Raw genomic sequence first — 54,363 nt, forward strand, 5'->3', positions numbered from 1 at the left:
GGCTCCCGCTCGAGCAGCTGAGACCGGTGGTGCGGGACGCCCTGGGGTACGCCGGCACGGGAGCGGAGATCACGCTCCAGGCGGTGAACCGGCGCGGCCGCAAGGTCGAGGTCACCGTCACCGTCACCCCGCTCGTGGATTCCGAGCGTCAGACCTCCGGCGCCGTGCTGGTCATGGACTGATCCGCCGCAGCCTCGCCCGGGCCGCCGAACGCCTTCCGCGCCCGTCCTGCCCGTCGTGGTCCAGCTGGTCGTAGACCACCGCGGTGACGACGCCGTAGACGAGGTGCGGCAGGAGGTCGGAGAGCCACGACTCCGCGGACCACTCGCGCGGGTCGCTGACCCCCAGCGCCCACATCGGCAGCACGCCGCCCAGGTTCGCCGCGAGCGCCGCCACGACCATCGCCCGCACGCGCCGGCGCGGGCCCAGGAGCGGCCGGACCGCCCCGAGCACCGCTCCCGCCCCGACCCCGGTCGCGATCCCCATCAACGCCCCCAGCGCAGTCCGCCGGTTGGCGGCCTCGTCGCTGTCCGGGCCCTTCGCCGACAGCGCGTTCGGACGATCCCGCTCGACGAGCCGGCGGACGCTCTCCTCGGGCGTCGTGCTCGCGGGCCGGGCCCGCACCAGCATGTCCAGGTAGGTCGCCGCGTTCAGGGCCGTCGTGCCGGCGGCGCCGGCCGCCGCCCCGCGGAGAAGCTGACGTCGCATGTCCTGCCGGTACCCACCGCGGCGCCGGCCAACCTCATCACCCGGCCGCACCCGCGCCGTCAGAGGGCGTGCCGCAGGACCACGCCGACGCCGTCCCCGACCGGTGAGGCCTCCCCCGGAGCGTCTCGTCGAGGACGACGAGCTCGGCGCCGGAGCACGCGGCCGCCCGGACCAGGCCCGACCCGGCGTCCACCTCGACGGGCTCGAGGCCGAGGCCGGTCAGCTCGTCCCGGGTGACGGCGACCTCGGTGGGCCCAGCCGCCCAGAGCCGCGCGTCGCCGAGACCCTCCGGATCGACGACGACAGTGTCGCAGGCCTCCTCGCGGAAGGCCGCGGCCGCGGTGCGCAGGCCCGCGGCGGCCAGGCCGTCCGGCTTCGCCTCGAGCTCGCGGTACCGTTCAAGCGCGGCCTGCCGGTCCCGGTGGCGCAGATCCTCCACGGCGCGGTCGACGACGTCGCGCAGCTCGTCGACGCTGCTGCCGGCCGAGTGCTCCACCTCCACCGCGATCCCCGCCGAGCGCTCCGACAGGGCGTCGACGAGCCGGGACCGGGAGCGGGTCTCCCCGGCGATCACCAGCAGGCGCGCGCCGGTCCGGTGGACGTGCTCGTCGACCCGCTCCGCGACCTGGGCGGTGTTGCGCCGCCAGGTCTCCTCGACGCGCTCCTGCATGTTCATGTGCGACCACCCGCCGCCACGGACCTTGTGGACCGGGTGGTCCCGCCCCTCGACCTCCTCCACGCCGTCGGTGTCCGGTGCGAGGATCTCCCCGCCCGTCTCGTCGATCTGCACCACGACGGTCGTCACCGGTTCCGGGACGTTGGCCACGATCCGGATCAGGTCCGCGATCGGCCCCCAGACCGCCTCCTGCGGGTCCGGCCGCAAGGGGGTGGAGGTGTCGAGGACGACTCCGCCGCCGGCGGCCACGAGGACCCGTCCGGAGGGTCCGGCCGGCGGATCCGACTCGGTGACGGCGCGGTCGAGGGCCGCCACGGTGGCGTCGTCCGCGCCCTGCCCGGTGAGGGACTCGCACATGCCACGCCACTGCAGGCGGTCGATGTGCTCCGCGTCGTGGGTCTCGTGGGTGGCGTCGAGCAGGACCGTGCCGCAGGGCCCGCTCTGCTCGGCGACGGTGCGCAGCCAGTCGAGTCGCATCGGATCTCCCTCTCCGGGCCGCCGGACGGCCCGGCCGTCGTGCCCCGGGCGGCACCCGGAACGGCTCCACCGGCCGCGGTACCCGCGCGGGTCCCGGCGAAACGGCGCCAGGTGTGATCCGCGGGCACCCGGGTACCAGTCCGTCGACGGCGGACACCGGGTCCGCGAGGGAGGAGGCGACGTGCCGGCACCGACCCTGCTGGTGCTGCGCGCCCTCGCCCTGGGCGACCTGCTCGTCGCGGTCCCTGCGCTCCGCGCGCTGCGCCGGGCCCACCCCGGGCACCGCATCCTGCTCGCGACCGCGGGCCCGCTCGCCCCGCTCGCCCTCGCCTCCGGGGCCGTCGACGAGGTGCTGCCGGTGACGTCCCCCGCCGATCTCCCGACGCCGCCCTCCGGGCCACCGGACGTCGCCGTCAACCTGCACGGGGCCGGCCCGCAGAGCCACCGGGCCCTCGACGCGACCCGGCCGGCACACCGGATCGGGTTCCGCTGCACCGGAGTCGAGGGCTGGAGCGGGCCGACCCGCGCCGAGGTGTCCGCGCGGCACCCGCACGAGCGGGCGCTGTGGTGCGCCCTGCTCGAGCACCACGGGATCCCCGCGGACCCGGACGACCTGCGGCTGCCCCCGCCCGGCCGCGGCGCGCCGGTGATCGTCGTGCATCCCGGGGCGGCGTTCGGCGCCAAACGCTGGCCCGCCGGGCGGTTCGCCGCGATCGCCCGCGCGCTGGAGCGGCGGGCCCCGGTGATCCTCACCGGCACGGCGCCGGAGCGGGAGCTCGCGCTGGAGGTCGCCGCGGCGGCGGGGCTCCCGGCGGAGCGGGTGCTGGCCGGGCGGACGTCGCTCACCGAGCTCTGCACGGTGGTGGCGGGCGCCGTCCTCGTCGTCTGCGGGGACACCGGGGTGGCGCACGTGGCGTCGGCGTACGGGACGCCGTCGGTGGTGCTGTTCGGGCCAGTGGGGCCGGAGCGCTGGGGTCCGCCGCCGGGGCCGCACCGCAGCCTCACCCACGCCGAGCTGCGGCGCGGCGACCGGTTCGCCGACGAGCCGGACCCCGCGCTGACCGCGGTCCGGATCGACGAGGTGCTGGCCGCCGCGGCGCTCGTCCTCGACCGGGACGGGCCGGGTCAGCGGGCCGCGGCCCCGACCGGCACGGACGCGCGCACCTGACGCCAGCCCGCGCCGTCCCAGTCGACCGTGCCGGCCCCGCCGCCGCCGACGAAGCCGGCCGCGGACTCCACCGCGCCGCGCACGGCGTCGTCGAGCCGGGCCCCGTCCGCCAGCAGGGCCGCGAGCCGCCCGGCGAACGCGTCCCCGGCGCCGCAGGGGTCTCCCCCGCGTACGCGCGGCGCCGCGACGGTGACGCAGCGGGTGCGCGGGCGGGCGAGCACGGCGCCCCGCTCCCCCGTGGTCACCACGACGGCGGCGCACTCCCACAGCCCCAGCAGTCTTCGCCCGGCCGTCCCGGCCTCGAGCCGTGGTCCCCCGGCGCCGGACCGCCCGGCGGCCCGGTCCGCCTCGGCCAGGTTCGGGGTCGCGACGCGGACGCCCGGGACCGGCTCGGGGCCGCGCGGATGCGGGTCCCAGACGACCGGGATGCCGCGCCGGACCGCGTCCGCGAGGACCGCCCGGACGCCCGGGTTCGCCGCGACCCCGCGGCCGTAGTCGGACACCAGGACCGCCCCGGCGCGCTCGACCGCCCCGGCCAGCGCCGGGACCACCCGGTCGGCGAACCGCGCGGCGGGCTCACCGAGGCCCTTGTCCGTCCGCAGCAGCGGCCGCTCCGCGCACCGCCACCGGCACTTGACGACGGTGCCGCCCGTGGCGGGCCCGTCGACCAGCGTCAGCGCCCGGTCGAGCAGCACGCGCAGCCGCGCACCGGAGTCGTCGTCGGCCAGCGCCGTGACGAACGTGACGGGCACCCCCCGGGCGGCGAGCAGCACGGCGGCGAGCCCGGCGCCACCGGGCCGCGCGATCTCCCGCGTGACGTCCAGGACGGGCACGTCGGCGTCGGGCGAGGTGCGTTCCACCCGCCCCTCGACGTCGACGTCGAGCAGGGCGTCCCCGACCACCACCACCGGCGCGCTCACGCCGGCCGGCCCAGGACGGAGTCCGCCACCACCGAGCGGTCCGGCACGGTCGTCGGCGACTTCAGGTGCACCGCGCCCGAGGGCAGGATCCCCGCACCGCCGAACCGTTCCATCACCCGCTGCTCCGCCACGACGTCCTCGCCCGCGTGCCCGACGGGCAGGTCCCGCCAGAGCTCGAACCCGCCGATCTCGACGAGAGCTCTGCGGTCGTAGAGCACGCACCCTGCGATCCAGGCGATCTTGTACGCGACCCACAGCTCCCCAGGCATCGCCGCGCCGACCAGGCCGCAGCGCAGCTCCAGGATCGCGTCGTGCAGCCGGGCGACGGTGCCCGGCTCGAGCCAGACGTCGTCGTCGCAGAACAGGACGAAGTCCGCCGACGACGCCGCGAGCATCGACGCGCGGTGCTCGGCCGACCCGCGCCGTGGCAGGTGGCGGACGGTCCGGACGCCACGGCCCGCGGCCTCCAGCACCCGGATCATCGCGCGCGCCGCGTGCGTGTCGAACGAGGCCGCGCCGTCGGACTGGTCGCTCACCAGCACGTCGAACGGATGGTCCTGGGAGGCGAGACCCGCGAGCACGGTTGCCAGCTCGACCGGCCGGTCGCGGGTCGGGACGAGCACCTCGAGCCGGGTCATTCGGCTGCTCCCCTGCTCGCCAGGGCCTGCGCCCGCGCCACGATCGCGCTCGTCGAGTGGTCCGCGAGGTAGTCCAGGATCCGGACCTCCCCGCCGAGCGCCTCGACCACGGGAGTCTCGGGCAGCATCTCCGGCGTGTAGTCCCCGCCCTTGGCGTACACGTCGGGTCGGACCAGCTCCAGCAGCTCGACCGGGCTGTCCGCCTCGAACGCGGTGACGAGGTCGACGGCGGACAGGGCCCCGATCACGCCCGCCCGGTCCTCCAGCGGGTTGACCGGGCGCGTCGGTCCCTTGAGCCGGGACACGCTGGCGTCGCTGTTGAGCGCCACGACGAGCAGGTCCCCGAGCCGGCGGGCCTGACGCAGGTACGCGACGTGCCCCCGGTGCAGGACGTCGAAGCAGCCGTTGGTGAACACCACCCGGTGCCCCGCGGCGCGGTGCTCGGCGAGCACCGACAGCAGGTCGTGGTGGCCGAGCACCGCGCCCGGGTCCGCCGCCGCCAGCCGGGCCGTCAGCGCCCCCGTCGTGCAGACGACGGTGCCGCCCCGCGAGACGGCGACGTCCGCCGCGGCCTGGGCGAGGGCGGCGGCCACGGCCGGCTCCGCCCCGGACGCCCGGGACGCGGTCCACGCGGCGGTGAACACGTCACCGGCGCCGCAGGCCCGGGACGCGGGTGCCGCGCCGGCCGCGGCCTGGTGCACCGGCACCGCGTCCGCCCGCGGCAGCTGGACGACCCCGTCCACGTCGAGGGTGAGCAGCACCTCGGCCCCGCCGGACGCCTCGACGAGCGCGCGGTGCCGGGCCGCCGCCCAGGCGACCCGGTCCCCGGACGGCTCGGGTTCGGCGAGCAGCCGGGCCGCCTCCTCGGCGCTCGGCGTGACGGCGTCCGGGTGCAGCGCGGCCCACGGCCGCAGCTCGTGCGCGTCCACGACCAGCAGGGACATCCGGGACCGCGCCCGGTCCAGCCGCCGGCGCACCCGTTCGCAGAGCGCGCCGAGCCCGTAGTCCGCGACGAGCACCGCGTCCCGGTCCTCGGCGAGCGCGTCGGTCACCTGGTCCGCGAGGGCCCGCGAGGCCGCGGTGCCCATCGGCGGCGACGTGACGTCGAACCGCGCGACCAGGTGCTCCGGCGGGTCGCCCGCCATGACCCGGCGTTTCGCGGTCGTGGGCCGGGCGGGGTCGAGCACGCAGCGGTCCGTGCGCACCCCCGCCTCGGCGAGCGCGCGGCGCAGCGTGCGGCCGTCGTGGTCGTCGCCCAGCACGGCGACGAGCTCGACCTCGGCCCCGAGGGCGGCCAGCGCGGCCGCGGTGTTCGCGGCGCCGCCCGGCGCGGTGCGGGCGTCGTTGAGCTCGATGACGGGGACGGGCCCGTCGCGGCCGGTGCGGCGCGCCGGCCCGGACACCCAGCCGTCGAGCAGGGCGTCGCCCACCACCAGGACCCGTGGCCGGCGCTCGGCGACCACGCCGGCCGACGTCACCGGCGCCGGGAACCCCCGCTCCACCGGCGGGTGCGTGCTCACGGCCACGACGGCTCCACGGACGGGGTGACGACGAGCTCGCGGACTTCGCAGCCCTCCGGCCGGGTCAGGGCGAAGAGCACGGTCGCGGCGACCCTGCGCGGGTCGTTCAGCACGGCGTCCGGGCCGGGGCGGTACTGCTCGGTGCGGCCGTCGAAGAACGCCGTGTCCATGCCGCCGGGAACGAGCATCGTCACCCCGACCTGCCCGGCCAGCTCCGCCATCAGGGCCCGGCTCATCCCGACGACACCGAACTTCGAGGCGCAGTAGGCGCTGGCGTCGGACAGCGCGCGGAAGCCGAGCGTCGAGGCGACCGTCACGATCCGGCCGCGGCTCTCCCGCAGGGCGGGCAGCGCGCCGCGGATCACCGCGGCCGTCCCGAGCAGGTTGACCTGGACGACGCGCTCCCAGTCCGCCCCGGGGATGTCCTCCATCCGCCCGCAGGCGTCCGTCCCCGCCGCGGTGACGACGGCGTCGAGACCGCCGACGCGGGCGGCGAGGTCCGCGACGGCGTCCTCGGCCGCGCGGCCGTCGGTCAGGTCGACGACGGCGGTCGGGGCGTCCCCGAGGGCCTCGCCCGCCCCGTCCCGGGGGTCGACGCGGTCGAGGAGCAGCGGGGTCCCGCCGGCGGTGGCCACCGCACCCGCGACGGCCCGGCCGAGGCCCGACGCCGCGCCGGTGACGAGCACGCGCCCGACCGGGCGGGAGTCCAGGGGTTGCTCGGTGGGGTCGGGCGAGGTCCGGGGATCGGTCACGGTCGAGGTCATGGGATGTCCTCTCGGTAGGGATCGACGCGCTGGTCAGGAGGCGACGAGGGGGGCGCCGGAACCGGCCTTCCCCACGAGCAGCGCCGCCTCGACCGCGCGGCAGAGCATGTGGACCGCGGCGAGATGGGACTCCTGCACGGTGGCGGTGTCCCCGGGCAGGCAGACGGCCTCCGAGCAGAGCCGGGCCAGCGGGTTCGGGCCGGGCCCGGTCAGCGCCCAGCTCTCGACGCCGCACTGCCGCGCCGCGAGCGCGGCGGTGAGCAGGTTGCGGCTGCGGCCGCTGGTGGACAGCAGGATCAGCACGTCCCCCGGCCGGCCGTGGGCCCGCACCTGGCGGGCGTAGACCTCCTCGTAGCCGTAGTCGTTGCCGATGGCGGTCATCGCCGAGGTGTCCGCGTGCAGCGCGATCGCGGACAGCGGGACCCGCTCGCCCTCGAAGCGGCCGACGAGCTCGGCGGTGAGGTGCTGCGCCTCCGCGGCGCTGCCGCCGTTGCCGGCCGCGAGGAGCCGGCCGCCGTCGGTGAGCCGGGCGGCCAGCGCGGCGCCCCAGCGGGCGAACGTGCCGGAGGCACCGCGCAGAGCCGGCAGCGCGGCCTGCAACCGGTCGACGTGCTGGTCGAGCAGCTGTTCGGTCGGGTCGTCGTCGAACGTCTTCATCACCGGCTCCCTGCTGTCGCGATCGGCCGGCGGCCCGTGGACGCCGCGGTCGGGGCGGCGCGCCCGCCCAGCACGTCCCGGTAGACGGCCGCGGTGGTGGCGGCGACCCGCGGCCAGGAGTAGCGCGAGACGGCGCGGTCACGGCCGGCCATGCCGTAGCCCGCGCACATCGCCGTCTCGGCGACCAGGCGCCGCAGCACCCGGCCCAGTTCCTCCGGTCGGCGGGGCGGCACGTGCAAGCCGGTGACCCGGTGCACGACCGAGTCGATCATGCCGCCCACCTCGGACGCGACGACGGCCCGACCGCACGCCATCGCCTCCAGCGGCACCATGCCGAACGGCTCGTACCAGGGTGCGCACACGACGGCGTCCGCGGAGCGGAGCAGCGCGGGCACGTCCGCCCGCGCCACCGCACCGAGGAACCGCACCCGGGAGGCGACGCCGGCCCGCTCGGCGACCTCGTGCAGCCGCCGCAGGTCCGGGTCCGCGGCCGGATCCTGCCCGGCGGGCGGGCCGCCCGCGACGAGCAGCTCGGCCTCGGGCACCCGGGCGAGCGCCTCGATCACCTCGTCGACCCCCTTGCGGCGCACCAGCCGGCCGATCGTGACCAGCCGGGGCCGCTGCGTCCGGGGCAGGGCAGGGCCCTGCGGGGTGAACAGGTCGAGGTCGACGCCACAGGGCACCACGGAGATCCGCTGCCGCGGGGTGCCCATCCGGGTCAGCTCCAGCAGCTCGTCCTCGCAGGTCGCGATGACCCGGTCCGCGCGGCGGGCGACGACCTGCTCGGCGGTGATGCGGCCCTGCGGGCTGGTGTCGTCCCCGCCCTGGTGCCGCTGCTTGACGAGGCCGAGGGCGTGGAACGTCTGGACGAGCGGGACGTCCGGGGCCCGGACGGCGGCCGTCGCGGCCAGGCCGGACATCCAGAAGTGCGCGTGCACGATGTCCGGCGGCTCGGCCGCCCAGAGCCGCGCCAGCTCGTCGGCCAGCGCGGGGACGTGCGCGACGAGCTCGTCCTTCGGGATGGCCGTCGGCGGGCCCGCGGTGACGTGCCGGACAGTGACACCCGGGCACAGCGGGACGGTCTCGGGCAGGTCGGCGGAGTCCCGGCGGGTCAGCACGGTCACCTCGTGACCGTCCGCGGCGAGGGCCCGGCTGAGCTCGCGCACGTGGACGTTCTGGCCGCCCGAGTCGGGCCCTCCGGGAGCGGCGAGCGGGCTCGCGTGTTCGGACACCATGGCGATGCGCACGATCGATCAACTCCCTGCGGTCGTGATGGTCCCTGCGAGAGGGATGATCGGGGCCGGCCGCGGGGTCACGGCCGGTCCCGGGTCGGTGGCGGGCGGGCCGGCGCGCGCCGGCCCGCCGCGCGCGGAGCGGGCCGCCCGGGCCAGGACGTCCTCCCAGTCGCCGAGGAACCGGCCGAGCCCGAAGCGGGCCAGGGCGGCGGCGCGCGCCGCCCCTCCGGCGGCGGCCGCGGCGGCGGGATCCGTGGTGAACCTGCGCAGGCCCGCCCGCAGCCGGGCCAGGTCGGTGGAGCGCACTCCGGCCTCCGGCGGCACGGCCTCGAGCGCCTCGGTCGTGCCGAGCACGACGACGGGCATCCCGAGCATCATCGCCTCGATCAGCGAGAGGCCGAGCGAGGTCCAGCGCGCGGTGTGCAGGTAGACGCGGTGCCGGGCGAGCTCGTCGTGCATCCGGCGCTGGGGCAGGTCCCCGCCGCTGCGCACCCGGGCGGCGGTCCCCGGGTCCACCCCGAGGCCGGTCCGCAGGTACTCGCCGAGGCCGTCCGTACCGATCCCGTAGACGTCGATCGGGGCCGCGGCGGCGAGGCCCGGCAGCAGGTCGGTGCCGGTGACGCGGCCCCGCCGGACCGGCTCGTTGATCACTACGGCCGCGGCCGCGAGCTCCCCGACGGGGCGCTGCCCGGGGTCGATCACCCCGTGTTCGACGACGGTCGTCGCGGTCGAGCCGGCGTCCCACATGAGCGCGTTGAAGTGGGTGACGTGCACGAGCAGGACGTCGTCCCGGTCGGCCGTCGGATGCCGGCTGGTCGCGGCGTGCTCGCGGGGGGTGTTGTGCTCCAGGTAGATCGCGGGCACGTCGCGGCCCGGGACCCGGCCGAGCCAGCGCTCGGCGAGCTCGAACTCCTCGGGCCGCTGCAGGACGACGACGTCCACGTCGGCCGGGCGCAGCTCCTCCGGCGAGACCTCGACCGCGTTCGCCGGCCAGTCCCACGCGGCGGGCCGTCCGCCGCCCCACGGGCCGCGCTCGGGCAGCGTGGGCAGCAGGTAGCGGTGCGGGCCCTGGACGAACGCGGTCGTCCACGAGCCGTGCACGTGCCAGATCAGGATGTTCATGCGGGCACCTCCTGTGCGCGGAGCACATCGGTGATCAGCAGCTCGACGGCCTCGACGGCCGCGGCGGGATCGACGCCCGCCAGACAGGGATGGCCGGGGACCGGGCACTCCCGGGCCCGGGAGTCCCGGCAGGGGGCGTGCTGCTCGCCCAGCAGCACGTGCGACACGGCGTAGGGGCGCCAGCGCACCGCCGGGACGACCGGGGCGAACAGGGAGACGACCGGGGTGCCGACCGCCGCGGCGAGGTGCGCCGCGGCCGTGTTCCCGACGACGACCGCCGACGCGCGGGAGAGGACGCCGCCCAGCTCGGCGAGCGAGGTCCGGCCGCCGAGATCGGTGCCGTGGCGGCCCGCGACCTTCGCCGTCAACGCCCGCTCGTCCGGGCCGCCGGTCACGACGACCCGGTGCCCGGCCGCGGCGAGCAGCTCGACGGCGCGGGCGCAGTGCCCGGCGGGCCAGCGCCGCGCGCCCACCGCGGCGCCCGGGTGCACGACGACGTACGGCGCCGCGGGGAGCAGGTGCGAGACGTCGGGTGACGGCAGGACGGCCGGCCGCCCGTCGTCCCCGGCGGGCGCGGGGAACCCCGCCGCGGCCGCGATCGCCCGCATCCGCTCGGGCTCGGGCTGGTCCTCGTCGAGGGTCTCGCCGGGCCGCAGCCGGACGTCGAGCAACGCGCCGGCGTGGTCGACCGAGGCGCCGCTGATCCGCGGCACCCCCGCCAGGCGCAGCAGCAACGCCAGGGGCAGCGGCGACTGGTGGAAGGACGTCAGGATCACGGCCTCGTCGAAGCCCCGGGCGGCGAGGTCGGCGACCAGGCCGGCGGTCTCCGCGGCGTCCACCGGCGGCGGGTCGGCGATCACCCAGGGGCACGCCCAGCGGAGGACCTCGCCCACCCCGGGCAGCAGCCGGCCCGCGGGGGCACCCGCCGGGCCGCACAGGAGCGTGACGTCCGCCCGGGCGGCGACGGCCCGGACCGCGGGCCCGGCGAGCAGCACGTCACCGGCGCCGTCGAGGCGCACGACCAGGGCGCGCGTCATGCCGCGCGTCCCGGGCCGGTCCCCCGCAGTTCCGCGCCGAGGAGGAAACGCACCGCCCCGACCAGGTCCCGTCGCACGACGGGCGCCGCCCGGATCTCCTCGGCCCGGGTCACGGCCGTCGGGACCAGCACGGACGCCGCGCCGGCGGCCGCCGCCGCCTCGACGTCCGAGCCGATGTCCCCGACGAACGCGAGCCGCTCGGGGGCGATCCCCAGCTCGGCGGCGGCGTCCAGCAGCATCCCGGGGGCGGGCTTGCGGCAGGCGCAGCCCTCCTCGGGGGCGTGCGGGCAGACCCGCCACACCCGGAACGGGCCGAGCAGCCGGTCGACCTCGCGGTTGACCGCCGCGGCCGCCTCGGACGTGATGAGGCCGCGGCCGATACCGGACTGGTTGGTGACGACACCGGTGGGTACGCCCGCGTCGCGCAGGAGGGCGAGGGCGGCCCGGGCAGCGGGCACGGGGCGGACCAGCCGGGGGTCCGCGCAGTACGGGACGTCGACGACGAGGGTGCCGTCCCGATCGAACAGCACGGCCTCCGGGACGTGCCGAGCGGTGGTTCGCATGCCGGAAAAGTGGCCACCGAGGATCGAGCTAAACGCTCTTGCCCTAACTGCTACTCTCCGCCACCACTACTACTCTCCGTATTCGGGCTGGTCAGTCCTCCCGCGCGCGACGGGTCGCCCGGTCGTTGGCCTTACGGATCTCCTCCACCAGCTCGTCCTTCGTCCGCCTCGTGGGCGCCTTCACGTCGAGCCGTTTCGCCACCTCCACCAGGTGTTTCTTGGACGCGTTGGCGTCCACACCGGCCGCCGTCGACCCGCCCGGGTCCCCGGAGTCCGGGGTGGAGCGGGCGGCCCGCTCGTCCGACGGGCCGTACTCCTCCTTGGGCTCCCAGTGGTCGCCGACCTTCTCGTGCGTGTGCTTCAGCGCCGCGTAGGCCGTCTGCTGGGCGCGCCGGCCGCTGCCGTAGCTCTCCTCCGCGGACTCCAGGGTCTTCTTGTAGGTCCGGACCGCCTTGTCGTCGGAGCGGGCGACCGTCGAGGGGACGTCGTCGCGCATCTTCTCGGCCTCGTCCTTCTTGCCTGCCATCGTCGGCCTCCTTCTCGAGGGTCGGGCCTCGCCGGGTACCCGTTCACCCGGCGAGGGACGCCCGCAGCACGGAGTCCGGGGAGAGGTCCGCCATGCACGCGGGGCCGTCCGCGGCCAGCGGGCACCGGGCCTCCCACCAGCAGACCTGCTCGGTGATGGCCGTGGGACGCCGGTGCGGGCAGCCCGGCAACCCCTGCAGGTCGACGGCCGCGGGGCCCAGCCCGTAGCGGGCGGCGGCGGTCGGCCCGAACAGCCCGACCGTCCGCGCCCCGACGGCCGCGGCCACCCGGACCGGGCCGGTGTCCGGCCCGACGACCGTCCCGCCCCGGTCCCCCACCGCGGCGAACAGTGCGGCGAGGCCTCGCAGGCCGGTCGGCGGCAGGGGACGCGCGAGCTCCTCGGCCCAGGGCCCCGGCGCCGGGTCCCCGGTGACGACGAGCGGGGGCGTGCCGCGGTCCGCCAGCCCCCGGGCGAGCGTCGCCCAGTGCGGCCAGTGCTTGACCGCCATCCCCGCGCCCGGCACCAGCACCACGGGGCGGCCCGGGCCCGCGTGGTCGGCCAGCATCGCCGCCCCCCGGGCGCGCTCGGCCGGGGTGAGGTGGATCGACGGCGGCACTTCGACGGCGTCGACGAGGCCCTCGGCGGCGAGGATCCGCAGGTAGCGGTGGCTGACCTGCTCGTCGGGCGGCGGGTTCCGCCAGAGGTTCGTGACGCTGCGGACGCCGCGGGACCCGATCTCCTCGGGGATGCCGCTGTGCCGGGTGGTGCTCACGACGAGCGCCGGGCGGCGGCGGTCGAGCTCGGCGGCCACGGCGGCCCGCTCGTCGCCCTTCTCCGCCCGGACCACCTCGGTGACGGCCGGATCGGACTCGACGAGCACGTCGCCGGGAGCGTGGGTGAGCACCCGCAGCGCGGCGCCGGGGTTCCGCCGGGCCAGAGCGTGGATCACCGGCAGCACCATCACCAGGTCCCCCAGCCCCCCGAGCAGGTCGACGACCAGGATGTCCGGATACCGCGTGCCGTCACGCATGCGCGGGCTCCCCGCGGACACCCAGCACCCGGGCGTAGAGCTCGCGGTGCCGCTCGGCGATCCGGGGCCAGGTCCGCTCGGCGCCGAGGGCGGCGCCCGCGGCGGCGACCCGCCGCCGCAGGGCCGGGTCGTCGAGCAGCCGGACGAGGGCGTCCCGCAGGACCTCGGGGTCCCGGACCCGCGGGGCCACGACGACGGTCCGGCCGTCGACCAGCTCCGGATCGGGGGGATCGGCCGGCGTGACGATCGTCGGCAGGCCGTGCGCGAACGCCGAGAGCAACGCGCCGCTCTTCGTCGTCGCGCCGGCGGCGAAGGGGAACGCGGTGAGGTCGGAGGCGTGCAGGGCCGCGGACACCTCCTCGGCCGGGAGCTGCCCGGTGATCGAGACGTGGTCCGCGACCCCGCACGTCCGCGTCCACGCGGTGAGCTCGTCGCGGAACGCGCGGGCCTCCCCTTCCGGCAGCGCGAGCGAGGTGAACCCGCCGAGAACGAGCAGGTGCAGCCGGCGCCGCCCGGCCGCGCGCAGCCCCGCGACCGCCTCGATCAGGTAGCGCAGGCCCTTCACCGGGTGCACGAACCCGAAGAACGCGATGACCTCGGCGTCCTCCGGGACCCCGAGCCGGCGCCGGACCGCCTCCCGCGGCTGCGTCCGCCCGAGATCCGGCACGTTGGGCGCCAGCGGGACGAGCGCCGCCTCGACGCCGAGCCGCTCCCGCAGCGTCGCCGCGTGCCCGGCGTTCGTGGTCACCGCCGCGGCGCCGGCGGGGGCGAGGCGCCAGGTCTCCCGGTCGAACCGCCCGGTCCGCTCCAGCGCGCGCCACACCGCGTCCGGGACCCGCGGCGGCGCGGCCCACCAGCCGTACTCGTGCAGCGTCGTCACCACCGGGGCACCCACCAGGTCCGGCAGCAGCCCCGGCCAGGGCGAGAACCCGAACGCCGACGGCGCGAACTGCACGTGCACCACGTCCGGGCGCAGCTCCCGGATCCGGCGGGCCGCCCGGAGCACGCCGCGCGCGGACCCGTCGACCGGCACCTGCTCGACGCGCGTCCCCTCCCCTGCGAGGGCGCCGACGAGGTGCCGCGTGTAGTCGGCGACGCCGTCGCGTCCCGGGTCCGCCCCGCCCTGAACCATCGTGATCAGCACGGAAGGACCGTTCCCCCGCAGTACCGGGCGAAACCGGTTCGGCCGCGCCGTGCCGGGGTATCGACCGCACCGTGACCGATCTGGATCGAGGGACCGACGACCCCTTCGAGCATCCGGCGGCGCTCGCCGGGCCGCCGATCGGCTGGCCCGGCCTGCGCCGGCTGCTGGTGGTGCGGCCGGACAACCTGGGGGACGTGCTGCTCGCCGGCCCCGCGCTCGCCGCGCTGCGGGCCGCGGCGCCGGACGCCCGGATTCACCTGCTGGCCTCACCGGGCGGCGCGGCTGCGGCGTCGCTGCTCCCCGAGGTCGACGACGTGGTCGTCGCGCGGGTGTCGTGGCAGCGGATCGCGCCGGCGCCGGGGCCGCCCGACCCCGGGCTGGCCGACGAGCTGGCCGCACGGCGCTACGACGCCGCCGTCGTGCTGACCTCGTTCTCCCAGTCCCCCTGGCCCGCCGGCTACGTCTGCCAGCTCGCCGGCATCCCGGTCCGGGCCGGGACGTCGAAGGAGTTCGGCGGGGCCGCCCTGACCCACTGGGTGCCGGCGCCGCACGATGACCTGCACCAGGTCGACCGCGCGCTCCACGTGCTCGACCGGCTCGGGGTGCCGCCGGGCGAGGCGACCCTGCACGCCCACGTCGCGCCCGCGGCCCGCGAGGCCGCCGAGCGGGCGCTGCGGGCCACCGGCGGGGATCCGGGCCGCCCGCACGCCGTGCTCCTGCCGGGGGCGTCGTGCCCGTCGCGGCGCTACCCGCCGGCGGGCTTCCGGGCCGCGGTCCGGGAGCTGACCGGCGCGGGCCTGCCCGTCGCCGTCTGCGGCTCCGGCTCGGAGCGGGACCTGGTGCACGAGGTGGCGGACGGGATCCCGGGCGCGGTCGCGCTGGCCGGCGAGCTCGACGTGCCGGGCCTCGCCGCGCTCCTCGGCGGGGCCGCGGTCGTGGTCGCCAACAACAGCGGCGGGATGCACCTGGCGGACGCGGTGGGCACACCGGTGGTGGTGCTGTTCGCGGGGACCGAGCTGGTCGAGCAGTACCGGCCGCGGTCCGTCCCGGCCCGGGTCCTCGGGATGCCGACGGCGTGCACGCCCTGCCGCCAGTTCACCTGCCGCTACCAGCACGAGTGCCTCGACGTCGACCCGGCCGAGATCGCGCGCGCCGCCCTCGACCTCAGGGGGCGGGCCGGCTCCCGGGGACCTGGCGGCGTCCCCGGGAGCGCTGCGTCACGCCGACCCCGGCTCCGTCATCTTCTTGTGCGCCTTCGCCTTGAGCGAGTCCGGCAGCACGTTGTTCGCGACGCCCTGGGCCTTCGTCCTCAGTGACCCCGCGACGACCTTCTCGTCGCCGTCGAGCAGGGCCTTCATCCCCTGTTCCGCGACCTGCGCCGGGTCGTCCTTCTCGGACGCCCCGATCTTGGTGTCGTCCATGTCGGCGCGGACCGACGCGACGTCGACGCCGGAGGCCCGCAGGTCGGCGACCGCGGCGTCGAGCCGGTCGTCCTCGGCCGTGACGACCAGGTCGACGCCACGCGCGGCCAGGTTGCGGGCGAGCTCGAGTCCGATCCCGCTGGAGGCCCCGGTGACGAGGGCGAGAGGTGTCGTGTCCGTCATGCCGGGACGCCTACCCACCCGATGCGACCTGAGCGCGGTGCTGGGCCGATCGGTTGGTTGCAGCAGAAACCGGAACGGATCCGGTTGCCCGCCGCGCCCACGGGTATGGCCGCGCTGAGCCGAACGGCTACCGGAAACGACGACAGGAGCAGTTCTATGACCCAGCCCAGAAGCGGACATCCGCCGGCCTTCCCCGCCGAGAACCCCACGGATCCGTCGATGCCCCAGGTCGCACGCGACGAGGCGGGCGCGGTCGGACAGACCGCCGCCGACGCCGGCCGCCAGGTCGCCGAGACCGCGGCCGACCAGGCGGCGCAGGTCGCCGAGGAGGCCCGCCGCCAGGCCGGGGACCTGTTCGCCCAGGCCCGTGAGCAGGCCGTCGAACAGGCCCGCAACGGCCAGCACAAAGCGAGTGAGAGCCTGCGTAGCCTCGCCTCGGAGCTGCACCAGATGGCCGAGGGCGGGGACCGGTCCGGTCCCGCGGCCGACCTCGCGGAGCAGGCCGCCAAGCGGGTCGACGAGGCCGCCCGCTGGCTGGACAACCGCGAGCCCGGCGATCTGGTGGAGGAGTTCCGCGGGCTGGCCCGGCGCCGTCCCGGGGCGTTCCTGCTCGGCGCGGCCGCGGCCGGCCTGCTGGTGGGCCGGCTGACCCGGGGTGCGATCGACGCCAACCGCGACACCGGCTCGTCCGGGTATCCGGAGCCTCCCGGACCGGTGCGCGCCCCGCGGCCGGGGCCGGCCGTCGTCCCGCCGCCCCCACCGATGCCCCCGCCGATGCCCTACGACGACCCGCGGGGCGGTGCCCTGCCGCCGGCGGGGCCGCTCGACCCGCCCGTGGCCCCTCCCGTCAGCCGACCCGTCGCCCCACCCGTCGTCCCGCCCGTCCCCCGAACCCGGTGTCCCCGGTCCCGCCCGGCTCCGTGCCCCCGGGCGCGCAGTGGTCGGAGCCCGGGCAGCCGACCGAGCCGGGGCGACCGCCCGCGGACGCCCCGCGCCACGAGGCGACCACCGTCGGTGAGTATGTCGAGGAGCTCGAGCGCCGGGCAGGACCCGAGCAGCCGTACCCGGGTGATCGGCGATGACCGTGCCGACGCCTCCCTCCGGCGCTCATGCGGCCGACCCGGCCCGGCGCGCCGCAGCACCCGTGGGTCCCGCGGCGGACGCCGCCTCGGTGGGTGACCTGCTGGGGAACGTGACCCGGGACCTGTCGACCCTGATGCGCCAGGAGCTCGCCCTCGCCCAGGCCGAGCTCAAACAGGAGGCCACCAAGACCGGCAAGGCCGCCGGAGCCTTCGGCGGCGCCGGCTTCGCCGCCTGGTTCCTCGTCCTGTTCCTGTCCCTGGCCCTGTGGGCCGGTCTGTCCAACCTCATGCACCCCGGCTGGGCCGCCCTCATCGTCGCCGCGATCTGGGCCGTCATCGCCGGGATCCTCTACACCACCGGCCGCGCCAAGTTCCGCGAGGTCCACCCCAAACCCGAACGCACCGTCGACACGCTCGGCCAGGTTCCCGACGCCCTCAAGGGCAACCGAGGAGGCACCCCGTGACCACCCCCGACGATCCCGACCAGATCCGCCGCGACATCGAACGCACCCAGGCCGACCTCAGCAGCGACGTCAACGCCTTCGCCGACAAGGTCAGCCCCGGCCGCATCGTCGAACGCCGGGTCGACCGCGCCAAGGCCACGGTCGGCCGGGTCAAGGACACCATCATGGGCAGCGACCCCCGGGCCTCGGCCCAGCACACCGGCCGCCACGTCGCCGACGCCGTCACCGGCACCGCCTCCACCGCGGCGGGCACCGTGTCCGACGTGGCCTCCACAGCGGCGGGCACCGTGTCCGACGTGGCCTCCACAGCGGCGGGCACCGTGTCCGACGTGGCCTCCACCGCCGCGCAGACCGTGCAGGAGGCTCCGCGCGTCGTGCGCCGCCAAGCCCGGGGCAACCCCCTCGCGGCCGGGCTCATCGCCTTCGGCGCCGGCTGGCTGATCTCCTCCCTGCTCCCGGCCACCCGCCGCGAACAGGAACTCGCCGAACAGGTCAAGGACCACGCCGGGGAGCTGACCCAGCCCCTCGCCGACGCCGCCGAACAAGCCCTCGGACAGGTCAGGGGCAACCTGACCGAACCCGTCCAACAGGCCGTCGACCAGGTCAGGTCCACCGCCACCGAGGCCGGCCAGACCGTCGCCGAGGAAAGCCGCTCCGCGGTCGAACAGGTCAAGGAGCAGGCCACCGACTCCGCCGGCACGATCAAGCAGAACTCGCCTGGATGACGGGTCCGGCCGGGCCCGGTCACCGACCACCGTGGTGACCGGGCCCCGGCCGGTCGTCGCCGTGCCGGGGCTCGGCCTGTCCGCCGAGATCCCGCAGCGGCTGTTCCGCGCGCTCGCCACGGCCGGGCCGACGGCGGCCGTCGAGCTGCCCGGGTTCGGGTTGCCCGCGCCGCGCGGCCTGGCGATCGGTATGGCCGCCCAGGTGGACCGCCTGCTCGACGTACTGCGGGGCCGGGGTCCCGGCGATCCGGTGGTCCTGCTCGGTCATTCGGCGAGCTGCCAGCTCGTCGCGGAGGTCGCGGCGCGGGAGCCGGAGCGGGTCGCCGGCCTCGTGCTCGTCGGCCCGACCACGGATCCGCGCGGGTCGACCTGGCCCGGTCTCGCCGCCCGGTGGGTGCGGACCGCCGCACACGAGCGGCCGGGGCAGATCCCGCGGCTCGTGCGGGACTACCGGACCACCGGGCCGGTGGCGATGGTGCGCACGCTCGACGCCTTCCGCCGGTGCCGCATCGAGGACTCGCTCGGCTCGGTCCGCTGTCCCGTGCTGGTGCTGCGCGGGCTCCACGACCGCATCGCCCCGGCGGACTGGACCGTCGCCCTGGCGCGCCTGCCTCCCGACGGTTCGGCGGTCACCGTGTCCGCCGGCGGGCACATGGTCCTGTCGACGCACCCCGGGCTGGTCGCCGCCGAGGTCTCGGCCTTCCTGGCCCGGCGGGCGGGCGTGTCAGAGGGGCGGTAGCCGCTGCGGCCTGCCTCGCAGCGGCGCGAGCGGGTCGCCCGCGTCGCGCAGCCGCGCGGGCGCCGTCCGCAGGGTCCACCGGTCCGGTCGCAGGTCCGGGTCGTCGAGCTCGGCCCAGGTGATCGGCATCGACACCGGCGCTCCGGGCCGCGGTCGCGGGCTGAACGGCGCGACGAGGGTCTTGTTGATCGCGTTCTGCGTGTAGTCCAGCCGCGCCAGACCCTGCCGGCGGTCCGTGTACCACTCCCAGGACACCAGCTCCGGCACGATCCGGCCGACGGCTCGGGACAGCTTCTCCACCCAGCCGCGGGTGTCCGCGAAGGTGTACCCCGGCTCCACCGGCACCCAGATCTGGATCCCCCGCTGACCGGTCACCTTCGGCGCCGCGTCGACGTCCAGGTGCTCCAGCGCCGTGCGGAAGAGCCGGGCCAGGACCAGGACGTCGTCGAACCGGTTCCGCGGCCCGGGATCGATGTCGATCAGCGCCCAGGTGGGCTGCCGCACGTCCGGCAGCGCCGAGGTCCACGGGTGCAGTTCGACGGCGCCGTGGTTCGCCGTCCACACGAGCGCTGCCGTGCTGTCGACGACGGCGTAGACCTGCGACTCCCCCGGCCCCGCGTCCTGGTTGCGCCAGCGCCGCAGCCACTCCGGGGCGTGCCCCGGGACCTCCTTCTGCCAGAAGCCCGGGCGGTCGACGCCGTCCGGGTAGCGGTGCAGGTTCACGGGCCGGTCCGCGAGGTACGGCAGCGCGTACGGGGCGACGACCGCCTGATAGCGGATCAGCTCGCGCTTGGTCACCGGCGGTTCGCCGTCCCGGCCGGGGAGCAGGACCTTGTCCAGGTTCGTCAGCGCGACGTCCCGGCCGGCGATCCGCCAGCTGCCCTTGTGGTCGAGGGCGTCGAGGGCGACCAGCTCGTCGTCGGTGGCGGCGCGGTCGGGGCGCTCGGGCTCCGCGGCGGGTGGGGTCCGGTCCCGGGCCTCCGCGGCGGCCCCGGCGCGTGCCCGCGTGACAGGGGGCGGAGCGGCACCCGGCGGGAAGGCGATCCGGATCTCCTCGGGGTCCCGGTCCGGGCGCAGCCCGCGCCACACGGCGTGCCGCAGCCGGCCGTCGCGGGTCAGCGTCCGGTACTCGACCTCACCGACGAGCCGCGGCTCGACCCACCGGGCGTGCCGGGCGTGTTCCCGCGGCACCGTCTCGTCGAACGGGCTGTCCTTGCGGCGCAACGGCTCCAGCCGCTCCAGGAGCGCGTGCAGCATCTCCTCGGTGAAGCCGGTGCCGACGTGGCCGAGGAACCGCAGGAGGCCCTCGTCGTCCCGGGCCCCGATCAGCAGCGACCCGAGCGTCGACGTCCGCCGGCCCTCCCCGGGGCTCCACCCGCCCAGCACGACCTCCTGGGTGGTCAGCAGCGCCGTCTTGGTCCACACCGGGGAGCGCCGCCCCGGCTCGTAGGGGGCGTTGCGGCGCTTCGCCACGATCCCCTCCAGGCCGTGGCCCCGGGCGATCTCCAGCAGCTGCGCGCCGGTCAGGTCGGTGGACGTGGGCGGCACGGACACCAGCGGCGCGGCCTCCAGCCCCAGCTCCGCGAGCCGGGCCCGGCGAACGTCGTACGGCTCGTGCAGCAGCGAGCGCCCACCCTCGACCAGGAGGTCGAACAGGTACAGCGAGACCGGGACGTCCGCGATCAGCCGCTCGGACGGCGTGCGGACGTGCATGCGCTGCTGCAACAACCCGAAGTCCGGGCGCCCCGCCGCGTCCGCGGCGACGATCTCGCCGTCGAGCAGCAACGGCCGGTCGCTGCGCAGGCTCGCGACGAGCTCCGGGTAGCCCGCGGTGACGTCGTTGCCGTTGCGGCTGGTGAACCGCACCGCGTCCCCGGAGACGGCGACGACGGCGCGGACCCCGTCCCACTTGAACTCGAACGCCCAGCCCTCGCCCATCGGCGGCGGGCCGGCGACGGCCAGCATCGGGCGGACGGGCTCGGGCAGCGGCTCCCCCATGTCGCACCTCCCCGGCTCGGTCGACCCGGCTCGGTCGTCCCCCGCCCGGTCTACCCCGGTCCACGCGCGACCGCACGCCGTCCGATCCGCACGTTCGGGTACAGACTGGACTCTCGGACCGTCCCGCGGCCGGCGACACCCGTCCTGTGCAGGGCGACCACTGTGGATCCGTTGGCGTCGCAGCGGTGGGCGAGCACGGGGCCCGCCACAGCCCGTAGAAGTCGGCGATGTCGTAGCCGTCGTCGCGGTCCGGGGTCGGGTAGAAGGCATCAGCCACAGGCACGTGACGCCCAGCCGGTCGAGGTGGTCGTTCTTCCACCACGGGTCCGAGGTCCGGGTGAGCCTCAAGCCGCGGCCCGCAGCTGGGGCAGGACCTTCGAACCGAAGGCGCCGATGAACGCGTCCTGTTCCTGACCCACGTGGTGCAGCGCGATCTCGTCGAAGCCCAGCTCGGCGAACTGCGCGAGCCACGCGGTGTGGCGGCCGAGGTCGCTCGAGATCTGCACGGACCCGCGGACCTGCTCGATCGGGACGTACTCCGACACGGCGTCGAAGGTCGCGGCGGTGTCGATGTCCGAGCAGGCGGGGGGCGGGAAGACGTTGCTGCGCCACTGCTCGAGCGCGATCGTCTCGGCCGCCTCCTCGTCGGGCGCCCAGCTGAGGTGGACCTGAAGGTGCAGCCGCCCGCGCCCGCCCGCGTCGCGGTAGGCGTCGATCATCGCGCGCAGGTGCGCGGGCGGGGCGTTGACGGTGATCAGCCCGTCCGCCCACTCGGCACACCGGCGTGCGGTCGGCACGCTCACCGCGGCCCCGAGGAGCGGCGGCGGCTCCTCCGGCCGCGTCCACACCCGGGCCCGGTCGACCCGGACGAGGCCGTCGTGGCTGACCTCCTCGCCGCGCAGGAGGGCCCGGATCACGTCGACGCACTCGCGCAGCCGGGCGTTCCGGACGGTCTTGCGCGGCCAGCGGTCCCCGGTGATGTGCTCGTTGCACGCCTCGCCCGTCCCGAGGGCCGCCCAGAACCGGCCCGGGTACATCGCGCCGAGCGTGCCGATCGCCTGGGCGACGATCGCCGGGTGGTAGCGCTGGCCGGGCGCGGTGACCACGCCGAACGGCAGCGAGGTCGCCTGCAGGGCGGCGCCCAGCCAGGACCACGCGAACGCGGACTGCCCCTGCCGCGCACTCCACGGCGAGAAGTGGTCCGACGACATCGCGGCCTCGAACCCGGCCTGCTCCGCCCGCCGGGCGGCCGCCAGCAGCGCGGTCGGGGGTATCTGCTCGTGCGACGCGTGCCAGCCGTAGGCGGTCATTTCCGGCGGTACCCGCTGAGGGGCCGGTGACACCCCGATCGAGGATTGAGCGGGACCCCGGCGGGGAACGTCCGACCGGATCCGGACAGGAATCCCCCGAAACCTACCTTTCGAACGGAACAAGTGGACGTCCTCGACCTGACCTACGCCCTCGTCGGTCTCGGCGCCCTGATGGCGGCCCTGCTGCCGCGCCTGCTGGCGGACCGGCCGCTCTCGATGCCGATCGTGTTCCTGGGCCTCGGCCTCGCCGTCTTCGCGGTGTTCCCGGACCTGCCGGACCCCGACCCGCTGGCCCATCCGGCCGCGGCGGAGCACCTCACGGAGATCGGCGTGATCGTCGCGCTGATGGGCGCCGGGCTGAAGCTCGACCGGCCGCTCGGCCCGCGCTCCTGGTCCTCGACGTGGCGGCTGCTCGGCATCGCGATGCCGCTCACCATCGCGGCGGCGGCGCTGCTCGGCTGGTGGTGGGCCGGCCTCGTGCCGGCGGCCGCCCTGTTGCTCGGCTCGTCCCTCGCCCCGACGGACCCGGTGCTCGCCTCGGACGTGCAGGTCGGCGAACCGGGCGGGCACGCCGACGGCGAGGACGAGGTCCGCTTCGCGTTGACGTCGGAGGCCGGGCTGAACGACGCCCTGGCCTTCCCGTTCGTCTACGCGGCGATCGCCATGGCCGCCGCCGGGACGGGCCTCGCCGGGTGGCTCGGGGAGTGGGCCCTGCAGGATGTGCTGCTCAAGCTCGCGGGCGGGGTCGTCGGCGGGATCGTGGTCGGCCGCGCGCTCGGCGCGCTGTTCTTCCGCAGCCGCTCGGAGAAGTGGCACCTCGCCTCGCACGCCGAGGGGTTCGTGGCCCTCGCGGCCACGTTCCTGGCCTACGGACTGACCGAGGTGGCCGGCGGCTACGGCTTCCTGGCGGTGTTCCTCTGCGCGCGCAGCCTCCGCGCCACCGAGCGGAGCCACGAGTACCACCAGGTCCTGCACGACTTCGTCGAGCAGATCGAGCGGCTGCTCACCGTGCTGCTGCTCGTGCTCTTCGGCGGGGCCGTGGCCCGCGGCCTGCTCGGCGCGCTGACCTGGCAGGCCGTGGCCGTCGCGGCCGCCGTCGTCCTGGTCGTGCGGCCGCTGTGCACGTGGCTCGCGCTCGTCGGCGGCCACGGATCCCGCGGCGACCGGACGGCGATCGCCGCCTTCGGCATCCGCGGGATCGGCACCTTCTACTACCTGGCGTACGCCACGAGCCAAGCCGCGTTCCCCGGCGCCGACGAGGTGTGGGCGACCGCGGCGCTGGTGGTGATCGTGTCCGTCGTCGCGCACGGAATCGCGGCCGGGCCGATCATGAACCGGCTCGACCGGCGCCGGCGGGCGGACCTCGCGGTAGATCCGTAGGTCCGGCCACCCCGGCCCGGGGAGGACGGTCGTCGAGGAGCGGATCACGCCGGGCCTGCTTAGGCTCGTCCGGTGGTCGACGAACTGCGCAGCCGGGCTGCTCCCCTGCGGATGCGGCCGAGACGACTGGTGACGGCCGATCCGGCGCTCCCCCGCGACGTGCCGTCCGGCACCGAGGCCGTCGTCGTCGGGGCGGGGGTCGCGGGCGTCAGCGCCGCCGTCGTGCTCGCCGAGCGCGGCGTCCGGGTCACGCTGCTGGAGGCCGCGCCGACGCTGGGCGGGCGCCTCGGGGCGTGGCCGCACACCCTGCCCGACGGCACGGAACAGGTCGTCGAGCACGGGTTCCACGCGTTCTTCCGGCACTACTACACCTGGCGGTCGGTGCTCCGCCGGATCGACCCCGAGCTGGGCTTCCTGGCCCCTGTCGGCGGCTACCCCGTCGTCTCGCGGCACTGGCCGGCCGAGGACCTGACCGGGCTGCCGTCGGCGCCCCCGCTGAACCTGCTGGCCCTGCTGGCGCGCTCCCCCAGCCTCGGGCTGCGCGATCTCTCGGGCGCGGACTCAGCGGCCGGGCTCGGGCTGCTCAGCTACGACCGGGCCACGACCACCGCTCAGTTCGACGACGTCACCGCGGCGGAGTTCCTCGCCCGGATGGGCGTGTCCGAACGGGCGCGGCAGATGCTCTTCGAGGCGTTCGCGCGCTCGTTCTTCTGCAACCAGGCCGAGCTCTCGGCCGCCGAGCTGGTCGCGATGTTCCACTACTACTTCCTCGGCAACCCGGAGGGCATCGGGTTCGACGCACCGGTCACGGACTACCTGACCTGTCTCTGGGACCCGTTCAGCCGCCTGCTCGAGAAGCACGGCGCGGTGGTCCGGACGGGCGCCCGGGTGGAGCGCCTCGAGCCGGACGGCCACGGCTGGCGACTCGAGCTGGGCGGCGAGGCACTCACCACCCGCAACGTGGTCCTCGCCCTCGATCCGGGCGCGCTCTCGGCGCTGCTGGCCGCCTCCCCCGGGCCGCGGCGACGGCGCCCCGGCTGGCCGCGCAGTGCGCGTCGCTGCGGGTGGCGCCCCCGTTCGCCGTCACCCGGCTCTGGCTGGACCGCGACGTCGCGCCGGAGCGCGCGACGTTCAGCGCGGTGAGCGGGGAGGCGACGCTGGACTCGATCACGGTCTACTCCCGGCTGGAGAGCCCGTCGGCCGAGTGGGCGGCTCGGACCGGCGGGTCCGTCGTCGAGCTGCACTCGTACTCCTGCGGGGCGCCCGACGCGACGTCGGCCACCGCCCGGATGCGCGCCGAGCTCGCCGCGCTCTGGCCGGAGACCGCCGACGCCGGCGTCGTCCACCTTCAGGAACGGCAGGAGGCGACCGCACCGGCCTTCCCGCCCGGCGGGGCGGGCAGCCGGCCCGGGGTGCGGACGGACGCGCGCGGCGTGCGCATCGCCGGGGACTTCGTGGAGCTGCCCTACCTGGCCGGGCTCATGGAGCGGGCGTCGATGTCCGGGGTGCTCGCCGCCAACGACGTCCTGGCCGAGGCGGGTGCCCGGCCCGAGGAGATCCTGGGCGTGCCGCAGCGCGGGCTGTTCGCCGGGCTGCCGGTCACGCCGCGGCCGGACGGTCCCGGGCTGCGGATCGCCCGTCGAGCACGAGGGTGAGCCGGTAGCCGACGAGCACCAGCACGTGCACCAGGTAGAGCCACAGGGCGAGCGCGGCCACCGCGCCGAAGACCGGCAGCCCGCCGAACGGCAGTGACCACTCGACCGGGATCGCGAGGAACAGCAGGAAGCCCTGCAGGAACCCGGCGAGGAAGGACCCGGTCCCGAAGCCGCCCCACAGCAGCGCCCGCAGGCCGACCCGCCCCGCCGCGACGAGCCGGTACACCAGCACGAGCGCCATCGACACCCCGATCCACACGACGTGGAACGCGAGCAGGACGCCGAGCAGCAGGCTCCCGCCGCCCGCGGCGTAGAGGGGAGCGGCGACGGGCGCGGACGCCAGCACGGCGAGCACGAGGAGCGGGGCGAGGGCGACGACGGGAAGCACCCCGAGCCGCCCCCGCCAGCCGGTGAGCCGCTCGGAGCGGCGCGGCGAGAGCTGCAGGAACGCCCGCCGCAGCCCCTCCCCGTAGAGGCTGGCGGGGAACAGCACCACGATGGTCTGCAGCCAGGACAGGTTCAGCGCCGTCGCCGTCAGCGTGCGGAGGGCGTCCGGCGTGCCGTGCCCGCCCGGCAGCCCGCCGATCGCCGTCTCCATCCCGACGGCGACGGCGTCGGGGCCGATCAGGGCCGCGGCGACCCGCAGCCCGATCAGGGTGATCGGGACGACGCCGAGCAGCGCGAAGAAGGACGCCCCGCCCGCCCAGAGCGCCACGTCGCTGACCGGAAAGGAGCGGCCCAGCTCGCGGAGCACCCGGCGGGGCGACCGCGTCGGGTCGCCTCCGTCCTGTCCGGTCACGGCCGCGAGCGCGTCAGCTGAGGGCCCCGATCAGCCGGCCCGGCTCGGCGAGGATGCCCGGCAGCGCCTGGCTCGGCCGCTGCTGCTCGCCGTGCACCGCGTTGACGGCGACCAGCGCCGCGGTCAGGGCCGGGTTCACCCACTGGGCCACCTTGAGCTGCTGCTGGGTCGCCGCGACCTCCGGCGGCGTGTCCGTGGCGGGCTCGGTCCCGCCCTCGACGGGCCCGTCACCGGCCCCGTCGAGCTTCTTGCCCAGCACCCCGGTGTAGGCGGTGGCGCCGAGCGCGGCGGCGGTCAGGCCCGTCTTGAGGACGCTCGTCACGCCCACCCCGCGCTGCGTCGCCACCCGGCCCTTGTTCGCCAGCAGCAGGCCGGCCGACCCGGCCAGGTGGGCGCCGAACCAGGCGGCCAGGCCCAGGTCGTTCAGGCTGCGGATGATGGTGTTTCGGCCCGGCATGGGGTTCCTCTCGTGACAGGTGGTGCTCGGTGCCCCGGGGATAGCCGTCCCCCGCCGTGATCACACCCGATCCGGCCGAACCTTTTCCACACGGGTGCCGAGCTCGGCGATACCCGCGTGCCCGTCCAGCTCGGCGACGGCCTCCTCGACCGACGGGAAGGTGCTGAACTCGGTGAGCACCTGCCGGACCCGGACGGGCAGCAGCGTCAGCCGGCCCCCGCAGCCCGTGAGGTGGACGCCGATCCCGGCCCGGGCCGCGGTGTGCCGGACGTGCCGGAGCGTCTCGACGGCCCCGGGCCCGAAGTGCCCGACCCCGGCCAGGTCGACCAGCAGGTGGCCGACGGTGTGCCGCGCGACGCCGACGACCCCCAGCACCTGCAGCTGCAGGTCCGCCAGCCGCACCAGCCGCGCAGCCGCCTCGACCCCCAGCGCGCCGGCCACCCTGATCAGGCGGAACCCCGCCGACGGCGTCTCGACGGCGAGCTGGACCCGGTCGGGAGTACGCATGAGGACCTCCTGGACTCGCGGCGGGCCGCACCACCCGCACCGTCGGGAGGAGACCCACTGGGAGGGCGCTCTACACCCCGGGTGTCGAAGGAGCGGCGAGCGGGAACCAGGTCCGGGAGAGAGCCGGGGCGCAGGCCGTCGGCCGCCAGGAGAGGACGCCCAGGTGAGACTGCTGCAGACCACCGGCCGCAGACCGGACCGCAGATCGACGAGGAACGTCGTGCTCGACCGCGCCACCCGCGGCGTCGGCGGCACCGTGGCGCTCCTGCGCGCCCGGCGCTGAGCCGTGCCGGGGACGGGCCGCGGCGACGGGCTGCGGGGCTGGGCCGAGCTGCACGGGGACCTGACCCCGGGCGGCCCCGCGCGCGGCTGGATCCGTCTCGTCCAGGGGCTCGCGGCCGCCGGGCCGGTGTCCCGGGTGCCGCCGGACGTCCTGTCGCTGCTCGGGGTCCTCGTCGCCGCGGGGGCGTGGCCCGTCGCGGCCGCCGGGGGCAGGTGGCCGCTGCTCGCGGCCACACTCGTGGTCGTCAGCGGGATCCTCGACGGGCTCGACGGCGCGGTCGCGCTGCGCACCGGCACGGCGCGCCCGCTCGGCGCGGTGGTGGACGCGGCCGCGGACCGGGTCGGGGACCTGTTGCTCGTCGGGGTCCTCGGCGCGCTCGGGGCCCCGCTGCCGCTGTGCGCCGGGATCGCCGCCCTGGTGATGCTGCACGAGTACGTGCGGGCCCGAGCCCAGTCCGTCGGCATGCCCGGCGTCGGCGCGGTCACGGTGGCCGAGCGGCCGACGCGGGTGATCGTCGTGGCGGTCGCGGCGCTCGGCACGGGCACGTTCCCCGCGGGGACGCCGTGGACCGGCTGGGGCTGGGCCGCGGTCTGCGCGGTCCTGTGGGCCGCGCTGGCCGCGGTGGGGCTCACGCAGCTGGTCGTGGCCGTGGCGCGGACCGTGCCGCCCCGCTTCGGTCCGGGTCGCGATGGTCAGGGTCGCGATGGTCGGGGTCCCGGTGGGCCGGGTCGTCTCGACCCGAAGGGTGGCGGGCCGGGCCGATGAGGCCGGCCACGATCCCCGCGGACAGCAGCACCAGCGGGAGCCCGCCCCCGGGGTGCGCCGAGCCGCCGACCAGGTAGAGGCCGTCGACCGGCGCGCGGTTGGCGGGGCGGAGCATCGCCGCCCGCGCGCCGTGCGAGGCCGTCCCGTAGATCGCGCCGCCGGGGGCGCCGGTGTCCCGCTCGAGGTCCGCGGGGGTGCGGATCTCCCGCCACCGCAGCCGGCCCCGGACGTCCTCCCCCCGCGTGGCCAGCGTCGCGAGGACGTGGTCCGCGTACCGCTCGCGGAGCCCGGCCACGTCCCAGTCCACGCCCCTGCCGGGATCGTGCGGCGGGGCGTTGACCAACACGAACCAGCCCTCCGACGCGTCGTCGGGGCGGAGCGCGGGGTCGTCCGGGGCGTGCACGTAGATCGTCGGGTCGGCGACGGGGGCAGGCCGCCGGCCCAGGGTCGCGTCGAACTCGGCGTCGTGGTCCGCGGGGAACCAGACGCGGTGCGCGGGCCCGGGGACCCGGCCGTCGAGGGCGAGCAGCAGCACGAAACCCGCGAGCGAGCGCGGCGCCCGGCGCAGGGTCCGCCGCGGCCGTGCGGCCTCCGGCCCGGTCAGCAGGCGTTCGTAGAGGACGGAGGCGTCCGCGTTGCAGACCACGAGGTCCGCGCGCAGCGTGGTGCCGTCGGCGAGCCGCACCCCCGTCGCGCGCCCGCGTTCGGTGCGGACCTCGGCGACCTCCGAGCCGAGGTACACCTCGACGCCGAGGTCCCGGCAGCGCGCGAGCAGCGCGTCGCCCACCGTGCGGAGCCCGCCCCGCACGTACCACGCGCCGAAACGCTGCTCCACGTACGGCGTCACGGACAGGACGGACGGGGTGCGCCGCGGATCGGAGCCGGAGTAGGTCGCGTACCGGTTGAACCAGGTGCGTAGCCGCGGGTCCGGCAGAGCGGCCCTGCCCAGCCCGGCGAGCGAGCGCCACGGGGCGACCTCCCGAAGGTCGCGGAGCCGGTGGGACAGCCGGAGCAGGTCCCGCGGCCCGTCGAACGGCCGGCGCAGCACGGTGTCGCCGACGAGGTCCCAGAGCCGGCCGGAGCGCCGGTACAACGCCTCCCACGCCGCCCCGGAGCCCGGCCCCAGCGCCGCGTCGAGGGCGGCCGGGACGTCCGCGGGGTCGTGCGGCATGTCCAGCCGCGTCCCGTCGGCGAACCGGTACGCGCAGATCGGGTCGACGGGCACGACGTCCAGCCCGGCCGGCCCGCCGGTGTCCGCGAAGAGCTCGTCGAGCACCTGCGGGAGGGTGAGCAGGGACGGGCCGGTGTCGAACGCGAAGCCGTCCCGCTCGTAGGTGCCGAGCTTGCCGCCGTGCGTCGCGGCGCGTTCGTGCAGCGCGACGGCGTGGCCCTGCGCCGCCAGCCGGGCCGCCACGGCGAGGCCGCCGACCCCGGCGCCGATCACGATCACCCGGCTCACCGGTCCGCCCTCCTCACAGGGCGCGGCCCTTCCAGGTCAGCGTGCCCGCGTGCCGCCCGGCCCAGGACGACGCGAGCAGGCCCAGCAGCGTCAGGACCGAGGCCGGGTGCGCGGCCGCGTCCGGCCAGACCCGTCCCCCGGTGCGGCGCGCCGCGAGCACCCGGCCGACGATACCGGCGGCGTACCCGAGCAGCCCGGCCCGGGACCCGCGCAGCGCGGCCAGCGCCGGGACGACGTAGACCAGCGCCAGCAGCGCTGCCACGGCGGCCGACGCACCGGGACCGCCGAACGCCCGCCACAGGGACTTCCGGTACCCGGCGGCCAGCTCGGCCCAGCCGTCGTACATCCGGCAGGTGGCGATGCGGGAGCCGTCCGCGACGCCCGTCCGCCCGCCCGCCCGGCGGACGGCCCGAGCGAGCGCGATGTCGTCCAGGACCTCCCCGGCGACGGCCACGAACCCGCCGGCGGTGGCGAGCGCGCCGGAGTCGACCAGGAGGAACTGGCCGTTGGCCGCAACCAGCGAGGGCCGCCGGGACCGCTCGGCCACCCCCAGCGGCAGGCTCACCAGCCACGACCAGGCCAGGAGCGGCTGCACCAGGCGGGTGGCCGGGCCGTCGGCGAGCTGGCGGGGCCACGGGCAGAGCAGCGCGAACCCGCCGTCGCGCAGGACCGCCACCGCGGCGGCGACGGCGTGCGGCGCGAGCACGACGTCCGCGTCGACGAACACCAGCACCCGCCCGGTCGCCGCGGCGGCGAGCTGCGCGCACGCGTGCGGTTTGCCCAGGACGCCCGCGGGCGGCGGCGTGCCCCGCAGGACTCGCAGGCGGGGATCGGCCCCGGCGACGTGCTCGACCAGCGCGGGCGTGCCGTCCGTGGAGCCGTCGTCGAGGACGAGCAGCTCCAGGTCCGGCACGCCCGTCTGGGCGAGGAGCGAGCGGACGGTCGGCGCGATCCGGTGCGCCTCGTCGCGGGCGGGGACGAGCACGGAGACGCGTTCCCGCACGGGCGGCGGCTCGGCCGGAGGGACCCGGAGGCGGCGGAGGTTGAACAGTTCGTGGAGGGTTCCGGCCACGGCGAGGCCGGCCCCGGCCCGCACCGCGCGGCGCACGGTCCGGGCCGTCCACGACTCGATCATCGCCGCAGATACTAGGCCGGAACGGCGCCGGCGGCGCGGCGGGGACGATCGCGCCGAACCTGGGCCACAAGGGGGTTTTGGCGCGCCCCGGGCGGGGATCTCGCGATGTGCCGGGTCACCGGGTACGCCGCGCCGAAGGGTTCCGCCATGCTCCGTAGCTCCCCCGCCCTGCGCCGCGGGCGCCTCGACCGGACGGCGTGGATGCTGGTCGCCGCGGCGGTGCTGACCCAGATCCTGTACCCGCTGACCCCGCAGACGCTGCTCGTCGTGCCGACCGTGGTGTCCGTGGTGATCTTCGCGGCGGCGTCGCTCACCGACGCCGCCCGCCGGCACGGAGCCCGCGGCGCCGTCGTCCTGCTCGTCGTGGCCGGGGGCGGCGGGCTCGCCGCGGAGGCCATGGGCGTGGCCACCGGCCTCCCGTTCGGCGCCTACGCCTACACCGGCAGCCTCGGGGCGGAGCTGTTCGACGTCCCGGTGATCGTGCCACTGGCGTGGATCATGATGGCCTGGCCGGCGCTCGTCGTGGGCCGGTCGCTGGTGGCGTCGTCGCCGGTCGCGGTCGCCGCGGTCGGCGGGGTCGCGCTCGCGGCCTGGGACGTCTTCCTCGACCCGCAGATGGTCGACGCCGGGCACTGGCGGTGGACGCACCCGTCGCCCTCGCTGCCGCTCGTCCCGGGCATCCCGCTGAGCAACTACGCCGGCTGGCTGGTGGTGTCCGTCCTGATGATCGCCGCGCTGGACCGGCTGCTCGGGCGGCGCCGGGCCGGTGCGCCCCCGTCCGGTCCGGCGGCGGCGCTGTACCTGTGGGTGTACGCCTCGTCCGTCCTCGCCCACCTCGCGTTCTTCGGGCTGCCCGGATCCGCGCTGGCGGGAGGCGTCCTGATGGGGCTCGTGGCCGTGCCGTTCGCCCGCGTGGTGTGGCGTGCCGCGGTCCCGTCCGGCCTCGCGGCCCCGGCCCCGCCCCGGGCGGAGTCCGCTCTCCGGGCCGTCCGCGGCTCCGACGACCGGCGGCCTCGCTGACGCGCTACCGGGGCTCCGCCGCACGGCGCCGCCGGACCACCACCGCCACGACGATCGCGACCACGGCCGCCGCGACCGCGGCGCGGACGGCGCCGGCGGCCCCGGCCTTCCGCCCGGCGGTGCGGAGCCGGGCCGGGACGTCGAGCCGCGAGGAGAGCTCGTCGAGGGTCTCGCCGAGGTCCTCGCGGACCTGCTCGATCTCCTGCACGCGGTCGTCCTCCATGCGCTCGACCTCGCGCTCCACCTCGGCCCGGAGCTCCTTCGACGTCGTCTCCGTCCCGTCGACGACCGGACGGTCCGGGGACAGGCCGCCCGGCTCCTCGTTCTCCGCGTGCGTGCTCATGCTGGCGTTCCTCTCGACGGGCCGGACCGGGCGTGTGCCGCGGGATGACCGTTTTCCGTTCCGGTCAACCCTCCGGGTCCGACCGTCCCCGCCTCACCAGCGGTTGCGGCGCCGGTCCCGCCACGACCGCCCGTCCGGGTCGTAGACGAGGCGGTAGACGGGTGCGGCCCACAGCTTCGTGTGCAGCGGCAGGTGCTCCGGCCGGTGCGGGCGCAGCCGTCCCGGGGGCCGCGGCCCGGCCCGCCCCGCATCGTGCCAGGCGTCGAGCGCGGAGGCCGCGGACTCGAAGGCCGCCACGGCGCCGTCCGGGTCGAGCAGGTCGGCGTCGTCGCCGGGGCCGCGGTCGAGGTGGTGGCGCATCAGCTCGAGGCGCAGGTCCCGGGCGAAGCGGCGGGCCCCGTCGCCGAGGCCGCCGGGATCGGCCGGGCCGCGCCCGTCCGGCCGCTCGTCCAGCACCGCGGCGGTCAGCTCGCTGTCGTGGCTCCAGGAGCGGCGGTTGAGGTTGGCGCTGCCGACGGCTGCCCACACGTCGTCCATCACGGCGACCTTCGCGTGTGCGTACACCGGCGTGCCGCAGTGGTTCTCCAGGTCGAACACGTGCAGCCGGTCCGCGGCCGCCCGGCGGCAGACCTCGAGCGCCTCGAGCCGGCCGACCTGGTTCGGCGGCAGTGCCAGCCGGCCGTCGACGTCCGGATGCCGCGGGACGACGACCACGATGTGCAGCTCCGGGCTCCGCTGCAGCGCCGCGGCGAGCAGGCGGGCGATGTGCGGGGACCACATGTACTGGTCCTGCAGGTAGATCAGCCGCCGGGCCCGCCGCAGGGCCTTGGCGTAACCCCGGGCCACGGACCGCTCGCCGTCGGGCGCGAACGGGTAGCCGGGCCGGGTCGACGGGTAGGTGCGCAGCACCTGCACGGACATCTCCCCCACGGGTGCCGGGTCCGGTCCCTGGTCCGGGAGCGGATCGGCCACCATGTCCGCCCCGTCGAGCGCGTCGCGGATCCGGGCGAGGGGTGAGTACAGGTCGAGCGGCCGCGGATCGTTCCACCGCTCCCGGAACACCGCGTCGAACATCCCGACGGCGGGGCCGTGCACCTCGAGCTGGACGTCGTGCCACGGCGGGTGCTCGCCGTACACCGCCGCCATCGGCAGGCTCTGCGGGTCCCCGGCGTGCGTCGCGTCGTCCCGGCGCGAGTGGCACAGGTCGATGCCGCCGACGAACACCACGTCGCGGGCGGGATCGCCGGGGCGGCGCAGCACGACCAGCTTCTGGTGGTGCGAGCCCGCCAGGCGCACGCGCTGGTCCAGCAACACCTCGCCGCCGGCCTCGCGGACCTCGTCGCCGAGCCGGCGGTTCTCCTTCTCGCTGTAGGCCAGCTCGTCGGAGTGGGAGCGCCACATCAGCCCCTTGACGAGGACCCCGCGGCGGGCCGCGTCCCCGAACAGCTCGGCGACCGCGGGGCCGTCGGGGGTCAGCAGCTCGTCGGCGTCGCCGCGCCAGTCGGTGAAGAACAGCTGGTCCCCGGGCCCCAGCTCGGGGACCTCCTCGGCGAGCCGGGCGAAGTACGTCGCGCCGTCGACGAGGGGCCGGACGTCGTTCCCGGCACACCAGGCGGGCAGTTCGCAGGCCGGGTTGTCCCGTTCCCGCATCGTCAGGAACCACTGGTCGAGGTCCACGCTCACCTCTCGGGCCGGGCGGTGCGGCACTGTCCGATCACGAGCCGCGGAGGCGGACGCTACCGACGGAAGCGGCGATTCGCTCGATGCCGCGTCAGGGGCTGACGGGGCCGCCGGGTCGCCCGGCCGCGCCGCCCGTGATCTGCTCTCGGCGTGCGTGTCGCGACCGTGAACATCGCGTCCGGCCGAGACCGCCGCGGCCGGTCGGCCGACGCCGCCGGGCTCGCCGCGGCCGTCGCGGGCCTCACCGTGGACGTGCTGTCCGTACAGGAGCTGGACATCGGGCAGCCCCGGTCACACGTCGACCAGCCCGCGGTGCTGGCCGCGGCGTTCGGGGCGTCGGCCTGGCGGGACGTGGCGACGGTCGCCGGGACGCCCGACCCGTCCGCGTCCTGGCGCCCGCTCGTACCCCCGACGCTGCGGGGTCCGGACGACGACCGATCGGGCCCGCGCTATGGGATCGGGCTCTTCTGCCGGCGCCCGGTCCGGCGCTGGCACGTGCTCGGGCTCCCGCCCGGCCGGGCGAGGCTGCCGGTTCCGGGCCCGCGCACGCAGGAGCCGCGCGTGGTGTGGTTCCCGGACGAGCCGAGGGCCGCCGTCGCCGCGGAGCTGGACGGTCTGACCGTCGTCGGCACCCACCTGTCGTTCGCTCCGCACACCGCGATCGCGCAGCTGCGCCGGGTGCGGGCCTGGGCGGCGCGGTTGCCGGGGCCGGTCCTGCTCGCCGGGGACCTCAACCTCGCGGGCCCGCCGGCCGCGCTCGTGGCGAGGGGATCGCGGCTGGTCCGGGGGCCGACGTTCCCCGCCGACCGGCCTCGGCTGCAGGTCGACCACCTGCTGGCGCTGGGCCGGCTCAGCGGGCGCGACCCGGAGATCCGCGCACTCGCGATCGGTGATCACCGCGCTGTGGCGGTCACCGTGCAGCGACGCGGGTCCTGACCCGGCCTAGCCGGAATGGGCTCAGTAGAGCACCGGCGGCGCGGGCTCCCAGCCCCGGCCCGCCTCCGCCATGTGCAGCGGCCGGTCGCACCCGAAGCGGGCGTGGGTCCGCTCCCAGCCGCGGGCCAGGGCCGGGTGGCAGACGGTGACACCCGCGCCGCACTTCTCGCACTCCCCCGCCCACTCCACCGCGACGAGACCGGACGGGTACCGCTGTTCCTGCTGCCTCATTCCGCACACTCCCGAGCCGGGTCGCCCGGCCCGACGATCGCTCTGCGGTCGTCGTCCTCGAGCCGGGACGCACCGGTCCCACCGGGGGTGCCCGCCCCCGGCACGCTCAATCGGGCCGATCGGGTGAATCCGGACGCCGGACGCGGACGGGTCCGTCCGAGATGTGCCGTGGTCCGCCCGTTCGTAGGGTTCGGGACATGGAGCCCGACGAGGAGACCCTGGCGTTCGCGCACCGGATGTTCGAGCTCGCCCGCGACGGCGGCACCGAGGAGCTCGCCGCGAACGTCGACGCGGGGCTTCCGGTGAACCTGACCAACCACAAGGGCGACACCCTGCTGATCCTCGCGGCCTACCACGGCCACCCGGAGACCGTGGCGGCGTTGCTGGCCCGCGGCGCCGACCCGGCCCGGGTCAACGACCGCGGGCAGACCGCGCTGGGGGCGGCAACGTTCCGCCGCACCCGCGACTCCGTGGTCGCGCTGCTCGCGGCCGGCGCGGACCCGGCGGCGGGCGGGCAGTCCGCGCTGGCCGTCGCGCAGTTCTTCGACCTGCCGGAGATGGCGGAGCTGCTGCGCGGTGGCCCGGCGGCCGAGTGATCCGTTTCGGATGGGGAACGGCCGGGCACGTCCCGGGTGCCAGCGTCGATCAACCGGCGTCCACAGCATCTACGACGAGGCAGGCCGATGCCCCCCACTCGCAAGCCCGACCAGACCGCCCCCGCCCCCGTCAGCCCGACCGGTGTCGAGATGCCGCTCCCCGACGGAGCCCCCGACCCGCGTGCCCAGGCCGGTGACGTCCTGACCTCCCCGCAGGGCGTCCGGATCCCGGACACCGACCACTCGCTCAAAGCGGGTCCGCGGGGCCCGGTCCTGCTCGAGGACTTCCATCTCCGCGAGAAGATCAGCCACTTCGACCACGAGCGGATCCCGGAACGGGTCGTGCACGCCCGCGGCGCGGGCGCCCACGGCACGTTCACCAGCTACGGAACGGCGGGGAACATCACCCGCGCGGCGGTGCTGGCCGAGAAGGGCCTCGAGACCCCGGTCTTCGTCCGGTTCTCGACCGTGCTCGGCTCCCGGGGCTCGGCGGACACGGTCCGCGACACCCGTGGCTTCGCCGTGAAGTTCTACACGAAGGAGGGGAACTGGGACCTCGTCGGCAACAACATCCCGGTCTTCTTCATCCAGGACGCGATCAAGTTCCCGGACATCATCCACGCCGGCAAGCCCAGTCCCACCCGCGAGATCCCGCAGGCCCAGTCCGCGCACGACGGCTTCTGGGACTTCGTCAGCCTGCACACCGAAGCCACCCACCACACGCTGTGGAACATGAGCGACCGTGGCATCCCGCGGAGCTACCGCACGATGGAGGGCTTCGGGGTCCACACGTTCCGTCTGGTCAACGCCGACCGGGAGACGACCCTGGTCAAGTTCCACTGGAAGCCGGTCCTGGGCGTGCACAGCCTGACCTGGGAGGAGGCGCAGATCGCCGCGGGTGTCGATCCGGACTTCCACCGTCGCGACCTCGCCGACGCCATCGAGGCGGGCGCCTTCCCCGAGTGGGAGCTGGGCGTGCAGATCTTCCCGGACACCGAGGAGGAGACCTACGAGGGCATCGACCTCCTCGACCCGACGAAGATCGTCCCCGAGGAGATGGTCCCGGTCCAGCCGATCGGGAAGCTGGTGCTGAACGCCAACCCGCAGAACTACTTCGCGGAGACCGAGCAGATCGCCTTCTGCACCGGACACGTGGTGCCGGGGATCGAGTTCACCAACGACCCCCTGCTGCAGGGCCGCAACTTCTCCTACCTGGACACCCAGCTCACCCGCCTCGGCGGCCCGAACTGGCCGCAGATCCCGATCAACCGGCCGCACGTCGCCGTCAACGACAACCACCGCGACGGCTTCATGCAGCAGGGCGTCCCGGTCGGCGAGGCGCCCTACCTGCCCAACTCGATCGACGACGGCAGCCCGCAGCCGGCCGACTTCGAGCACGGCGGGTACGTCAACGTGCCGCGGCAGGTCGAGGGTGAGGTCGCCCGCGGGGTCCCGTCGTCCTTCGACGACCACTTCAGCCAGCCTGCGATGTTCTACGCGAGCCTGTCCGACGTCGAGAAGACGCACACCATCGAGGCCTACACCTTCGAGCTCGGAAAGGTCTACGAGCAGGAGATCAAGGAGCGCACGCTCGGCATCCTCGCGAAGATCGACTCGGATCTCTGCGAGAAGGTCGCCGCCGGGCTCGGCCTGCCCGTGCCGGACGGCAAGCCGGTCGAGCACCTGCCCCCGTCCCCGGCACTGGCCCAGGTCAAACCCGACTCGTTCCCAATCGCCGGGCGTCAGGTGGGCGTCGTCGCCGGGCCGGACGCGGACCTTGCCGGCATCGCGGCGCTGCGGAGCGCACTGGAGGACGAGGGCGCGCAGGTCAAGGTGATCGCCCCGCACGGCGGGACGCTCGGCAAGGGAAAGAACCAGCAGGTCGTCGAGCGGACGGTCGTCACCGCCCGGTCCATCGAGTTCGACGCCGTGGTCGTCGCGGACGGCGCCCCGAAGGACTCCGACATCAAGTCGGTGGTACTCCTTCAGGAGGCGTACCGGCAGCTCAAGCCGTTCGCCGCGTGGGGCGACGGCGCGGAGGTCCTGACCTCGGCCGGCATCGACGTCGACGGGCCCGGGGTCCTGACCGGAAAGACCGCGGATTCCCTTGCGAAGGACCTCGTGGCGGCGCTCGGCCGCCACCGGGTGTGGGAGCGCGAGGAGCTGGTCACGGCCTCGGCCGTGCCGCCCGCCTCCTGAGCCTCCCCCGACACGACGCGGCCGGCGGGACATCGTCCCGCCGGCCGCGTCGTGGGTGGTGCCGGAGTCAGCTCGCGATGGCGACCGCGCGGTGCTCGTCGGGCACGCAGTGGGGTCTCCATGATCTCGGCCGGGTCCTCGAGCGGCTGCAGCCGGCGTTCGAGCCGCCGCGGCCCGCCGCACGGTTTGCCGGGCGGGTGATCGAGGAACGTGACGACCGACCCGGATCCCCTGACGAGGAGTGCTCCCGATGCGCGCAGTGACCTGGCACGGCAAACGCGACGTCCGCGTGGACACCGTCCCCGACCCGACCATCCAGGACCCGACGGACGTGATAGTCCGGATCACCTCGACCGGGATCTGCGGCTCCGACCTGCACCTCTACGAGGTCCTCGGGCCCTTCCTCGACGAGGGCGACATCCTCGGCCACGAGCCGATGGGCGTCGTCGAGGAGGTCGGCGCCGGGGTGACCGAGCTCCGCGCGGGCGACCGCGTGGTGATCCCGTTCAACGTCTCCTGCGGCACCTGCTTCATGTGCTCGGCCGGCCTGCACTCCCAGTGCGAGACCACCCAGGTCCGCGAGCAGGGCACGGGCGCCGCGCTGTTCGGCTACACCAAGCTCTACGGCCAGGTCCCGGGTGGGCAGGCCGAGTACCTGCGGGTCCCGTTCGGCAACACGCTGCCGATCAAGGTGCCGGACGGCCCGCCGGACGACCGCTTCGTCTACCTCTCCGACGTCCTGCCCACGGCCTGGCAGGCGGTGGCCTACGCCGACGTCGCGCCCGGCGGCAGCCTCGTCGTCCTGGGACTGGGGCCGATCGGGGACATGGCCACCCGGATCGCGAAGCACCGCGGTGTCGAGCAGGTCATCGGGGTGGACCTCGTCCCGGCCCGGCTGGACCGGGCCCGCAAGCACGGCGTGCAGGTCGTCGACCTGCGCGAGCACGGCAAGGACCTCGGCGAGGTCGTGCGGGAGCTGACCGGCGGGCGCGGCGCGGACGCGGTGATCGACGCCGTCGGGATGGAGGCGCACGGCTCGCCGATGGGGAAGATCGCGCACCAGCTCGTCGGCTACCTGCCCGACGCCGTCGCGGCGCCGCTGATGAAGACCGCCGGGACGGACCGGCTGGCGGCGCTGTACTCGGCGATCGACCTGGTCCGGCGCGGTGGCACGATCTCGCTGTCCGGCGTCTACGGCGGCACCGCGGACCCGCTGCCGATGCTCACGATGTTCGACAAGCAGATCCAGCTGCGGATGGGCCAGGCGAACGTGCTCCGCTGGGTGCCGGACATCCTGCCGCTGCTCGACGACGCCGACGTGCTGGGGACGCAGGACTTCGCGACGCACCGGCTGCCGCTCGCCGCGGCCCCGCAGGCCTACGCGACGTTCCAGAAGAAGGAGGACGGGATGGTCAAGGTGCTGCTGCAGCCGTGAGCGGGGATTGAACGCCCGCCCCGGGGGCAATAGGCCTGCATGAGCGAGAACACCGAGAAGCGCGACGACGACGAGGGCCTGGTCGCGGAGGCGCTGCGGGAGTCCACCGTCACCGGCGCGCCGGAGGAGACGAACGACGAGATCCCGCCGGAGCCGCAGGCGACGGCGTTCCCCGGGGCCGGCCCCGAGGGACGCGACGACGAGCGGAAGAGGGAGCGCGACTGAGATCGCGTACCCGGGCCGGTAGACGATCACCGGTCCGGGTACGTGCCCCGCATGGCGACCCCGAACACGAGCACCCGACCCGTACCCACCGAGGCGGCCCGCGCCACCGCCACCGACACCGCCCGCGTGCTCACCCTCGCGCTGGCCCCGATCGTCGCGTAGGGCGTCATCGCACGACGACGCCGCGTGGGCGCCCTGGCCGGGAAGCTGGACACCGACGGGCGGGGGGTCGCGGTGCTGCAGGACCTCCGGGACCGTTACGGCCCCGGTCCGGTTGCGCATCCCCGGCCGCCCCGCGGCGCTCGTCCTGGATCCCGGGCACGTGCGGCGGACCCTCACCGAATCGCTGGACCCGTTCGCCCCGGACAGCTGGGAGAAGCGCGGCGCGCTGCGGCACCTCCAGCCGCACGGCGTGCTGATCTCGCGCGGCTCCCTGCGGGCCGAGCGCCGGGTGTTCGACGAGGCCGTGCTCGACACCGGGAAGCCGCTGCACGAGCAGGCCGGCGCGATGACGCGGGTCGTGCACGGCGAGGCCTCCTGGCTCGGCTCGGTCGCCGCCGGTGACGGGGCCCTGACCTGGGACACCTTCATCCCCGCCTGGTGGCGCACGGTGCGCCGGATCGTGCTCGGCGACGGCGCCCGCGAGGACCACCGGCTGACCGACGACCCCACCCACCTGCGCAACAGGGCCAACTGGTCCGGCCTCGTCCCGCAGCAGAAGGCCCGGCGGGACCGCTTCCGCAACGCCGTCCGCACCCATCTCGACCGGGCCGAGCCCGGTAGCCTCGCCGCGATGACGGCCCGGAACCCGGCCGACAGCCGCACCGACCCGGTCGACCAGGTCCGCCGACCGCTTCCACCCGGAATGGTGGCTGGACGGCAGCGCGCGGGAGGACTGGTCCCTGGTGCCGTTCAGCGCGGGACCGGCGGCTTGCCCGGGACGCGAGCTCGTCCTGTTCACCGCGAGCACGTTCCTCGCGGTGCTGCTCCGGGACCTGGACCCGGCGCCGCCCGCCGAGCTGTCGGGCGGTGAGCCGCTGCCGAAGGGCCTGGACCCGTTCGTCCTGCGGTTCCCGGTCCGGGCGATTCGCTGAGCGAGGGTCAGTTCCCGGCGCGCGCCTCGGCGCCGGTCTCCCCCGCGTAGCCCTCGTCGTCCCCGGCGACCCGCCCGACGTACTCTTCGTTCGGTGCCGTGCCGGTGGTGCTGGCGCCCTCGGCGTCCTCCTGGTCACCCGGCTCGCCGCCGGTGTCCCGGGCCGCCGCCACACCCTCGTCGTCGGCCACGTCGTCCTCCGAGCGCTTCATGCGGCCGGGCTACCCGCCGTGTCGCCGACCGACACCTTCCCGGGACGCCGAACGGCCGTCACGGGGGCATCCTGGGGCGGTGGCCCTCCCCGAGCCGGTGACCGTCGAGCCGCCCGCCCTCCCGCACCCCCACCTGATACGGCAGAGCTGGCGCGACGTCGCGTTCCTGCACTGGGCTGTCGAGCCCGCCTCGGTGGTGCGGTTCCTCCCGCCCGGGGTGCGGCCGGACGTCCTCGACGGCCGGACCTACGTCGGGCTGATCCCGTTCCGGATGGTCCGGGCCGGCTTGGCGCTCGGGCCGGCGGTGCCCTGGGCGGGGACGTTCCTCGAGACCAACGTCCGGCTCTACTCGGTCGACGACACCGGGCGCCGCGGGATCGTCTTCCTCAGCCTGGACGCCGACCGGGCCCTCGTGGTGGCGGGCGCGCGGGCGGTGTTCGGGCTGCCGTACCGCTGGGCCCGAATGGGCTTCCGCGCCGCGGGCGACGAGCGGGCCTACACGACCCGGCTGCGCCGGGGCGGGGTGCGCAGCCGGGTCGCGGTCCGGGTCGGCGCCCCGACGGCCGGCGGCCCGCTCGAGCACTTCCTCACCGCACGCTGGGGCCTGCACGTGGCACGCGGCGGCCGGACCCGGTACGTCCCGAACGCGCACCCGCCGTGGCCGCTGCGCACGGCCGAGCTCCTCGACCTCGACGACGGCCTCGTCGCCGCCGCGGGGCTGGGCGATCTCGCCCGCCGCCCACCCGACCACGTCGCGTTCAGCGACGGGGTCGGGGTCCGCTTCGGACTGCCGGTACCGGCCACGACGCCACGCGGCGGAGACCGGATCAGCCGGCGGCGAAGCGGGTACGGGACCGTCATGGGCAACCGAGACAGCAACCAGAGCTCCGTCCGGACCGACGAGCAGATCGCCTCCCCGAAGGGTTCCGAGGTCACCGAGGACGAGGCCGGCGGCGACGAGCCGATGGCCGAGGTCCCGGGGGGCCCGCAGGTCGACGTCCCGGCGGCGCAGGGCCGCGTCCCCGAGGACGACGACCGGTGACCGCCGGGGGTTCGGGTCCGGACGCACCTGCCACCCGGGCAGTTCGCGAACTGCGGCGCCGACAGGACCGTTCGGAGCAGTTCGTAGGGGTCCGGCATTGCGCCGTTCGCCGTGCACGACAATTCCCCTGAGCGTTTCTTCCGGCCTCCTCGACCGTTGGAAGGAACAGGAGCCGCGACGGTGACGCCGCCGCGATTCCGGGCGTCCGTGATGTCCTCCCGTGGGGTTGTGGGACCCGCCCGGGTGCGGAACGCGAACCGATCGGCCCGCCTGCCGGTAGGGAGCGCAGGTGGGCCGGTCGGCGCCCCGCCCGGGCCCGCTCCGGGCATGAACCGGGCCGCAGCGGGCACTCCGCACCATGACCGATCCGATCCACCGTTCCCCCCGACCGGTCGCGCTGGTCACCGGCGCCAGCCGCGGACTGGGCTTCCTGATCGCCCGCGAGCTCGCCGACCGCGGCCACGACCTCGTCATCTGTGCCCGCTCGGCGGACGGCCTCGCCGACGCCGCGGCGGACCTGCGCCGGCACGGCGGCGCCGTCGAGACCGTCGCGGCGGACGTCGGGGTGAAGGAGCAGGCCGAAGGCGTCGTGGCCGCCGCGCGGGAGCGGTTCGGGCGGCTGGACGTCCTGGTCACCAACGCCGGGATCATCCAGGTGGGTCCCGCCGAGGAGTTCGGGGCCCGGGACTACGCCGAGATCATGGACGCCGTCTTCTGGGGTGCCCTGCACCCGACGCTCGCGGCGATGCCGCTGCTGCGCGAGTCCCGGGGACGCATCCTGGCGATCACCTCGGTCGGCGGGAAGCTGCCCGCACCGCACCTGCTGCCCTACACCGCGGCGAAGCACGCGCAGGTCGGGTTCGCCGAGGGGCTCCGCGTCGAGGCGGCCGGACAGGGCGTGACGGTGACCGTCGGCGTCCCCGGGCTGATGCGCACCGGGTCCACCCGCAATGCGCTGTTCGCCGGGGACCGCGCGCGCGAGCGGCAGTGGTTCACCGCCGCGGCGAGCGTGCCCGTCCTGTCCATGGACGCCGAACGCGCCGCCCGCCGGCTGGTCGAGGCGGCGCTGCGCGGCCGGCCGGAGATCATCCTCACCCCCCTGGCGAAGCTCGGGGTCCGCTTCCACGCGCTCGCGCCGTCGACCTCGCTCCGGGTCGTCTCCCTCGTCGCCCGGCTGCTCCCGGGCCCCTCAGGGTCCGGAGAGCCGGTGCCGGGGCACGCCACCGGCCGCCAGCCCGGCTGGTTCGACCGGCTGACCGGGCGGGACCGGCGTGCCGCCAAGCGCTGGCACGAGCTGGACGACCAGGTCCCCAGTCCCTAGGAGGCCTCCCGGACGGCGTCCGCGAGCTGCTCCTTCGACATCGACGAGCGGCCGCTGACGTCGAGCTCGCGGGCCCGCTCGAGGAGCTCGGACTTCGTCGCGGACCTGAGGTCCTTCTCCTCCGCCCGCTCCTTGCCGGCCTTCTCCCCGCTCTTCTTCTCCTTCCCGGCCTTCCGCGAGCCGGTCCGTTTCTCCGCGCCGGCCCGCTCCGCGCCGGATCCACCCTTCCCGCGGGCCGCCTCCACGCTGCGCTGCAGCGCGGCGAGCAGGTCCGTCATGTCCGTCGGGTCCGGCGGCTCCGCCTCGCTGACGATCTCCCGGCCCTCGCGCTTGTCCTCGATCAGCTTCTCGACGCGCTCGCGGTAGGAGTCGCGGTACTGCTCCGGCTTCCACGGCCCGCTCATCGCGTCGATCAGCCGCATCGCCATCGCGAGCTCCTTGTCGTCCTTGCGCACCTCACGCGGGGACGGCAGATCCAGCATCTCGTGCGGGTCGCGGATCTCGTCCGGGAAGTAGAGCGTCTGCAGCGCGAGGACGTCCCGGTCCGGCCGGATCGCGGCCAGGTACTCCTTGCCGCGCATCACGAACGTGCCGATCGCGGCCCGGTTGCTGTCCGACAGGGCCTGCAGCAGCAGCGCGTAGGGCCGGTGGTACTCCTCGCCGGTGGGCGCGAGCCAATAGGTGCGCTGGTAGTAGATCGGGTCGATCTCGTCGAGGTCGACGAACTCCGAGATCTCCAGGTTCCGGGACCGTCCTGGGGCGATGGCCTCGAGCTCGTCCGGTTCGACGACGACGTACTTGCCGTCCCCGACGTCCGCGCCCTTGACGATGTCGCCGTACTCGACCTCGTCACCGGTCCGTTCGTTGACGCGCAGGTTGCGCACCCGGTCCGTGGTGCCGCGCTCGAACTGGTGGAAATGAACGGTGTGGTCCTCGGTCGCGCTGTACACGCCCACCGGGATCGACACCAGCCCGAAGCTGATCGAGCCCGCCCAGATCGCCCTGGCCATCGTCCCTCGCCTCCACCGACGCCGTCCTGGACCGGGCTACCCACATCGGGGTGCCGCTGCACCCGGGACCGGTCGCCACACTCCGCCGCAAGGGTGAGCCCCGCCGCGCCGGCGCTCATCGATGATCTCCGTTACGAGGAGGAATTCCGGACATTCGCGGCCCCTATTCGACGCGTGTAGCCTTTTCTGTGTAGACACCCCCGTCGCCGTGCCGCAACCGGTGCCCGGCACGGAGCGGGGCGGAAAAGCGGCCGCGACATTTCGGCAGGCCGCTGATCACGTCGAACGGGAATGCGCGATTCGCGTGCCCGAATCGACGTCTGCGGTGGAACCGCACACGATCAGGTCGCGTCGGTCGGTGAACGCCCCCCTTCCGACCGGCGCGGCCTCCCCGGCTCTCCCGGTTCGGAGGTGGTCTCGGTACGGGCTCCCCCGTTCCGTCCCGGTGCGACCCTCGCGGATCGGCGAGCGCAGGGCCGCGGATCCCGACACCATGTCCGGATGGATCCGGGGCGTCGAGCGCACTACGCGGACTTCTACGACCCCGCCGACGGGTCGGTCGCGCTGGTGCACGGCGACTGCCAGGCCGAGTCCCTGCGGGTCGTGCTCGCCGGGTCGCCGACCTTCCCCCACCGCACCGTCCGGATGCCGCCGGTGCACGAGCTCACGGCGGCCGACCTGCCGGCCCTGCACGCCCTGCTCGTCCGGACGCGGCTGCTGGCGAGCCAGCCCGTGCGCGACGACCACCGCGACCTGCCGCTGGGCACGCGCCAGCTCGCCGCCCTGCTGCCGGCGGACGCGCAGGTGCTGCGCTGGCCGGTGATCCACTACGCGGGTCTGCATCCGTGGTCCGCGATCGTGCGGCACCCGGCGGGCCGCTCGCTCGTCCCGCCCGTCGTGCCGTACCACGACCTGCGCACCCTGGCGGTGGCCGCGGGGCGCCCTGCCCCCAAGGAACCGGCGGAAGGGGCGGCGCTGCGCGAGGCGACCGCGCTGTCGGTCTCGCAGCTGGCGCACCGCGAGCGCTGCGATGCCGACGTCGGGGTGTCCGACCTGCTCGTCGGGCTCGGGGCCGCGGCGGCGCACACGCTCGACCATCCCGGTAACCCGGTACTCGTCGCGCTCGCCCGGCGGATCCAGGAGGCCGCGGGCTACCCGGCCGACGCCCCGGATCCCGGCCGGCCCCTGCTCGGCGGGATCCGGTCGCCCCTGACGGCGCCGGTCCTCGCCGCGCTCGACCTGGACGCCCCGGAACGTCCGTACTGGACCGTCGACGGCCGGACCCTCGACGAGGAGGCCGTCCGCGAGGCGCAGCTCCGCTGGTACCGCGAGCACCCCGTCTGGATCGCCGCGGGCCTGGCCCGGCACGCGGACGCCCTGCGCGTCCTGGGCCTCTGACCAACCGGTCAGGTCCCGGCCAGGTCCGTCCGGTCCAGCTGCTCGCGGAGCTCCGGGAGGGAGTCGAAGACCTCCTTGGCGCCGGACTCCTCCAGCTCCTCCACCGAGAACCCGCCGGTCCGGATCGCGTACCCGGGGAACCCGGCGCGCCCCGCGGCCTCGAAGTCCCACACCGAGTCCCCGACCACGACGGCGGACCGCCCGCCGACCTTCTCCAGCGCGACGACGAGCAGGTCCGGCGCCGGCTTCGTCTGCTCGACGTCCTCGCTCGTCGTCCAGGCCTCGCACAGCTCCCGGCCGCCGAAGAGGTCCAGGTAGGCGTCCACGTGGTCCGGTTTCCCGGAGCTGGCCAGGACCACCGTGAACCCGCGCTCCCGGACGTCCGTCAGCAGCTCCCGCACGCCCTCGAACGGCTGGACCTCCTTCAGCAGCGGCTGGAACTCCTCGGCCCACGCCGCGCGGAGGCCGTCGCCGTGCTCCTCCTCCACCCGCTCCCCCGCGACGGCCGCGACGAGCTGGTCCCCGCCCATCCCGATCGCCCGGTGCAGCCGCCAGACGGGCAGCGTCACGTCGTAGCGGCGGAAGGCGCGGAACCAGGCCAGCGCGTGGTGGTAGTTCGTGTCGACGAGGGTGCCGTCGACGTCGAAGATCGCCGTGTCCGCGGCCATCAGGAGCCTCCCGCCGAATTGACGGTCTCGGTGAGCTTGGCGACGGCGAAGCCCCACGCCTGGGAGACGGATGTCTTGGGCGGCACCGAGATCTCCTCCGGGTTCGTGACGACGTCGAGCAGCACCGGGCCGTCGTGGGCGAGGGCCTCCCGCACGGCGTCGTCGAGCTCGTCCGCCTTCTCCACGCGGACGCCGTGCAGCCCGCACGCCCGGCCGACGGCCGCGAGGTCGGGATTCTTCAGGACGGTGCCGTGCTCCGGCAGCCCCGCCTGCTCCTGCTCGAGCTTCACCATGCCGAGGCGCGAGTTGTCGAACACCACCAGTTTCACCGGCAGGTCGTACGCCACCGCGGTGAGGATGTCGCCCAGCAGCATCGTGAGCCCGCCGTCGCCGCAGAACGCGACGACCTGCCGGTTCCGGTCCAGCGCGGCCGCGCCGAGGGCCTGCGGCATCGCATTCGCCATCGAGCCCAGGTTGTAGGAGCCCAACAGGCGTCGGGTGCCGGACATCGTCACGAACCGGGAGAGCCAGACCGTTGCCATGCCGGTGTCCGAGGTGATCACGGCGTCGTCCGCCATGTGCCGGTCCAGGCTCGCGGCCAGCTGCTCGGGACGGATGGCGTGGTCCGGGTTGTCGAAGATCCGCCGGATCCGGCCCAGCTTCTCGTGGTCGTAGTTGGGGTCCGTGAGGTGGGACTGCCGCTCAGTCCACCTCTCCCAGTGGCCGCGACAGGAGTCCAGGTGCTTGCGGTCCCGGTCCTTCCTGCCCAGCACCGGCCGCAGCGCCGTGAGCGTCGCGCCCGAGTCCCCGACCAGCCCCAGGTCGACGTGCGTGCGGCGGCCGATGTGCTCGCCGTGCGCGTCGATCTGGACGACCGTCTTCCCCTCCGGGTACCACTCGCGGTAGGGGAAGTCCGTACCGACCATGAGGAGCAGGTCGCAGTCGTCGAACGCCTGCTGGGCGGCCGGGTTGCCGATCAGCCCGGACTGCCCGACCTGATAGGGGTTCTCCCGCTCCAGGCCCTCCTTGGCCTTCAGCGTGAGGACCATCGGGGCCGCCAGGGCCTCCGCCGTCGCGAGGACCTCGTCCCGCGCCTCCCGGGCGCCCTGTCCGACGAGCAGGGTCACCCGGTCCGCGGCGTCGATCAGGTCGGCCGCCCGGCGCAGGAGCTCCGGGGCCGGCGCGGTCGCCGGGTGGTGCTCGACGAAGTGCGGCAGCCCCCCGTCCGGCACCTCCTGCTCGCCGATGTCCCCGGGCAGGGTCAGCACCGCGACGCCGCGCTGCTGGTTGGCCGAGTTCACGGCCATCTCCAGCAGGTAGGGCAGCTGCTCGGGGCTGGTGATGGTGCGCGAGAAGACCGCCACGTCGCTGAAGAGTTGGTCGTTGTCGACCTCCTGGAAGTAGTTGCTGCCCACCTCGGCGAGCGGGACCTGCCCGCAGATCGCCAGGACGGGCGCGTGCGACTTCTTCGCGTCGTAGAGGCCGTTGAGGAGATGGACCGAGCCGGGGCCGACGGTCCCCATGCAGACGCCGAGGGTGCCGGTGAGCTGCGCCTGCGCCCCCGCGGCGAACGCGCCCACCTCCTCGTGCCGCACACCCACCCACTCCATGCGGTCCTCGGTGCGGATCGCGTTCGTGACGGGGTTCAGGGCGTCGCCGACCACGCCCCACACGGTGCGCACACCGTGCTCGGCGAGGGCGGTGACGAGCGTCGAGGCGACTGTCGCCATGGGGCTCCTCCAGCTGCGTCGGGGTCTGCGGTCGCCACCGCCTACCCGGCGGCCCTTCTCGCTATGCACCGGTACCGGGAGGCACGCCGCTCCCGGTCCGCGGCCCCGGGAGGGGTTACCCCGAAGGCCGGGGGGAACCCCGAGCGAATCCGATCGGAGGTGGCCGGTGGCGCTCGCCCCGCGGGAAGTGTTGTGCCCGAAGCGGATGCACCATGGACCGTGCGGCGGGGTCCGGGACGACCTGGCCTGCGAGATCGTGCCGGCCCGATGCCCGTTCACCGCGCGGGACGCGGCGGTGCCCTGGGCCGGTCCCGATGCCCCCGATCGTCCCGAACCCCCGCTGCTCACCCTCGCCGCGGCCCGCCCGGTCGTCCTCACGGACCTGACGGTCCCGCCCTTCGACGAGAGGGGCCTCACCGCGGTCGTCCGGGCCCTCGCGGGCTCCTGCGACGGGCTGCTGGTCGGTGAGCACCAGGGCCGGCCGGACTTCCCCCGTCCCTGATGACGGCGCTCGTCCGGGAGGCGGGTGGCGCTGCGTGGATCACGCTGACCTGTCGGGACCGCAACCGCGTCGTCCTGGAGCAGGAGCTGGCCGGGCTCGTCACCGCCCGCGCCGCCGGGGTGCTGTGCGCGACCGGCGACGGCCGGGCGCCCGGCGTGCGGCCGGAGGTCACCCAGGTGTTCGACGTCGACGGCACCCAGCTCGCCGCGATGGCCGCCGCGGCGGGCCTGCCGGTCGCCGTTCCGGAGGCCCCCGAGGCCCCGCCCCAGCGGCTGCGCCCGGGCCGGTTGCGGGAGAAGCAACGCGCCGGGGCACAGTTCGCGATCCTCAACCACGTGAGCTCCACCACCCGCATGGCGAACTTCCTGGCCGCCGCCCGCGCGGCAGGGGTCACGATCCCGCTGCTGGCGGGGGTCGCGGTCTACACCGACGCGCACTCCGCGGCGGTGCTGCAGCACTTCCCCGGCCTGCATCTCGACGACGAGCGGGTCGCCGCCGTCCTCGGGGCGCCGGACCCGGTGGCGGCCGGGATCGCGGAGGCGGTCGCGGAGGCCCGCGGGCTCCTGGCGCTCGACGGCGTCGTCGGCGTGAACCTGTCCGGGCTCGGCAGCTCGCACGGCCCGGCCGCGGGCGCCGAGATCAAGGCCGCGGTGGGCGACGAGCTGATCAGAGGGCCGGCATGACGGCCGGGGCGCAGCGGGCTATCTCCGCGGAGCTAGTACCCGCCGTCGCCCGCTGACCGGAATTCCGGGCGGGGCAGCGGGTACGGCCTCCCCGTGGCGAGCATCGGCTACTTCCTGTCCTGTGAGCAGTACGGCCCCAAGGAGCTGCATGCTGGAGGAGGCCGTGGAGGTCATCCGGCTGCTGCACCGCGGCGAGCAGGTCAGCCACAACGGCGACTACTACGTGGTGCAGGAGGCGCGGATCTACACCCGCCCCGAGCAGCCCGTCCCGATCTACGTCTCCGGGTTCGGTCCGCAGGCCACCCGGTTCGCCGGCCGGATCGGCGACGGCTACTGCACCGTCGTGCCGGACGCCGACCTCGTCCGGACCTTCCGCGAGTCCGGCGGCGGGGACAAGCCGGTCCAGGCGGGGCTGAAGGTCTGCTGGGACGCCGACCGCGAGGCCGCGCTGGACCGCGCCCACCGCCTGTGGGCCAACGACCTGCTGCCCGGCCAGCTCGCGCAGACCCTCCCCCGGCCGCAGGACTTCGCGGCCGCGATGACCCTGGTGCCCCGCGAGCAGGTCGCGGAGGCGATCGTCTGCGGCGACGACCCGCAGGCGCACCTCGCCCGGGTGCAGGCCTACGTGGACGCGGGCGTGGACGAGGTCTACGTGCAGCAGGTCGGCGAGGACCACGAGGGCTTCTTCCGAGGCTGGTCGGAGCAGGTCCTCCCGAAGCTGCGCTGATCCGAACCTGCACCGGACCGACCTGCACCGGGCCGACCTGCACCGGGCCTACCTGCACTGGGCCGCGCCCATCCTGGGTACCCGACCGCCATGACGACTTCCGACGAGCAGCAGGCCGACCTCACCGGACGCGTCCCGGAGCACGCGGACCTGCTGGTCGTCGGCGGCGGGCCCGCCGCGCTCGCCGCCGCGACCGGCTACCGCGACCACGGGGGCGAGGGCACGGTCGTCCTCGTCTCGGACGACGACACCCTGCCCTACTTCCGGCCGCCCCTGTCGAAGGACTACCTGCGCGGCGATACGGAGGAGGCCGACCTCCTGATCGAGCCGGGGTCGGCCTACGAGGACGCGGACATCGAGGCCCGGTTGAACGTCATGGTCACGGCGCTCGACGCGGGCGAGCGGACGGCCGTGCTCTCCGACGGCGCCCGGCTGACCTACGAGAACTGCGTGCTGGCGACCGGTGCCGCGCCGAAGCCGCTGCCGGTCCCGGGGGCGGACGATCCCCGCGTCGCCTACCTGCGGACCCTGGACAGTGCCCGCAGGCTGCGCGAGGCGGCGGAGAGAGCGCGCTCGGCGGTCGTCGTGGGATCGGGGTTCATCGGGTGCGAGGCCGCGGCGTCCCTGGCCCGGCGCGGCCTGGACGTCACGGTCGTCAGCACCGAAAAGCTCCCGCAGCAGGCGCGCCTCGGCCCGGACGTCGGCGAACGGATCGCCGGCTGGCTCGCCGACGAGGGGGTGACCCTCGTCGGCGGCGCCGAGGTCGAGGCGATCGAGGACGCGCAGCTGGTCCGGATCTCGGGCGGGGAACCGGTCCGCAGGGACCTCGTGCTCGTCGCGGCCGGGATCGACCCGCAGTCGACCCTCGCCGCCGCGACCGAGGCGGAGATCGAGAACGATCGGGTCGTCGTCGACGAGCACATGCGCAGCAGCGTTGCGGGCCTGTTCGCCGCGGGCGACGTGGCGTACGCCCGCAACGGGCTCGCGGGCCGGCACCTCGTCGTCGAGCACTGGGGCGACGCGGACACGATGGGCGGCATCGCGGGGGCGACCGCCGCCGGGGCCGACGCGTCGTGGGCGCAGGCCCCGGGCTTCTGGTCGGTCGTGGGCGATCACACGGTGAAGTACGCCGCCTGGGGCGACGGTTTCGACGACGTCGAGTTCGTCGACCACGGGAACGGCGCGTTCACCGCCTGGTACTCCGCCGACGGCGTGCTCGTCGGTGTCCTGACCCACGAGGCGGACGACGACTACGAGCGCGGATCGAAGCTGGTCGAGGAGGGTGCGTCCGTCTGTTGAGCGACGGCGTGCCTCGCCGACCTGCGCGCTGCGGCGCGCAGCGGTAGCGTCGTGCACGGCCCCGGGGTTCCCGGGTCGCCGTGGGTGCAGCCAGTCGCCCTTCCCTGTACGTCTCCTGGGAGGGTCATGTCCGCACCGAACCTGGTTCCCAGCGCTGCCCCCACGTCCACCGAACCGAACCCCGCCATTCGGCCGGACAGCGAGTACGCGGACCAGATGCCGCGCCTGCGCAGGTACGCGGCGCTCCACGAGGGGGACCCGCGACGGGCGGGATTGCGCGAGGAGCTGATCCTCGCCTTCCTGCCTGTCGTGGAGAACCTGGCCAAACGGCACGGCGCGGGCTATCCGGCGGCGAACGAGGACCTCGTGCAGGTCGGCACGATCGGCCTGATCAACGCCGTCGACCGCTGGGACCCGGACCGCGCCCAGGGCGACTTCCTCGGCTACCTCATCCCGTGCGTCCGGGGCGAGATCCTGCGCTACTTCCGGGACCGCACCTGGTCCACCCGGGTCCCGCGGCGGCTCAAGGAGCTCAGCATCGCGCTCACCCGCGCCACCGGCCCGCTGTCCCAGTCCCTCGGCCGCGCGCCCCGGCCCAGTGAGCTGGCCGAGCACCTCAAGGCGGACGTCAGCGAGATCATCGACGCGCTCGGCGCCAAGAACAGCCACCACGCCGGGCCGCTGGATGCCAGCGACCCCGAGACGGACTCCTCGCTCGCGGACCGCCTCGGCGAGCTCGACGGGGAGCTGGAGACCGTGGAGTACCGGCACGCGCTGCGGCCGCTGCTGGCCCAGCTACCCGACCGCGAGCGGACGATCCTGCTGCTGCGGTTCTTCGGCGAGATGACGCAGACGCAGATCGCGGACCGCATCGGGATCTCCCAGATGCACGTCTCCCGGCTGCTCAGCCGAACCCTCGAGCAGCTCCGCCAGGGCCTCGTCGAATCCGAGGCCTGATCCGGCGCGCCGGCCCCGGGATCCGGGACCGGCGCGCCGGGGTACAGCGGGTCAGTGGTGGGACACCCCCTCCACACCCGCCCCGGTCAGCGAGCGCACCTCCATCTCCGCGAACTTGCCCTCGTCCGCGCGCTCCTTCGACAGCACTGTGCCGAGGTAGCCGAGCAGGAACGACAGCGGGATCGAGACCAGGCCGGGGTTGTCCAGCGGGAACCAGTGGAAGTCCACGCCCTGCAGCATCGACGGGCTCCGGCCCGTCGCCGCGTCCACCGGCTTGCCCGAGACCACCGGCGAGAAGATGATCAGGATCAGGGTGATCCCGAGACCGCCGTAGATGCTCCACAGCGCGCCCTGGGTGTTGAACCGCTTCCAGAACAGCGAGTAGAGGATCGTCGGCAGGTTCGCCGAGGCCGCGACCGCGAACGCCAGCGCCACGAGGAACGCGATGTTCTGGCCGTTGGCCAGGATGCCGCCGAGGATGGCGACGATCCCGATGACCACCGCGGTCCGCCGGGCCACCTTGACCTCGGTCTGCTGCTCGTCCTGGACGTGGCCGTGCTTGATCACGTTGATGTAGATGTCGTGCGCGAACGACGCCGACGCCGTGATCGTCAGGCCCGCGACGACCGCGAGGATGGTCGCGAACGCGACGGCCGCGATCAGGCCCAGCAGCACCGTGCCGCCCAGCTCGTAGGCCAGCAGCGGGGCGGCGGAGTTGGCCGCGCCGGGCGCCTTCTTGATCGCGTCCGGCCCCACCAGCGCACCCGCGCCGTAGCCCAGCACCAGCGTGAACAGGTAGAACAGGCCGATCAGCCAGATCGCCCAGACCACCGAGCGGCGGGCCTCCTTGGCCGTGGGCACGGTGTAGAAGCGCATCAGGATGTGCGGCAGGCCCGCCGTCCCGAGCACGAGGGCGAGGCCGAGCGAGACGAAGTCCAGCTTCGTCAGCCCGGACTTGCCGTACTGGGCGCCGGGGCTGAGCAGCTTCTCCCCCGTCGCGCCCGCGCGCTCGACCGCGCTGCCCAACAGCGAGGAGAGGTTGAACTTGAACAGGGTGAGCACCCAGACCGTCATGACGGCGGCCCCGATGATCAGCAGCACCGCCTTGATGATCTGCACCCAGGTCGTGCCGCGCATGCCGCCGATCAGCACGTAGGCGATCATCAGCGCGCCGACGATCGCGATGACGACCGACTGGCCGGCCTTGCTCTTGATGTCCAACAGCAGCGCCACGAGGCCACCGGCGCCGGCCATCTGCGCGAGCAGGTAGAAGAACGACACGGCCAGCGTCGACGTGGCGGCCGCGGCGCGGACGGGACGCTGCCGCATCCGGAAGGCCAGGACGTCGCCCATCGTGTACTTGCCGGTGTTGCGCAGCAGCTCCGCGACCAGCAGGAGCGCCACGAGCCAGGCGACGAGGAAGCCGATCGAGTACAGGAAGCCGTCGTAGCCGTAGAGCGCGATCGCCCCGGCGATGCCGAGGAAGGAGGCGGCGGACAGGTAGTCGCCGGAGATCGCGATGCCGTTCTGCGGACCGGTGAACCCGCCGCCCGCGGTGTAGAAGTCCGACGCGCCGCTGCTGGCCTTCTTGCTGACCGCGATGACGATGCCGAGCGTGATGACGACGAACGCGCCGAAGATGCTGATGTTCAGGATCGGGCTGCTGCCCTCGACCCCCGGGGTCTGCGCGAGGATCATCGCTTCGTTCCCTCGATCTGCTCACGGATCGCGGTGGCCGCCGGGTCGAACTGCTTGTCGGCCCACTTCACGTACCAGGTCGTGATCGCGAACGTCGAGACGAACTGCAGCAGTCCGAAGACCAGGCCCACATTGATGTTGCCGACCAGCTTGATCGCCATGAACGACGGCGCGTAGCTCGCCAGCAGGACGTAGAGCAGGTACCAGGCCAGGAACGCGGCGGTGAGCGGGAAGATGAACTTCCGGAGCCGGCTGCGCAGCTGCTGGAACTCCGGGCTCGCCTGGACCGTTGCCCAGTCGGGCGCCTCCGTCCGCGGGCCCGACGGCGGGCCGGACGGTGGCGGGGACTCGGTGGTGCTCACGTTGCCTCCTTGCACGTGTCGGATCACTCGCGGACCACAGGAAAGGCGCTCGGCGTCCGGGGCGGAAGTAAGCCACGACACACCGCACGGCCGGACGACGAACGGCCGACGAACGGCCACGATTCACGACGAACGGTTACCCGGCCCACAAGGCAGGAAAGCCACCTTTCCGCCGAAATCTGGCGTGAACGTGCTTTCCTGCCGGTCAAGGGGTGCGCGTCTCGTCGAGGTGCAGGCGCAGCATGGTGGACTCCGCGCCCGGCGGCGCGTCGTCCGCCAGGGACACCAGGATCATCGTCAGGAACGCCAGCGGCACGGACCACAGCGCGGGCTGGCCCAGCAGCAGCGCGGTCAGCCCCGGTTCCGGCCGCAGCAGCAGGCTCGCCCCCATCACCCCGGCGGAGGAGAGCAGCCCCACGGTCATCCCGACGAACGCCCCGCGCGGCGTC

58 protein-coding genes and 1 pseudogene (2 of these 59 running past the window's edge) are annotated in these 54,363 nt (G+C 75.3%); 27 read left to right on the top strand and 32 right to left on the bottom strand.

The window, feature by feature from the left end; genetic code table 11:
* Together WBK50_RS17400 and WBK50_RS17405 are read left to right on the top strand one after the other, a co-directional pair.
* Nucleotides 1-21: the 3' portion of a CheR family methyltransferase gene (locus WBK50_RS17400; protein ID WP_341336625.1), read on the top strand. 1,680 nt of this gene lie to the left of the window's left edge; the window shows 21 of its 1,701 coding nt (coding positions 1,681-1,701); its start codon lies off the left edge, out of view; it ends in the stop codon at nucleotides 19-21.
* 5 nt (nucleotides 22-26) lie between these two features.
* Complete coding sequence (locus WBK50_RS17405; RefSeq protein WP_341336626.1) at nucleotides 27-182, top strand: hypothetical protein; 156 nt, start codon at nucleotides 27-29, stop codon at nucleotides 180-182.
* Here the strand turns inward: WBK50_RS17405 and WBK50_RS17410 are convergent.
* Both WBK50_RS17410 and WBK50_RS17415 read right to left on the bottom strand, forming a co-directional pair.
* Complete coding sequence (locus WBK50_RS17410; protein ID WP_341336627.1) at nucleotides 172-708, bottom strand: hypothetical protein; 537 nt, start codon at nucleotides 706-708, stop codon at nucleotides 172-174. The two genes, WBK50_RS17405 and WBK50_RS17410, sit on opposite strands and share 11 nt — an antisense overlap.
* A 37-nt stretch (nucleotides 709-745) precedes the next feature.
* Nucleotides 746-1,861 carry a baeRF2 domain-containing protein gene (locus WBK50_RS17415; protein WP_341336628.1) on the bottom strand — a complete coding sequence of 372 codons (1,116 nt, stop codon included), beginning with the start codon at nucleotides 1,859-1,861 and terminating at the stop codon, nucleotides 746-748.
* A gap of 181 nt (nucleotides 1,862-2,042) precedes the next feature.
* On the opposite strand from WBK50_RS17415, the gene WBK50_RS17420 reads away from it, so the two are divergent.
* Entirely contained in the window at nucleotides 2,043-3,029 is a 987-nt protein-coding gene (locus WBK50_RS17420; RefSeq protein WP_341336629.1) for a glycosyltransferase family 9 protein, read from the top strand.
* On the opposite strand, the gene WBK50_RS17425 is transcribed toward WBK50_RS17420, so the two are convergent.
* From WBK50_RS17425 to WBK50_RS17480, 12 genes are all read right to left on the bottom strand, one after another.
* Nucleotides 2,987-3,949, bottom strand: a complete 963-nt coding sequence (locus tag WBK50_RS17425; RefSeq protein WP_341336630.1) for a bifunctional heptose 7-phosphate kinase/heptose 1-phosphate adenyltransferase — start codon at nucleotides 3,947-3,949, stop codon at nucleotides 2,987-2,989. The genes WBK50_RS17420 and WBK50_RS17425 overlap by 43 nt on opposite strands.
* Nucleotides 3,946-4,587 carry a glycosyltransferase gene (locus tag WBK50_RS17430; protein ID WP_341336631.1) on the bottom strand — a complete coding sequence of 214 codons (642 nt, stop codon included), beginning with the start codon at nucleotides 4,585-4,587 and terminating at the stop codon, nucleotides 3,946-3,948. Before WBK50_RS17430 ends, WBK50_RS17425 begins: the two co-directional genes overlap by 4 nt.
* A complete protein-coding gene (gene rfaE2 / locus WBK50_RS17435; RefSeq protein WP_341336632.1) occupies nucleotides 4,584-6,113 on the bottom strand; it encodes a D-glycero-beta-D-manno-heptose 1-phosphate adenylyltransferase in 1,530 nt (509 codons plus the stop codon). Before rfaE2 ends, WBK50_RS17430 begins: the two co-directional genes overlap by 4 nt.
* The gene (locus WBK50_RS17440) at nucleotides 6,104-6,871 is read right to left on the bottom strand and encodes an SDR family oxidoreductase (RefSeq protein ID WP_341336633.1); all 768 of its coding nucleotides are present in this window, start codon (nucleotides 6,869-6,871) and stop codon (nucleotides 6,104-6,106) included. The genes rfaE2 and WBK50_RS17440 overlap by 10 nt, the downstream gene beginning before the upstream one ends.
* Before the next feature lie 33 nt (nucleotides 6,872-6,904).
* Nucleotides 6,905-7,528: a D-sedoheptulose-7-phosphate isomerase gene (locus tag WBK50_RS17445; RefSeq protein WP_445942269.1), complete on the bottom strand. Its 624-nt coding sequence runs from the start codon at nucleotides 7,526-7,528 to the stop codon at nucleotides 6,905-6,907.
* On the bottom strand, nucleotides 7,528-8,775 hold the full coding sequence (locus tag WBK50_RS17450) for a glycosyltransferase (protein WP_341336634.1): 1,248 nt from the start codon (nucleotides 8,773-8,775) through the stop codon (nucleotides 7,528-7,530). The genes WBK50_RS17445 and WBK50_RS17450 overlap by 1 nt, the downstream gene beginning before the upstream one ends.
* Before the next feature lie 6 nt (nucleotides 8,776-8,781).
* Entirely contained in the window at nucleotides 8,782-9,885 is a 1,104-nt protein-coding gene (locus WBK50_RS17455) for a glycosyltransferase family protein (protein ID WP_341336635.1), read from the bottom strand.
* The gene (locus WBK50_RS17460) at nucleotides 9,882-10,922 is read right to left on the bottom strand and encodes a glycosyltransferase family 9 protein (RefSeq protein ID WP_341336636.1); all 1,041 of its coding nucleotides are present in this window, start codon (nucleotides 10,920-10,922) and stop codon (nucleotides 9,882-9,884) included. Before WBK50_RS17460 ends, WBK50_RS17455 begins: the two co-directional genes overlap by 4 nt.
* Nucleotides 10,919-11,485 (bottom strand): D-glycero-alpha-D-manno-heptose-1,7-bisphosphate 7-phosphatase, encoded by a 567-nt coding sequence (locus WBK50_RS17465; RefSeq protein WP_341336637.1) that lies wholly within the window; start codon nucleotides 11,483-11,485, stop codon nucleotides 10,919-10,921. Before WBK50_RS17465 ends, WBK50_RS17460 begins: the two co-directional genes overlap by 4 nt.
* A 91-nt stretch (nucleotides 11,486-11,576) precedes the next feature.
* On the bottom strand, nucleotides 11,577-12,011 hold the full coding sequence (locus WBK50_RS17470; RefSeq protein ID WP_341336638.1) for a ChaB family protein: 435 nt from the start codon (nucleotides 12,009-12,011) through the stop codon (nucleotides 11,577-11,579).
* Nucleotides 12,012-12,054: 43 nt separating this feature from the next.
* Entirely contained in the window at nucleotides 12,055-13,041 is a 987-nt protein-coding gene (locus WBK50_RS17475) for a glycosyltransferase family 9 protein (protein WP_341336639.1), read from the bottom strand.
* On the bottom strand, nucleotides 13,034-14,185 hold the full coding sequence (locus WBK50_RS17480; RefSeq protein WP_341336640.1) for a glycosyltransferase: 1,152 nt from the start codon (nucleotides 14,183-14,185) through the stop codon (nucleotides 13,034-13,036). Before WBK50_RS17480 ends, WBK50_RS17475 begins: the two co-directional genes overlap by 8 nt.
* Nucleotides 14,186-14,256: 71 nt before the next feature.
* Here WBK50_RS17480 and WBK50_RS17485 point away from each other — a divergent pair, with 71 nt between their 5' ends.
* Nucleotides 14,257-15,501 carry a glycosyltransferase family 9 protein gene (locus WBK50_RS17485; protein WP_341336641.1) on the top strand — a complete coding sequence of 415 codons (1,245 nt, stop codon included), beginning with the start codon at nucleotides 14,257-14,259 and terminating at the stop codon, nucleotides 15,499-15,501.
* On the opposite strand, the gene WBK50_RS17490 is transcribed toward WBK50_RS17485, so the two are convergent.
* On the bottom strand, nucleotides 15,403-15,789 hold the full coding sequence (locus tag WBK50_RS17490) for an SDR family NAD(P)-dependent oxidoreductase (RefSeq protein WP_341336642.1): 387 nt from the start codon (nucleotides 15,787-15,789) through the stop codon (nucleotides 15,403-15,405). The genes WBK50_RS17485 and WBK50_RS17490 overlap by 99 nt on opposite strands.
* 156 nt (nucleotides 15,790-15,945) lie before the next feature.
* Here WBK50_RS17490 and WBK50_RS17495 point away from each other — a divergent pair, with 156 nt between their 5' ends.
* Genes WBK50_RS17495 through WBK50_RS17510 form a run of 4 tightly spaced genes read left to right on the top strand, consistent with a single transcriptional unit; the run spans nucleotide 15,946 to nucleotide 18,799 of the window.
* Nucleotides 15,946-16,968: a hypothetical protein gene (locus tag WBK50_RS17495; RefSeq protein ID WP_341336643.1), complete on the top strand. Its 1,023-nt coding sequence runs from the start codon at nucleotides 15,946-15,948 to the stop codon at nucleotides 16,966-16,968.
* Entirely contained in the window at nucleotides 16,961-17,335 is a 375-nt protein-coding gene (locus tag WBK50_RS17500; protein ID WP_341336644.1) for a phage holin family protein, read from the top strand. Before WBK50_RS17495 ends, WBK50_RS17500 begins: the two co-directional genes overlap by 8 nt.
* On the top strand, nucleotides 17,332-18,060 hold the full coding sequence (locus tag WBK50_RS17505; protein ID WP_341336645.1) for a DUF3618 domain-containing protein: 729 nt from the start codon (nucleotides 17,332-17,334) through the stop codon (nucleotides 18,058-18,060). The genes WBK50_RS17500 and WBK50_RS17505 overlap by 4 nt, the downstream gene beginning before the upstream one ends.
* A gap of 34 nt (nucleotides 18,061-18,094) precedes the next feature.
* The gene (locus WBK50_RS17510) at nucleotides 18,095-18,799 is read left to right on the top strand and encodes an alpha/beta fold hydrolase (protein ID WP_341336646.1); all 705 of its coding nucleotides are present in this window, start codon (nucleotides 18,095-18,097) and stop codon (nucleotides 18,797-18,799) included.
* Here WBK50_RS17510 and ligD read toward each other — a convergent pair.
* Together ligD and WBK50_RS17520 are read right to left on the bottom strand one after the other, a co-directional pair.
* On the bottom strand, nucleotides 18,785-20,797 hold the full coding sequence (gene ligD, locus WBK50_RS17515) for a DNA ligase D (protein ID WP_341336647.1): 2,013 nt from the start codon (nucleotides 20,795-20,797) through the stop codon (nucleotides 18,785-18,787). The genes WBK50_RS17510 and ligD overlap by 15 nt on opposite strands.
* A 344-nt stretch (nucleotides 20,798-21,141) precedes the next feature.
* The gene (locus WBK50_RS17520; protein WP_341336648.1) at nucleotides 21,142-22,107 is read right to left on the bottom strand and encodes a TIGR03885 family FMN-dependent LLM class oxidoreductase; all 966 of its coding nucleotides are present in this window, start codon (nucleotides 22,105-22,107) and stop codon (nucleotides 21,142-21,144) included.
* A gap of 123 nt (nucleotides 22,108-22,230) precedes the next feature.
* Between WBK50_RS17520 and WBK50_RS17525 the strand changes: the two genes are divergently transcribed.
* The 3 genes from WBK50_RS17525 (at nucleotide 22,231) to WBK50_RS17535 (ending at nucleotide 25,142) form a co-directional block, all read left to right on the top strand.
* Entirely contained in the window at nucleotides 22,231-23,487 is a 1,257-nt protein-coding gene (locus WBK50_RS17525) for a cation:proton antiporter (protein WP_341336649.1), read from the top strand.
* Between the two features lie 72 nt (nucleotides 23,488-23,559).
* Nucleotides 23,560-24,630 (top strand): FAD-dependent oxidoreductase, encoded by a 1,071-nt coding sequence (locus WBK50_RS17530; protein ID WP_341336650.1) that lies wholly within the window; start codon nucleotides 23,560-23,562, stop codon nucleotides 24,628-24,630.
* The gene (locus tag WBK50_RS17535) at nucleotides 24,627-25,142 is read left to right on the top strand and encodes a hypothetical protein (RefSeq protein ID WP_341336651.1); all 516 of its coding nucleotides are present in this window, start codon (nucleotides 24,627-24,629) and stop codon (nucleotides 25,140-25,142) included. Before WBK50_RS17530 ends, WBK50_RS17535 begins: the two co-directional genes overlap by 4 nt.
* Here WBK50_RS17535 and WBK50_RS17540 read toward each other — a convergent pair.
* From WBK50_RS17540 to WBK50_RS17550, 3 genes are read right to left on the bottom strand one after another with little or no spacing between them, the layout of a single operon-like run.
* Complete coding sequence (locus tag WBK50_RS17540) at nucleotides 25,087-25,941, bottom strand: YhjD/YihY/BrkB family envelope integrity protein (protein WP_341336652.1); 855 nt, start codon at nucleotides 25,939-25,941, stop codon at nucleotides 25,087-25,089. The genes WBK50_RS17535 and WBK50_RS17540 overlap by 56 nt on opposite strands.
* Before the next feature lie 13 nt (nucleotides 25,942-25,954).
* Entirely contained in the window at nucleotides 25,955-26,398 is a 444-nt protein-coding gene (locus WBK50_RS17545; protein WP_341336653.1) for a hypothetical protein, read from the bottom strand.
* Nucleotides 26,399-26,458: 60 nt separating this feature from the next.
* Entirely contained in the window at nucleotides 26,459-26,905 is a 447-nt protein-coding gene (locus WBK50_RS17550) for an STAS domain-containing protein (RefSeq protein WP_341336654.1), read from the bottom strand.
* Nucleotides 26,906-27,323: 418 nt separating this feature from the next.
* Between WBK50_RS17550 and WBK50_RS17555 the strand changes: the two are divergent.
* Nucleotides 27,324-27,722: pseudogene (locus tag WBK50_RS17555) on the top strand (CDP-alcohol phosphatidyltransferase family protein); the annotation flags it as partial.
* Nucleotides 27,723-27,816: 94 nt separating this feature from the next.
* Here the strand turns inward: WBK50_RS17555 and WBK50_RS17560 are convergent.
* Both WBK50_RS17560 and WBK50_RS17565 read right to left on the bottom strand, forming a co-directional pair.
* Nucleotides 27,817-29,412, bottom strand: a complete 1,596-nt coding sequence (locus WBK50_RS17560) for a phytoene desaturase family protein (RefSeq protein WP_341336655.1) — start codon at nucleotides 29,410-29,412, stop codon at nucleotides 27,817-27,819.
* A 13-nt stretch (nucleotides 29,413-29,425) separates the two neighbouring features.
* Nucleotides 29,426-30,547, bottom strand: a complete 1,122-nt coding sequence (locus WBK50_RS17565) for a glycosyltransferase (RefSeq protein ID WP_341336656.1) — start codon at nucleotides 30,545-30,547, stop codon at nucleotides 29,426-29,428.
* Nucleotides 30,548-30,652: 105 nt separating this feature from the next.
* Between WBK50_RS17565 and WBK50_RS17570 the strand changes: the two genes are divergently transcribed.
* Nucleotides 30,653-31,567 (top strand): carotenoid biosynthesis protein, encoded by a 915-nt coding sequence (locus WBK50_RS17570; RefSeq protein ID WP_341336657.1) that lies wholly within the window; start codon nucleotides 30,653-30,655, stop codon nucleotides 31,565-31,567.
* A gap of 4 nt (nucleotides 31,568-31,571) precedes the next feature.
* On the opposite strand, the gene WBK50_RS17575 is transcribed toward WBK50_RS17570, so the two are convergent.
* Both WBK50_RS17575 and WBK50_RS17580 read right to left on the bottom strand, forming a co-directional pair.
* Entirely contained in the window at nucleotides 31,572-31,910 is a 339-nt protein-coding gene (locus WBK50_RS17575; protein WP_341336658.1) for a DUF3618 domain-containing protein, read from the bottom strand.
* A 93-nt stretch (nucleotides 31,911-32,003) separates the two neighbouring features.
* Complete coding sequence (locus WBK50_RS17580) at nucleotides 32,004-33,587, bottom strand: phospholipase D family protein (RefSeq protein WP_341336659.1); 1,584 nt, start codon at nucleotides 33,585-33,587, stop codon at nucleotides 32,004-32,006.
* A gap of 153 nt (nucleotides 33,588-33,740) precedes the next feature.
* Here WBK50_RS17580 and WBK50_RS17585 point away from each other — a divergent pair, with 153 nt between their 5' ends.
* Entirely contained in the window at nucleotides 33,741-34,526 is a 786-nt protein-coding gene (locus tag WBK50_RS17585) for an endonuclease/exonuclease/phosphatase family protein (protein WP_341336660.1), read from the top strand.
* Nucleotides 34,527-34,547: 21 nt separating this feature from the next.
* Here WBK50_RS17585 and WBK50_RS17590 read toward each other — a convergent pair whose 3' ends face one another.
* Nucleotides 34,548-34,757 (bottom strand): hypothetical protein, encoded by a 210-nt coding sequence (locus WBK50_RS17590; RefSeq protein ID WP_341336661.1) that lies wholly within the window; start codon nucleotides 34,755-34,757, stop codon nucleotides 34,548-34,550.
* A gap of 197 nt (nucleotides 34,758-34,954) precedes the next feature.
* On the opposite strand from WBK50_RS17590, the gene WBK50_RS17595 reads away from it, so the two are divergent.
* The 5 genes from WBK50_RS17595 (at nucleotide 34,955) to WBK50_RS17615 (ending at nucleotide 40,306) form a co-directional block, all read left to right on the top strand.
* Entirely contained in the window at nucleotides 34,955-35,353 is a 399-nt protein-coding gene (locus WBK50_RS17595; protein WP_341336662.1) for an ankyrin repeat domain-containing protein, read from the top strand.
* A gap of 87 nt (nucleotides 35,354-35,440) precedes the next feature.
* Nucleotides 35,441-37,552, top strand: coding sequence for a catalase (locus WBK50_RS17600; RefSeq protein WP_341336663.1), 2,112 nt, complete (start codon nucleotides 35,441-35,443; stop codon nucleotides 37,550-37,552).
* A gap of 250 nt (nucleotides 37,553-37,802) precedes the next feature.
* Nucleotides 37,803-38,987 carry a zinc-dependent alcohol dehydrogenase gene (locus WBK50_RS17605; protein ID WP_341336664.1) on the top strand — a complete coding sequence of 395 codons (1,185 nt, stop codon included), beginning with the start codon at nucleotides 37,803-37,805 and terminating at the stop codon, nucleotides 38,985-38,987.
* Between the two features lie 39 nt (nucleotides 38,988-39,026).
* Nucleotides 39,027-39,212, top strand: a complete 186-nt coding sequence (locus WBK50_RS17610) for a hypothetical protein (RefSeq protein WP_341336665.1) — start codon at nucleotides 39,027-39,029, stop codon at nucleotides 39,210-39,212.
* Between the two features lie 905 nt (nucleotides 39,213-40,117).
* Nucleotides 40,118-40,306: a hypothetical protein gene (locus WBK50_RS17615; RefSeq protein ID WP_341336666.1), complete on the top strand. Its 189-nt coding sequence runs from the start codon at nucleotides 40,118-40,120 to the stop codon at nucleotides 40,304-40,306.
* A gap of 7 nt (nucleotides 40,307-40,313) precedes the next feature.
* On the opposite strand, the gene WBK50_RS17620 is transcribed toward WBK50_RS17615, so the two are convergent.
* Entirely contained in the window at nucleotides 40,314-40,517 is a 204-nt protein-coding gene (locus tag WBK50_RS17620) for a hypothetical protein (protein WP_341336667.1), read from the bottom strand.
* A 79-nt stretch (nucleotides 40,518-40,596) separates the two neighbouring features.
* Here WBK50_RS17620 and WBK50_RS17625 point away from each other — a divergent pair, with 79 nt between their 5' ends.
* Nucleotides 40,597-41,559: a YqjF family protein gene (locus WBK50_RS17625; protein ID WP_341336668.1), complete on the top strand. Its 963-nt coding sequence runs from the start codon at nucleotides 40,597-40,599 to the stop codon at nucleotides 41,557-41,559.
* 358 nt (nucleotides 41,560-41,917) lie between these two features.
* Nucleotides 41,918-42,880, top strand: coding sequence for an SDR family NAD(P)-dependent oxidoreductase (locus WBK50_RS17630; protein ID WP_341336669.1), 963 nt, complete (start codon nucleotides 41,918-41,920; stop codon nucleotides 42,878-42,880).
* Here WBK50_RS17630 and ku read toward each other — a convergent pair.
* Nucleotides 42,877-43,890, bottom strand: coding sequence for a non-homologous end joining protein Ku (gene ku / locus WBK50_RS17635; RefSeq protein WP_341336670.1), 1,014 nt, complete (start codon nucleotides 43,888-43,890; stop codon nucleotides 42,877-42,879). The two genes, WBK50_RS17630 and ku, sit on opposite strands and share 4 nt — an antisense overlap.
* Before the next feature lie 501 nt (nucleotides 43,891-44,391).
* On the opposite strand from ku, the gene WBK50_RS17640 reads away from it, so the two are divergent.
* Nucleotides 44,392-45,288, top strand: a complete 897-nt coding sequence (locus tag WBK50_RS17640) for a WcbI family polysaccharide biosynthesis putative acetyltransferase (RefSeq protein WP_341336671.1) — start codon at nucleotides 44,392-44,394, stop codon at nucleotides 45,286-45,288.
* Between the two features lie 8 nt (nucleotides 45,289-45,296).
* On the opposite strand, the gene WBK50_RS17645 is transcribed toward WBK50_RS17640, so the two are convergent.
* Both WBK50_RS17645 and WBK50_RS17650 read right to left on the bottom strand, forming a co-directional pair.
* A complete protein-coding gene (locus tag WBK50_RS17645) occupies nucleotides 45,297-45,956 on the bottom strand; it encodes an HAD family hydrolase (protein ID WP_341336672.1) in 660 nt (219 codons plus the stop codon).
* Complete coding sequence (locus WBK50_RS17650; RefSeq protein WP_341336673.1) at nucleotides 45,956-47,686, bottom strand: thiamine pyrophosphate-dependent enzyme; 1,731 nt, start codon at nucleotides 47,684-47,686, stop codon at nucleotides 45,956-45,958. The genes WBK50_RS17645 and WBK50_RS17650 overlap by 1 nt, the downstream gene beginning before the upstream one ends.
* 166 nt (nucleotides 47,687-47,852) lie before the next feature.
* Between WBK50_RS17650 and WBK50_RS17655 the strand changes: the two genes are divergently transcribed.
* The 5 genes from WBK50_RS17655 (at nucleotide 47,853) to WBK50_RS17675 (ending at nucleotide 51,854) form a co-directional block, all read left to right on the top strand.
* The gene (locus WBK50_RS17655) at nucleotides 47,853-48,188 is read left to right on the top strand and encodes a hypothetical protein (RefSeq protein WP_341336674.1); all 336 of its coding nucleotides are present in this window, start codon (nucleotides 47,853-47,855) and stop codon (nucleotides 48,186-48,188) included.
* Nucleotides 48,188-48,871, top strand: coding sequence for a hypothetical protein (locus tag WBK50_RS17660; RefSeq protein WP_341336675.1), 684 nt, complete (start codon nucleotides 48,188-48,190; stop codon nucleotides 48,869-48,871). The genes WBK50_RS17655 and WBK50_RS17660 overlap by 1 nt, the downstream gene beginning before the upstream one ends.
* 121 nt (nucleotides 48,872-48,992) lie before the next feature.
* A complete protein-coding gene (locus WBK50_RS17665; RefSeq protein ID WP_341336676.1) occupies nucleotides 48,993-49,598 on the top strand; it encodes a TIGR03557 family F420-dependent LLM class oxidoreductase in 606 nt (201 codons plus the stop codon).
* 90 nt (nucleotides 49,599-49,688) lie between these two features.
* Nucleotides 49,689-50,897, top strand: coding sequence for an NAD(P)/FAD-dependent oxidoreductase (locus tag WBK50_RS17670; protein WP_341336677.1), 1,209 nt, complete (start codon nucleotides 49,689-49,691; stop codon nucleotides 50,895-50,897).
* Nucleotides 50,898-51,023: 126 nt separating this feature from the next.
* Nucleotides 51,024-51,854, top strand: a complete 831-nt coding sequence (locus WBK50_RS17675) for a SigB/SigF/SigG family RNA polymerase sigma factor (protein WP_341336678.1) — start codon at nucleotides 51,024-51,026, stop codon at nucleotides 51,852-51,854.
* Between the two features lie 51 nt (nucleotides 51,855-51,905).
* On the opposite strand, the gene WBK50_RS17680 is transcribed toward WBK50_RS17675, so the two are convergent.
* From WBK50_RS17680 to WBK50_RS17690, 3 genes are all read right to left on the bottom strand, one after another.
* Nucleotides 51,906-53,552 (bottom strand): solute symporter family protein, encoded by a 1,647-nt coding sequence (locus tag WBK50_RS17680; RefSeq protein WP_341336679.1) that lies wholly within the window; start codon nucleotides 53,550-53,552, stop codon nucleotides 51,906-51,908.
* Entirely contained in the window at nucleotides 53,549-53,914 is a 366-nt protein-coding gene (locus WBK50_RS17685; RefSeq protein ID WP_341336680.1) for a DUF485 domain-containing protein, read from the bottom strand. The genes WBK50_RS17680 and WBK50_RS17685 overlap by 4 nt, the downstream gene beginning before the upstream one ends.
* Nucleotides 53,915-54,119: 205 nt before the next feature.
* Nucleotides 54,120-54,363, bottom strand: the final stretch of a protein-coding gene (locus WBK50_RS17690; protein ID WP_341336681.1) for a sodium/solute symporter. It continues 1,421 nt past the right edge of the window; only the last 244 of its 1,665 coding nucleotides appear in the window; its start codon lies off the right edge, out of view — the gene reads right to left on this strand; the stop codon is at nucleotides 54,120-54,122.

Origin of the sequence: Pseudonocardia sp. T1-2H (assembly GCF_038039215.1) — a bacterium.
Lineage (GTDB): Bacteria > Actinomycetota > Actinomycetes > Mycobacteriales > Pseudonocardiaceae > Pseudonocardia.

Excerpts from the sequence above, each read along its gene's own strand:
- WBK50_RS17410 (WP_341336627.1), bottom strand. The coding sequence starts at position 708 with ATGCGACGTCAGCTTCTCCGCGGGGCGGCGGCCGGCGCCGCCGGCACG.
- WBK50_RS17415 (WP_341336628.1), bottom strand. The coding sequence starts at position 1,861 with ATGCGACTCGACTGGCTGCGCACCGTCGCCGAGCAGAGCGGGCCCTGC.
- WBK50_RS17430 (WP_341336631.1), bottom strand. The coding sequence starts at position 4,587 with ATGACCCGGCTCGAGGTGCTCGTCCCGACCCGCGACCGGCCGGTCGAG.
- WBK50_RS17440 (WP_341336633.1), bottom strand. The coding sequence starts at position 6,871 with ATGACCTCGACCGTGACCGATCCCCGGACCTCGCCCGACCCCACCGAG.
- WBK50_RS17445 (WP_445942269.1), bottom strand. The coding sequence starts at position 7,528 with ATGAAGACGTTCGACGACGACCCGACCGAACAGCTGCTCGACCAGCAC.
- WBK50_RS17455 (WP_341336635.1), bottom strand. The coding sequence starts at position 9,885 with ATGAACATCCTGATCTGGCACGTGCACGGCTCGTGGACGACCGCGTTC.
- WBK50_RS17460 (WP_341336636.1), bottom strand. The coding sequence starts at position 10,922 with ATGACGCGCGCCCTGGTCGTGCGCCTCGACGGCGCCGGTGACGTGCTG.
- WBK50_RS17465 (WP_341336637.1), bottom strand. The coding sequence starts at position 11,485 with ATGCGAACCACCGCTCGGCACGTCCCGGAGGCCGTGCTGTTCGATCGG.
- WBK50_RS17470 (WP_341336638.1), bottom strand. The coding sequence starts at position 12,011 with ATGGCAGGCAAGAAGGACGAGGCCGAGAAGATGCGCGACGACGTCCCC.
- WBK50_RS17475 (WP_341336639.1), bottom strand. The coding sequence starts at position 13,041 with ATGCGTGACGGCACGCGGTATCCGGACATCCTGGTCGTCGACCTGCTC.
- WBK50_RS17490 (WP_341336642.1), bottom strand. The coding sequence starts at position 15,789 with ATGACGGACACGACACCTCTCGCCCTCGTCACCGGGGCCTCCAGCGGG.
- WBK50_RS17495 (WP_341336643.1), top strand. The coding sequence starts at position 15,946 with ATGACCCAGCCCAGAAGCGGACATCCGCCGGCCTTCCCCGCCGAGAAC.
- ligD (WP_341336647.1), bottom strand. The coding sequence starts at position 20,797 with ATGGGGGAGCCGCTGCCCGAGCCCGTCCGCCCGATGCTGGCCGTCGCC.
- WBK50_RS17520 (WP_341336648.1), bottom strand. The coding sequence starts at position 22,107 with ATGACCGCCTACGGCTGGCACGCGTCGCACGAGCAGATACCCCCGACC.
- WBK50_RS17545 (WP_341336653.1), bottom strand. The coding sequence starts at position 26,398 with ATGCCGGGCCGAAACACCATCATCCGCAGCCTGAACGACCTGGGCCTG.
- WBK50_RS17550 (WP_341336654.1), bottom strand. The coding sequence starts at position 26,905 with ATGCGTACTCCCGACCGGGTCCAGCTCGCCGTCGAGACGCCGTCGGCG.
- WBK50_RS17565 (WP_341336656.1), bottom strand. The coding sequence starts at position 30,547 with ATGATCGAGTCGTGGACGGCCCGGACCGTGCGCCGCGCGGTGCGGGCC.
- WBK50_RS17570 (WP_341336657.1), top strand. The coding sequence starts at position 30,653 with ATGTGCCGGGTCACCGGGTACGCCGCGCCGAAGGGTTCCGCCATGCTC.
- WBK50_RS17575 (WP_341336658.1), bottom strand. The coding sequence starts at position 31,910 with ATGAGCACGCACGCGGAGAACGAGGAGCCGGGCGGCCTGTCCCCGGAC.
- WBK50_RS17590 (WP_341336661.1), bottom strand. The coding sequence starts at position 34,757 with ATGAGGCAGCAGGAACAGCGGTACCCGTCCGGTCTCGTCGCGGTGGAG.
- WBK50_RS17595 (WP_341336662.1), top strand. The coding sequence starts at position 34,955 with ATGGAGCCCGACGAGGAGACCCTGGCGTTCGCGCACCGGATGTTCGAG.
- WBK50_RS17600 (WP_341336663.1), top strand. The coding sequence starts at position 35,441 with ATGCCCCCCACTCGCAAGCCCGACCAGACCGCCCCCGCCCCCGTCAGC.
- WBK50_RS17605 (WP_341336664.1), top strand. The coding sequence starts at position 37,803 with ATGCGCGCAGTGACCTGGCACGGCAAACGCGACGTCCGCGTGGACACC.
- WBK50_RS17610 (WP_341336665.1), top strand. The coding sequence starts at position 39,027 with ATGAGCGAGAACACCGAGAAGCGCGACGACGACGAGGGCCTGGTCGCG.
- WBK50_RS17620 (WP_341336667.1), bottom strand. The coding sequence starts at position 40,517 with ATGAAGCGCTCGGAGGACGACGTGGCCGACGACGAGGGTGTGGCGGCG.
- WBK50_RS17630 (WP_341336669.1), top strand. The coding sequence starts at position 41,918 with ATGACCGATCCGATCCACCGTTCCCCCCGACCGGTCGCGCTGGTCACC.
- ku (WP_341336670.1), bottom strand. The coding sequence starts at position 43,890 with ATGGCCAGGGCGATCTGGGCGGGCTCGATCAGCTTCGGGCTGGTGTCG.
- WBK50_RS17640 (WP_341336671.1), top strand. The coding sequence starts at position 44,392 with ATGGATCCGGGGCGTCGAGCGCACTACGCGGACTTCTACGACCCCGCC.
- WBK50_RS17645 (WP_341336672.1), bottom strand. The coding sequence starts at position 45,956 with ATGGCCGCGGACACGGCGATCTTCGACGTCGACGGCACCCTCGTCGAC.
- WBK50_RS17650 (WP_341336673.1), bottom strand. The coding sequence starts at position 47,686 with ATGGCGACAGTCGCCTCGACGCTCGTCACCGCCCTCGCCGAGCACGGT.
- WBK50_RS17660 (WP_341336675.1), top strand. The coding sequence starts at position 48,188 with ATGACGGCGCTCGTCCGGGAGGCGGGTGGCGCTGCGTGGATCACGCTG.
- WBK50_RS17670 (WP_341336677.1), top strand. The coding sequence starts at position 49,689 with ATGACGACTTCCGACGAGCAGCAGGCCGACCTCACCGGACGCGTCCCG.
- WBK50_RS17675 (WP_341336678.1), top strand. The coding sequence starts at position 51,024 with ATGTCCGCACCGAACCTGGTTCCCAGCGCTGCCCCCACGTCCACCGAA.
- WBK50_RS17680 (WP_341336679.1), bottom strand. The coding sequence starts at position 53,552 with ATGATCCTCGCGCAGACCCCGGGGGTCGAGGGCAGCAGCCCGATCCTG.